Genomic DNA, 52,441 nt, shown 5'->3' with positions numbered 1-52,441 from the left:
CATCCTCACCCTTGACCTGAGGAGCGGCAATCGCTGACCATAAAGTGTCAACGATGTCTCCGCACGTCTGTCAACCATGTCCCCGGTCTATACACGGCGGCAAAGAAAAGTAGGTGCCCCCCCGCACAGGGGGAACGCTAATAGACCCCTAACAATTCAAGGAAAGGCCAAAGCCCTAAGAACACTGACAATGCCGCCGCAAAAGGCAAAAACCATTCACTTCCCTTCGGACAACCCACGCTCCAACGCCGCCACCCCAGCCGGCAACTCAACCTTAACCCCAAGATCAACCATAGTCCTCCCAAGCGCATGCAAAGTCCTGAACAGATTATGTTCCCGACACTGCTCACCCATCTGCCCAATCCGCACAATCGGCAAACCAAACGACCCCGAGATTTCCACCTGATGCTGCCGCGAGATATGACCGCAAATATCAGCAGGACTCAATCGCTCCGGCACAACAATGCCAACAACCGAATTCAAACGACAAGGCGCCGGCGCATACAACTGCAAACCCAACGCAGTAATCCCCGCCTGCAGCGCGACCGAACACTTTAAATGCCGCGCAAACCGCTTCTCAAGCGTCTCCGCACACACAAGCCGCAACGCCTCGTGCAAAGCCAGCACGCCCGAAACGGGCGCCGTATAGTGATACCCCGCGTTGTGCCAGAAATTCTCCGCAAGCGAAGCGTCAAGACACCAATGCGCATTCGGCGCCGTGCGCCCCTTCACCCGTGCCCATGCCTCATCCGAAAACGCGATCAGCGAAACACCCGGGATCGACGACAAGCCCTTCTGCCCGCCCGTAATGACCGCATCGATGCCCCACGCATCCATCTCCAGCGGCATGGTGCTCAGCGTACACACCGCATCGACGATGACCAGCGCACCGGCTGCTTTCGCAAGCGCCGCAATCTCCTTCAATTGATGGTTCCACACAGTGTTGGACGTTTCGCCCTGCACGATCGTCACGATCTCGGGACGCTCGCGGCGGATCGCCTCAGCCACCGTTTCGAGGCTCGCTACCGTGCCGTCCTCGACGTCGAGTATCGCGACCTCCGCGCCGACGCGTCGACCCATCTCCGCCATCCGTTCGCTGAAAAAGCCGTTCTTGATGCTCAGCACTTTCGTGCCTTCCCATGCGAGGTTGGAGATCGCCATTTCCATCGCGGCGGAACCCGGACCGGCTACTCCGAGCACCCACTTCGAATTCGTCTGGAACACGTAGCGCGCCATGGTCTTCACCTGGCCGATCACCTTCACCATTGTGCTGCCCAGGTGATTGATCACCACCGTATTGGCCTTGGCCACCGCCGCGGGAATCGGCACGGGGCCGGCGCCCATCATCAGCAACGGCTCTTCGGGAAGAATGGCGTCGAGCGATTCGACAACCGGACAAGGCACAGCGTAGGAAACCGGTGCGGCAGAGGTGGATGAAGTCGGCATGATCGGTACGTGAATGTCAAAGTGCAAGGGACAAGCGGCCCCGCCAGCAATGACACTGGCGGGGCCGCTTGTCCGATCATTCACTGATCCGCGCAATTGCGCAAGTTTTTTGTCCATGCCACACCGCGCTCGAAGCCGAGTTCGAGCGCGGCCAGGCACGAATCAACCGTGAATTAAAGCCTCAATTCACGTTCACTTCACCTTGGACTTATCGAGCTTCTTGCCAGTGGCCGCGTTATACCGCTCGACATACTCCTCGATCAGCTTGCGCATCGCGCGGCCAATCTGCCGATAGTCCGACTCGTTCAGATTAGCCAGCGACACCCGTCCCGACGGATGCTGCGTACCGAAACCGCGTCCCGGCAGCAACACGACGCGCGCTTCGCGCGCGAGGCGGAACAGCAATTCCGAAGGCTCGGTGTTCTTCAGAAGCCACTCGACGAACTCGCGCCCGAACATACGCTCGCCGAGGAACTCGATGTCGAGAATCGTGTAGTAGTCGACCTGGTTCGGATCGTCGTCTTCGAACGAGATGCCGACCTCTTCGTACAGCGCCTGCTTGCGCTTGCGGATCAGGCGCTTCAACGCGTTCTTGTACGCGTCGGGCGTGTCCATCAGCGAAAACAGCGAGAACAGCACCATCTGCACCTGCTGCGGCGTCGACAAACCCGCCGTGTGATTCAGCGCAACAGTGCGGCTGTCAGCGACCAGCCGATCGATGAACTTGAGCTTGTCCGGTTCGGTCGTGATCGATTCATAACGCTCGTGCAACTGCTTCTTCGCGTCCTTCGGCAACTCGGCGATCAGCTTGTCGAGCACGTTGTCGCGATGCGTCGCGATCACGCCGAGACGCCAGCCCGTCGCGCCGAAGTATTTCGAGTACGAGTACACGAGGATGGTGTTCTTCGGCGCGAGCGCGAACAGCGAGACGAAGTCGTCAGCAAAGGTGCCGTACACGTCGTCGGTCAACAGAATCAGATCGGGGCGTTCCTTGACGATGTCCGCGATGTATTGAAGGCTCTCGTCGTCGATCTTCACCGAAGGCGGGTTGCTCGGATTCACGAGGAAGAACGCCTTCACCTTCGGATCGCGCAGCTTGTCGAGTTCCTTTTTCGAATACTGCCAGCCGCTTTCAACCGTGGCTTCGAGATTGACGACGTTCAGCTGATAGTCGTTCAGGCGCGGAATCTCGATGTACGGCGTGAAAATCGGCAAGCCCAGCGCAATCGTGTCACCCGGCTTGATCAGGTGATTCTCGCGCATGGTGTTGAAGATGTACGTCATCGCCGCCGTGCCGCCTTCCACCGCGAACACGTCGAACTCGCCGACGAACGGATGGTTGCCGATCATCTCCTTGCGCAAATACTGCCCGACAATCTGTTCGGATAGCTTGAGCATCCGGTCCGGCACCGGATAGTTCGACGCGAGAATACCCTCGCACATTTCATAGAGGAAGTCGCCCGCGGAGAGCCCGAGCTGATCGCGCACGTACGACACCGCGCCGCGCAGAAAGTCGATGCCAGGCACGCCTTTGTTTTCACGCAGGAACAGATCGAAGCGCTCCGTCAACCCTTCGCGTCGTGGAAAACCGCCAACGCCTTCCGGCATGAACGCAAACGAACGCTCCGACTCGCGCATCGCAAACAGGCCGAGTTGCCAGAAACCATGGCGCGGAATCGTCGCGAGGAAGTTCGGATTGCCGCGGCCGGCGTTGAGCATCGATGCGTTGGCAGCACGCTCCACTGCGCCGCCGCCCGCGGCCTTGATCAGTTCGTCCTTGAGTTCGAACGGGCTGAGCGCCGCAAAACCGGCTTGAGCCATGTCGCCCTGTTTCTTGCCGCTTTTCTCTTTTGCCATGATGCGTTCTCCAATGTGCAAGTGAATGACGCCGGCGTCGCGAGTGACCGTTCAGTTGCCGCCGGCGTAAGAGAGATCGATAAATGGGTACGCTAAACCGGGCTAAACCAGCCCAACCACGAGCGGTCCGAGCAACGTCAATGCGACGTTCGCAATTGCATAGGTGATCGCAAACGGCACGGTCGGCACGGCGCTTTCCGCCTTGTCGAGCACACCACCGAATGCCGGGTTGGCACTGCGTGAACCTGTCAGCGCGCCGGCGAGGATGGCCGCGTTGTTGTAGCGCAGCACGTAACGCCCGAACAGCATCGTCAGTATTAGCGGTAGCACGGTGACAACCACGCCGAGCAGGAAGATCGTCATACCGCTCTGCTTGACGGTCACCACGGCCTGCAAGCCCGAATTCAAACCGACCACCGCGACGAACGCCGCGAGGCCGAAGTCCTTCAGCAACTGCGAAGCCGCAGACGGCATTGCGCCGTACATCGGATGCTTGCCGCGCATCCAGCCGAACAGCAGGCCGGCCAGCAGACAGCCGCCGCCGGAACCGAGCGTGAGCGGAACGCCGCCCACGTCGATGACGATCAGACCGATCAGCAGACCCAGCACGATGCCAACACCCATATAGATGAAGTCGGTCTTGTTGCTGTACGGCAGCTCGTAGCCGGCTGCATCGACGGCGCGCTTGGTGTCTTTGGGCGAACCGTAGAAGGTGATCACGTCGCCGTGCTCGAGCTTGGTTTCGGGCAGGATCGGCAGCGGCTGACCGGCACGCGAGGCGCTCTGGATATAGACGCCGTGGCGCAAGTCGCGATCCACGACTTCGCGTGCAGCGGCGATCGTCGTGTGGTTCATGCCCTTGCGTGTGAACACGCCATCGCGTGTCTGCATCACGACGCCAATGTCGTCGACGCTGGCGATCTCGTTGCCGTTCGCGCCGAATGCGACCACCGCCTCCCGGCGGCCCACCACCAGCACTTCGTCGTTGAGTTGCAAGGTCAGATCGGGCGTCGGCTCGAGGTTCTTACCTTCACGCTTGATCCGCTCGATCGTCAACATGTCCTGATGCAGGGTCTCGACGGCCTTGACCGTTTTCCCGGCGCTGACATCGATCTTGTACGCGCGCCCTACCAGTTCGGGCAACGCACGAATTTGCCCAGCGCCGAGTGAGGACGAGCCCGCAGACAGTTCGCGCTCGGCTTCGATCGAGGCGTCGCGCAGACTCTGCCCCATGAACTTAGGCAGGATGTTCACGCAGACAATGATGGCGCCGAGCGAGCCGAACACGTAGGTCACCGCATAGGCAATCGCCACGTCGGACTGCAGCGACTTGACCTGATCGGCGGGCAGACCGAGACGCGCGATGGCGTCGCCGGCCGTGCCGATGATCGCCGACTGCGTCAACGCGCCGCCCGCGAGTCCGGCTGCGAGACCCTTGTTCAGATGGAACAGCTTCGCGCAGATCACCACGGTGATCAGTGCGGTGACGGCGAGAAAGATCGCCATCGCGATCTCACGCAGTGTCTTGCGGTTCAGCGAGTTGAAGAAGCCCGGCCCGGAGTCGTAGCCGACCGCATAAATGAACACGGCGAACATCACCGATTTCACGCCGTTGTCGATCGTCACGCCCGCCTGACTGATCAGAACTGCAGCGAGCAATGAACCGCCTACGCCGCCTAACTGGAATTTGCCGAAGTTGATTTGCCCGATGAAATAGCCGGCTGCAAGTGACAGAAACAGCGCAATCTCGGGTGATTTCTGAAAAATGTGATGTAGCCAGTCCATCATGCCCTCGCTGGATAGTTTGCGGTACTGAGTACTGGGTGCTGCATGTGCATACGAACCTCACGGCATCCGCATGCGGTCGACTGCGCGCCACGCTGCGCGCAGCCCATCTGCCCCGCCTAGCCGAACTTCCCGGCAAGGCCGACCACGACCGGCCCCATCAACGGCAGCAGAATGTTCGAGAGTGCATAGGTGATCGTGTAGCCGATCACGGGCGTCGAATTGCCGGTTACGCCGACCAGCGCGCTGATCGCCGGCGTGCTGCATTGCTGACCGGCGATGGCGCCGAGCAGCATGGGCGCTTCGAGCTTGAGAAACGCGCGGCCGATCCAGAGCGACAGCAGACCGGGCACGAGCACCATCAGAATGCCGGCGACGGGTAGCGCCAAGCCGTATTCGCGCACCAGCTTGATGGCATCGGGCCCCGCCGAAAGACCGACGGCGGCAATGAAAGTGGCAAGACCGAAGTCCTTAAGAATTTGCGCGGCGGCCGAAGGCAGCGAGCCGACTAACGGATGGCGCGAACGGATCCAGCCGAATAGCAATCCTGAGAGCAGGCAGCCGCCGCCCGTACCAAGCGCGATCGACACACCGCCGATGCGGCCGCCGAGATGGCCAATCGCCATGCCAAGCAACACGCCCAGGCCGAGATAGACGAAGTCGGTTTTCTGGGTTGGGGTGAGCACGTAGCCCAGATTCCGCGCGCCACGCTCGACGTCGGCTTTCGCGCCCACCAGCGTCAGCACATCGCCGCGATTGAGCTCGGTGCCGGGTAGCGCGGGCACCGTGGTTTCAAGCCGCGTGACGGCCGCGATGTAGATGCCGCGCCCGTCCTCCGGTTTTGCCCGTTCACGCAACTGCGCGACCGTCAGACCGTGCGCGTCGCTGCGCGTCAGCACGATGTCGAGCTTCTCCGCAATGATCTGGCCGAAGCCGGCATCCGCCACTTCTTCGCCGAGGCTGGCAGCCGCGGCCACCATCGCTTCGCGCCGCCCGCCCACGAGAATCAGGTCGCCGGTGGCCAAGGTCAGTTGCGGCTCGACCGGCACGTCCGCACCGTTGCGCCGAACCTGCTCGATGGTCAGGTTGAAGCCGTGCTTCTGTTCGAGCGCCTGGATCGTCGCGCCAGCCGCCGTGCCGACCCGGAACGCGCGGCCCACGAGCGCCGGGGCCGCGGCCCGCTGCCCCTCGCCGAAGGCGCCGTCGCCGCCGAGCTTGTGCCACACGCGCTCGGCTTCTTCGCGCAGATTGATGCGCAGCAGCAGGGGCGCAAACTGACTCGTGAACAGGACGATGGTGATCAGGCCGAACAGGTAGCTCACGCTGTACGCGGTCACGATGTTGGCCTGCAGGCGCAGCGTCTCAGCATCGCTGAAGCCGAGCTTGGCAATCGCCTCCGAAGCCGTGCCGATCACGGCCGACTCCGTCGCGGCACCTGCCAGCAATCCGGCTGCCGTACCGGCGTCGAGCCGCATCACGAGGACCGCGATCATGATCAGCACCAGCACCGAGACGATCTCGACCACTGACAGCAAGCCATAGCGCCAGCCCCGGCCAATGTTGGCAAAGAACTGCGGTCCGCCGGTGAAACCCAGCGCAAAGATGAACAGCGCAAAGGCGATGTTCTTCAGATCGGGGGCCAGCCGCGCGCCCGTCTGCCCCAGCAGCAACGCCACGATCAAGGTGCCGCAGACGCCACCCAGCTGAATTGGCCCCACGCGAAACGAACCAATGAAATATCCGATTGCAAGGCTTGCGAACAGCGCGATCTCCGGTTGAGATCTCAGCAATTCACCGATCATGTTGGCTCGCCGATTTACGGTTTATTAGCAGAAAGATGAAAAATTCTTTCTGGAATTTGAAATGAATTCGATCCGAGTCACCCCGACTCAGAAATTACTCATCCAGCATGACCGCATTCCATCGAATGGAAAGTTTATGGCAATGACATGACGCTCTCGGCGCCAAAGAAGGTATGCCGCAATGCAGCGACGATAGCGATAGTGAAATACTTTTCAGCAAGTTCGACAGTCACACTTTCCTCGCGAAGTTTGCCCGACGCCTTGAAAAGGGCATGCTCTGCTGGCGGCCGGTTCTCTCTTGGCATGATTGAACATGCTTTTTTGGGACTGCTTTTTTAATAAATATTGTAGTTCGGCATCGCTGTCAATATGATTTTCAATTGCGACCGTTTTCGCTTCGCAAAAGATGATCTTTAGTAAAGATCGGAATGGATTTCGAACCGTTCATCGTAAGCGGAGGTCATTGCCATTAAGTGCCGATATACTGACTTGCCTGCATGCCGCGTCGTAAATTGGCATTCGCCGCGCCGGCACTCATCCTTCGGAGCCACTCATGCGCATGATCCTGTTCAGCAGCCGCCAATACGACAGCGACACGTTCGGCGAGGCCAACGGTACGCATCGCTATGAACTGCACTTCCAGGAATCGCACCTCGATGTCGAGACCGCGATCCTCGCGCAGGGCTATGAAGTAGTCTGCCCGTTCGTCAACGACAACGTCGACGCTGCCGTACTGGAACGTCTCCACGCCGGCGGCACGCGCATGATCGCGCTGCGCTCAGCGGGCTTCAATCACGTCGACCTGGCCGCGGCCGAACGTCTCGGCATAACGGTTGCGCGGGTGCCGGCCTACTCGCCGCATGCGGTCGCCGAACATGCGGTCGGTCTGATTCTGGCGCTGAACCGGCGCTTGCCGCGCGCGGTCGCGCGCACCCGTGAAGGCGATTTCTCGCTGCATGGGCTGCTCGGCTTCGACCTGCATGGCAAGACCGTGGGGGTGATCGGCACCGGCATGATTGGCCGCGTGTTCGGCCGCATCATGGCGGGCTTCGGCATGCAGGTGCTCGCTCATGACCCCGGCACGCCGGCCGACGATCTACTCGCGCTCGGCGCGCGCTACGTGCCGCTCGACACCCTGCTCGCTGAAAGCGACGTTGTCAGCCTGCATTGTCCGCTGGTGCCGGGCACATACCATCTGATCGACGGACCCGCGCTCGCGAAGATGAAGCGTGGCGCGATGCTGATCAACACGGGGCGCGGCGGACTTGTCGAAAGCAATGCGCTGATCGGCGCGTTGAAAGATGGCCAGCTCGGCCATCTCGGGCTCGACGTGTACGAGGAAGAAGGCGGCCTCTTTTTCGAGGACCACTCGAACCTGCCGTTGCAGGACGACGTGCTGGCGCGTCTCTTGATGTTCCCGAACGTGATCGTCACCGCGCACCAGGCATTCTTCACGCGCGAGGCGATGAACGAGATCGCGCAGACCACGCTCGAGAACGTCGCGGCATGGCAGGCCGGCACGCCGCGCAACGTCGTGCAAGCGCGCGGCTAGCCAGACCTCCGCCCGCTACCCGCTACCCACACCACCGTTGATTGTGCAAGGGAGGGGACTCGAACCCCTACACCGGCCTCGCATCTGCTTTATCGGAGCGGGCTGTCGCCGGCCACCGCGTCCGAGGCGCCATCCACCGTGGTCGGGCGGATTACCGTGCGGGCGTCGTCCGCTGCGCCGCATATCTCGCGCAGCAAGGCCGCCTCGCGTTCGTGCACTTCTACCGGAAACCAGCGCGCGCCCGCATCGGCCAGATAGCGCGCGCGATGCTGTCCGTTGCGAAACGCCACCACGCCCTCGCGCTCAAGACCGAACCAGCCCAGCAGACCCGGCGCGCGACGCGTCGAGATCGTCACATACGGCATCTGCGGAATGCGCGGATTCTCCGGATCGAGAAACTCGCGAATGCCACGCACCTTGCCCGAATGCCATTCGGCGACCGGCTTCAACACGTAATCGGTGTTGTCGCGATCCGCGCATTCCAGCAACTTACGCGCGTCGACCATGACCACCTGATGGCGCGTGCCGTCCGTCACAAAGACGCGTTTCAGGCGCACATGGTCGTACCATGGATGTTCATGTTCATGCAGAGGGACGTTCCAGACCATCTCGGCACTGGCCGGCGCGGTTTCGGGCGATGAATTGGACAAGGGCAAAAGCAGGCTCGATAAGCTGGCAAAAAAACGCCAGCGCGTTAAAAGAGCGCTAACGCTACGAGCCGATTGTGAAAGATGCATGACAACCAACGGTATTAGTCGCACTGCATGAGCGCAGCACATGAACCTCCGGCATGAGCAGCCGGATGCGAACCTTTACGGACACTACGATGATAACCACGCAAAATCTAAATGAACATGTGTGCATCGAAGCCAATGAGGACACCGGCGTCGCCACTATCGTGCTCTCACGGCCGGCGCGGCGCAATGCCGTCGACCGTCCTACTGCCGAAGCGCTCAGTGCCGCCTTCCTCCGCTTCGAAGCGGAGCCGGCATGGCGCGCGGCCGTGCTGTTCGGCGCGGGCGGCACCTTCTGCGCCGGCGCGGATCTCACCGCGCTCGCGGACGAGGCCCGCCGCAATGAACTGCACGCCGACGGAAGCGGTCCCGGTCCAATGGGACCGACGCGGATGAGCTTCAGCAAGCCGGTGATTGCCGCGATTGCCGGCTATGCAGTCGCGGGTGGTCTTGAACTGGCAGCGATGTGCGATCTGCGCGTGGTCGAAGAAGACGCTGTGCTCGGCGTGTTCTGTCGACGTGTCGGAATTCCGCTAATCGATGGCGGCACGATCCGCTTGCCGCGTCTCATCGGACTGTCGCGAGCACTCGACCTGATCCTGACCGGCCGCGCGGTGAATGCGCAGGAAGCGCTCAGCATCGGTCTCGCCAACCGCGTCGTGCAGAAGGGCGAGGCACGCGCCGCGGCAGAACAGTTGGCCGCTGAACTCGCGGCCTTTCCGCAAGCGGCGCTGCTGGCGGACCGCCGCTCCGCATTGGAAAACAGCACGCTCGAGGATCTCGCTCTCGCCCTGCAACGCGAAGGCGCCGGCGGCTATCAGGCAGTATTCGACGAAGGCGTTACAGGGGCCGCGCGTTTTGCCAAAGGCGCAGGCCGTCACGGCAACACTTTCAAGTCAGACGAAAGCACGCCATAAAACAGCACCATTCCACGGCGATGTGCAGTCGCGTGCATGGCCAATGCACGCTCCAAGGCGCGCTTTCAGCAAAAAACAACAGCCTGCTTGACGCTCAGCAAGCGTGTTTTGACTTAGGTAGAATCCCCTACTGTTTTCCCCTCGCATGGCGCATGCGTTCTCGCCCCGAAAAATGCGCGCCTGCCGCACGACGCTTCCCGTCGTGCTGATTCACGCTCCGTCACCATGCCTTTGCCCCTGCTCGCCCTTGCCGTTGCCGCTTTTGGAATCGGTACCACCGAATTCGTGATCATGGGGCTGCTGCCCGATGTCGCACGCGATCTGTCTGTGTCGATCCCGGCAGCCGGCATGCTGGTGTCGGCTTATGCGCTCGGCGTCACCATCGGCGCGCCGATCGTTGCGATCGCCGTGGCCAACATGCCGCGCAAGAAGGCGTTGATGAGCCTGATCGGCGTCTTCATCGTCGGTAATCTGCTGTGCGCGGTCGCGCCGGGCTACGCGGTGCTGATGGCCGCGCGCATCGTCACGGCGTTTTGCCATGGCGCGTTCTTCGGCATCGGTTCAGTGGTCGCGGCCGGTCTGGTTGCGCCAAATCGTCGCGCGCAGGCCATCGCACTGATGTTCACCGGCTTGACGCTCGCCAACGTGCTTGGCGTGCCGCTCGGCACCGCGCTCGGCCAGGCGGTGGGCTGGCGCGCGACCTTCTGGGCCGTGACCGGCATCGGCATTCTCGCTGCGGGCGCGCTCGCCGTGTGCCTGCCGGCGAAGATCGAGATGCAGAAGGCGAGCCTGATCCATGAATTCAACGTGCTGAAGAACCCGCAAGTGCTGATGGTGCTCGGCATCAGCGTGCTCGCGTCGGCCAGCCTGTTTTCCACCTTCACCTACATCACGCCGATTCTCGAAGACGTGACCGGCTTCACGCCGCACGCGGTCACCTTCGTGTTGCTGCTATTCGGCCTCGGCTTGACGGTGGGCAGCACGCTCGGCGGCAAGCTCGCGGACTGGCGGCTGATGCCCTCGCTGGTCGCATTTCTGCTGGCGATCGTCGTCATCCTGACTATCTTCGCCGGCACGATGCACGCCGAGATTCCGGCCATGATCACGATCTTCGTGTGGGGCATTCTGGCCTTCGCGATCGTGCCGCCGCTGCAAATGCTGATCGTCGACCGCGCGAGCCATGCGCCGAATCTGGCGTCGACGCTGAATCAAGGCGCGTTCAACCTCGGCAATGCAACGGGAGCGTGGCTCGGTGGCATGACGATCGGCGCAGGCGCGCCGCTTACCACGTTGCCGTGGGTCGGCGTGGCGACCTCGATCGGTGCGCTGGCGCTGACGCTGTGGTCGGTATCGATCGACCGGCGCGCGCAACGGATGGCCGTGGCCGGATAACCGAGGCACGCGCGCGCAGACTGCGCGGACGGCTTCAGCCAGGACAGGTTTCGTATCGCCGCCGCCGGCGAGCGGCGGGCATCACCTCGATAGCAAGCGAACGCGGCCCTCGACCGCGTTCATGCAATCCGCACCCAGGTGCGAATGACTCGTGGCCGTAGTAGCATCTGGCCCGATGAAAGTCATCTTCACTCGCGATTTCCTCGCATTGATCCTTAGTGTTGCCGTCGTCGGACTCGGCAGCGGCGCCACACTTCCCCTCACAGCCCTCGCGCTGACGCAAGCCGGCTATGGCACCGACGTGGTCGGTCTACTCACCGCCGCGCAAGCGGGCGGCGGCCTGCTCGTCGTGCCGGTGGCCGCCTGGATCGCGGCGCGCTGCGGCGGCCGCCAGGTGATCGTCGGCGCGGTGCTGACGGTTGGGGCCGCCACCGCGCTGATGCAATTCACCTCGAACCTGTGGCTATGGGCCGCGTTGCGCGTACTCTGCGGCGCGGCGCTGATGCTGCTCTTCACGATCAGCGAAGCATGGGTCAACCAGCTCGCCGACGACGCCACCCGCGGCCGGGTCATCGCGATCTATGCGACCAACTTCACGCTATTCCAGATGTCGGGTCCGGTGCTGGTGAGCCAGATCGCCGACTTCACGCACGGGCGCTTCCTGATTTGCGGCGCGATCTTCCTGCTGGCTTTGCCCGCGCTAGCCAGCATCCGCAAGACGCCGCAGGCGTCGAAGGATGAACACGCCGCGCACGGCAGTTGGCGCCATGTGTTGCCGCAGATGCCGGCGCTCGTGATCGGCACGGGGTTTTTCGCGTTGTTCGATACGATCGCGCTGTCGCTGCTGCCGCTCTTCGCGATGTCGCACGGCATCACGAGCGAAGTGGCCGTGCTGTTCGCGTCGGCGCTGCTGCTCGGCGACACGACAATGCAATTTCCGATCGGCTGGCTCGCCGACCGGCTCGGCCGCGAACGCGTGCATATCGGCTGCGGCGTGATCGTCGTTGTGTTGCTGCCGTTGCTGCCCTGGGCGATCCATTCGCCGTGGCTGTGCTGGCCCTTGCTCTATGTGCTCGGCGCGACGGCTGGGGCGATCTATACGCTGTCGCTGGTCGCGTGCGGCGAGCGGTTCCGTGGTGTCGCGCTGGTGTCGGCAAGTTCGGTGGTGGGGGCGTCGTGGAGCGCAGCCAGTTTCGGTGGGCCGCTGGTGGCCGGCGCGTTGATGAAGGGGGTTGGTAACGACGCGATGGTCGGTGTGCTGCTGGTTGCTGCGCTTGCGTTTCTTGCTGCGGTTTGGTGGGAAAAGCGGCGTGCGCCAGCGCGGGCGATTGGCTGAGGGTGTTGTTGCGGTGTTGTTGAGTTGAACCGTCGAACCATGCTCGCCTGCGGATACAAAACGGGGAAGTCACAATGGCTTCCCCGTTTTGCATAGCGCTTCCTTCTGCGTGATTTCCGCGCTACCTCTGCTCTACTTCCGCGCCGGCAGAATCTCGCCAGCACACGTGCCGAAGCCCACACGATACCCATCGCCCTGGCACCATCCGGCGAGCGTCAGTTCGTCGCCGTCTTCGATAAACCCTCGTGTGCCGCCTTCCTTCAACTCCAACGGATTCTTGCCGTTCCAGGTGGACTCGAGGAGGCTGCCGCATGAGTCGGCGGTCGGGCCGCTGATCGTGCCCGAACCCATCAGATCGCCGATCCGCGTGTTGCAGCCCGATACCGTGTGATGCGCGAGCTGTTGCGCCATCGTCCAGTACATGTGCTTGAAGTTGGTCCGCGAGATCGTGGTGGGCTGCTTTGCCGTCTGCGGCCGCAGTGTCACTTCCAGCGAGATGTCGAACGCGTGCTTGCCCTCGTGGCGCAAGTACGCCAGCGGCTGCGGTTCCTGCACCGGCTGCTCGACACGGAAGGGTTCGAGTGCGTCGAGCGTCACGATCCACGGCGAGATCGTGGTTGCGAATGTCTTCGCGTTGAACGGGCCAAGCGGCACGTATTCCCATTGCTGAATGTCGCGCGCGCTCCAGTCGTTCAGCAACACCATGCCGAAGATGTGCGCTTCGGCATCGGCACAGGCGATCGGCTCGCCCAGCACGTTACCGCTGCCGATCACGAAACCCGTCTCCAATTCGATATCCAGCTTGCGGCATGCGCTGAATACCGGACGTTCCTGGTCCGGCAGTTTTAACTGGCCGTTGGGACGCCGCACGGGCGTGCCGCTCACGACCACCGATGACGCGCGTCCGTTGTAGCCGATCGGCATTTCGGACCAGTTCGGCAACAGCGCATTCTTCGGGTCGCGGAACATCGAGCCGACATTCGTCGCGTGCTCTTTCGACGAATAGAAATCCGTGTAACCCGGAATCTGCACTGGCAGATGCAGTTGCGCATCGGACTGACGCACCAGTGCTTTCGCACGCAAGGCGGAGTCGTCGCGCAAAGTCGCGTTGTCACGCGCCAGCAGATCGCTCAACTGGATGCGCACACTGCGCCATGCATCGCGGCCAAGCGAGATGAAATCGTTGAGTGTGTCCTGCTCGAACGCCCGGTCTTTCGTTGCAATGAATTGATCGGCAGAGGCGAGCGGAAGCTTGAGCAAGCCGGCGGACTTGAGAACGCTCAGATCGACGATCTCATCGCCAATCGCGACTCCCACGCGGCGCGCGTCGTTGTTCTTATCGCTGAAAATACCGAACGGCAGATTCTGGATCGAAAAATCGTTAGTCGAATCGTTTGCCGACTCGACCCAGCTCTTACGCGACGGATCGAGCGTCGCCTGAAGATCGCTCAATGCGTTCATCGTTGCTCCGGGTTGAAGTGTTTCTTGAGACCTTGCCAGCACTCGTAGTAATGCGCCTGCAGTTGCGCGGTTTCGAGCGCGAAACGGGTCGGCTTGATCAGCGTGCGCGTTTCGAACATGAAGGCCATCGTGTCGCCGACTTTCTTCGGCGTGGACGTGTCACCATGCGACGCTTTCTCGAAGGTGTCCGCGTCCGGACCATGACCCGACATGCAGTTATGCAGACTCGCGCCGCCCGGCACGAAGCCCTCCGCCTTCGCGTCGTACACGCCATGCACGAGGCCCATGAATTCGCTCGCGACGTTGCGATGGAACCAGGGCGGCCGGAACGTATCTTCGGCCGCGAGCCAGCGCGGCGGGAAGATCACGAAGTCGATCGTGTCGACGCCCGGCGTATCGCTCTGCGATTGCAGCACGAGGAAGATCGACGGGTCCGGATGGTCGAAGCTGATCGAGCCGATCGTGTTGAAGCGGCGCAGATCGTATTTGTACGGCGCGTAGTTGCCGTGCCACGCCACCACGTCGAGCGGCGAATGACCGATATCCGCGCGCCACAGGTTGCCGTTCATCTTGGCGACGAGTTCGAAGTCGCCTTCGCGGTCTTCGTAAGCAGCATGCGGCGTGAGGAAATCGCGCGGATTGGCTAGGCCGTTCGAGCCGATCGGGCCGAGGTCCGGCAAACGCAGCAACGCGCCGAAGTTCTCGCAGATATAACCACGCGCGGTACCGTCCGGCAGGCTCACCGCAAAGCGCACGCCGCGCGGAATCACCACGATTTCGAATGGCTCGACATCGAGTCGGCCCATTTCGGTAGCGATGTGCAGGCGGCCTTCCTGCGGCACGATCAGCAATTCGCCGTCGGCGTTGTAGAAGAAACGATCCTTCATCGAGCGGTTCGCTGCATACAGGTGGATCGCGCAGCCGTTCATCGCTTCGGCTGCGCCGTTGCCCGCCATCGTTATCCAGCCATCGACGAAATCGGTCGGCTCGGTGGGCATCGGCAATGCGTCCCAGCGCAACTGGTTAGGCGGCGTTGGCGGCACCTCGGCGAAGTTGGCGACGAGCCGGTCCGAGGACAGCAGCGTGAACAACTGGTGAACCGCTGCCGGACGAATCCGGTACAGCCATGAACGGCGGTTATGTCCGCGCGGCGCGGTGAACGCGGTGCCCGACAGTTGCTCGGCGTACAGGCCATAGGCCGCGCGTTGCGGCGAGTTGCGGCCTTCGGGCAGCGCGCCCGGCAAAGCCTCCGTAGCGAATTCGTTCGCGAATCCCGACTGATAGCCCGGCTCGATTTCGAGTCGCGAGCTGGCGGTATTCGGCGTGCGGGTTGAGGTATCCATACAAGGTTCTCCGTTGATACTTGATCTGTCGACGTGCGCTGTCTGTCTCAGGCCGTCTGGGGCTCTGACGGGCTGCCGCGTTGCCGCGTGGCAGCGGCCAGCGCGATCACCAGCAACGCGGAGCACAGCACCGGTACCGCAGCCGCATGAAACAACGATTCATTCGACCAGTTCAGCGCGATCAGTTGTCCACCGACCAGCGGCCCGATCACCGAGCCAATGCGGCCGATGCCGAGGCTCCAGCCGATCCCTGTGGAACGCAACGTGGTCGGATAAAAATGACCGGCCAGCGCGTTGACCGCCGGCTGTCCGCCGACCACGCAGAAGCCGCCCGCGAATACGACAAGCAACAGCCACGGCAGCGCATGCGCGACCGTTCCGATGGTGCCGACCGCCAGCGCCGCGCCCGCGAAACACACGAACAGCACACGCACAAAACCAAAGCGCTCAATGAACCAGCCGAGCAACAAGGTGCCCACCACGCCGCCCGTCTGCAATACCGTGCCGACGATCACCGCCGTGCTCGGCGAGTAACCGGCATCGCGCATCACGGTGGGCAGCCAGTTCGACAGGAAGTAAAGATCGATCAGGTTCATGAAGCTGATCGCCCACAAAATCAGCGTGACCGGGCCACGACCCGCGCGGAACAGTTCGGCGACGGGCGCGCCGCCGTTGCCCTTTTCACGCACAACGATACGTGTATTCGCGTCAATCGGTAGCGCCGGATTGAACTTCGCGAGCCAGCGCAACGCGCGATCGCTGCGCCCTTTGAGGACCAGAAACTGCAGCGACTCCGGCAATGCGGCCAGCATCGCGAACGCGAGCAGCAAAGGCACGGCGCCGCCCACCCAGAACACCGCGCGCCAGCCGTACGCTGGGATCAGCCCGGCGCTGATGAAACCACCCAAAGCCGCGCCCAGCGTGAAGCCGCACGACACCAGCATCATGCGCTTGACGCGATGCGCGGGGGTCGAGAATTCGCCGACCAGCGCCATCGCATTCGGCATGATGCAGCCGAGTCCGAGGCCCGTGATGAAGCGCAGCGTGATCAATGCGGGGATCGTCTCAACGAAGGGCGTGGCCAGCATCGATAGCGCGAAGAAAAACGTCGCGCCAATCAATACCGGGCGCCGGCCAATGCGGTCAGCCAGCACCGACAAGCCCAACGCACCCAGCAACATGCCGAACAGACTGGCGCTGAACACGGGCCCGAGCGCCGCCTTCGAGACATGCCATTCACCGATCACGCTCGGCGCGACGTAGCCCATCGCTTGCGCGTCGAAGCCGTCGATCACGAGGCATAGCCCGCATAGCGCGAGCAGCATCAACTGGAATGCCGGGTGATGCGTTTCGCCGAGCACGCGCTCGACTTCGATCACATTGGCGGCGGCCACGGCCGGTTTGGCGCTCATTGGGTCGTCTCCTCGTCCTGACTGGATTGTTTGGGTTTGGTCGCGGCGCGCGCCCGGTCGGTCCGCGGTCAGGGACCACGCCCTTTCCCGCAAAGGAGACACAAACACGCCCGCCATCGCAGCCGCGCTGCAATTTACGTATAGTAAAACGAATTACGTATAGTGAAATTAACGTATACCCTGGAAACTCGCCGCGAAATCCGCGGCGGCCTGTGCCGACAAGCGTTCGGCCGATAACGTTATGAGCATTTTGTTCAAGTGCGCGCGGCGCGGACTGCTACCATCAATGGATGCGGCAACCGAGTCGCGTTGCCGAGCGCCGAGTGCGCACCTATCGCCATCCATTCGCCTACATGATTCCGCCGACCATCCCCAACCTGATTGCACGCGCCGCCGATCACCCATTTCTCGGTGAACATCTGGTGATGGGGACCGGCGTGCATAGCGATGTCGCGCTGGCGCAGTTCGACGGCTTCGAGCTCGCCAGTGCCTATGAGCCGATCTTCGATATCAGCGTGCATGCGTTGGCGCAGTCGTTGTCGTCGGGCGCCGAGGGCGTGGATCGTTTCGGCGATGAGCTCGGGTTCCAGGCCGTCACGCAGCGCCTCGACGGCGCGCCCTTCGATGCCTTCGATCCCTTCGACCGTATTGCAGACGATCAGGAACTAGTCGCCCTCGACCGCATGTCACGCGCGCTGCACGCCATCAATTTCTTCGGCGCGCAACGGCACGGCTTGCTATTTCTGCGCGTGCACGAGCGCCTGCTCAAGAGCGTCAAGTACGACCATGGACGGCATTTTTCGAGCGTGCTGCTGTCGTTCGGACTGAACCCGTCGCGTGTGGTAATCGAGTTGCCGGCGTCCGCGGTCGCACATAAGACATTCCTCGGCTATCTGACCACGAGCTATCAGCGCTATGGCTTCAAGGTGGCGGGAAATCTTTCGAACGCGGGGCAGATTCTGTCGGTATCGGAAACGGCGCGGCTCGACTTCATCAAGATGGATGCGGCGGTCGCATTGCGCGACGCGATGGTGAAGCCGCTGGTCGGCTATGCGAGCCGGCTGCGGGTTCCGCTGATCTTCAATCGGGTGATGGATGAGCCGCAGTTCCTCGCGCTGCAGCAGTACGACGTGCGCTTCGTGCAAGGGCCGTTATTCACGGCCCATTATCACGATCGGGCGGTGTGAGTATTTCTTGTGCTGACGCTGCGCGGCGCAGCGCGGCCCGGTGCTTCAGCCGGTATCGCCTAATCGCCGCGCCAATGCCTTCAGCCGCGGCGCGACGCTTTCCCGGAACACCTCCTCTCCCATCGACGACGCCGGCCCGCTGCAACTGAGCACCAGCCAGCGGCCTTCGCGCGGCTCGCGAAACGGCACCGCGACCGCGTTCACGTCGTCATGCCACGCGCGGAACGAATAGCAGCAGCGCTCCTGGGCGAAGGCTTCGATTTCCTTTTCGGCATCGGCCAGCAACGCAGCGCCCTCTTTGCCCGCTAATTTCTTGAGCTCGACCAGCAAGGCGGCGCGCACGTCCAATGGCTGCACCGCCAGATACGCGCGCCCCATCGAACTGGTCAGCATCGACAGTTTCGAGCCCGAGGCGAGTCCAAGCGTCAGCGCGGTTTCACTGCGGATCGTCTCGAGATAAATCATGTCGAGGCCGTCACGGCATCCAAGCGACACCGCCGCGCCCACTTCGCGCGCGAAAGTGCGCATGTGCGGACGCGCGAGTTCGAGCGTATCGGTGCCCGAGAGCAGCGCGAAACCGAGCGAGAGCACGCCGGCGTCCAGCGCATATTTGCCAAGTGTTTCGTCGAGCCGCAGATAGCCGAGCACGGTCAGCGTGTAGGCCAGACGGTTGACGGTCGCCTTCGGCAAGCCCGTGCGTTCGACGAAATCGCGATTGCCGAGCATGGTTTCGCCCGGCTTGAACGCGCGCAGCAAATCCAGCCCGCGAGCAAGGGCGACGACAAATTTGCGCTCGTCGAGCGGTTCGGAGAGAGTGGATATGGGCGTCATGTGGTGATACACTCGGGCGTGGTTTGCAAAACATTGTTTCGCATAGCGGAACTTAAGTCAAGCTCGAACACGTTCAAGTCAAGCAGGAAATCAGGAGATACGTCATGGCAGAGGCCGCGCAGTTTCACTGGGAAGACCCGCTGCTGCTGGATCAGCAGCTCACCGAAGACGAACGCATGGTGCGCGACGCCGCCGCCGCGTACTCGCAGGACAAGCTGCAGCCGCGCGTGCTCGAAGCGTTCCGTCACGAGAAGACCGACATCGAGATCTTCCGCGAAATGGGCGAGCTCGGCCTGCTCGGCCCGACGATTCCCGAGCAATACGGCGGCCCCGGTCTGAACTACGTGGCGTATGGTCTGATCGCGCGTGAAGTGGAGCGCGTCGATTCCGGCTACCGGTCGATGATGTCGGTGCAGTCGTCGCTCGTTATGGTCCCGATCTACGAATTCGGCTCGGAAGCGCAAAAGCAGAAGTACCTGCCGAAGCTCGCCACCGGCGAATGGATAGGCTGCTTCGGCCTGACCGAACCGAACCACGGCTCCGATCCGGGCAGCATGATTACGCGGGCGAAGAAGGTGGACGGCGGCTATTTGCTGTCGGGCGCGAAGATGTGGATCACCAATTCGCCGATCGCCGACGTGTTCGTTGTGTGGGCCAAGCTCGAAGAGGACGGCAAGGATTCGATCCGCGGCTTCATTCTCGAGAAGGGGTGGAAGGGGCTGTCGGCGCCGACCATCCATAGCAAGGTGGGTCTGCGTGCGTCGATCACCGGGGAGATCGTGCTCGACGACGTGTTCGTGCCGGAAGAAAACCGCTTCCCCGAAGTCAGTGGCTTGCGCGGTCCGTTCACCTGCCTGAACTCGGCGCGCTACGGTATTGCCTGGGGCGCGCTCGGCGCGGCGGAAGCGTGCTGGCACACGGCGCGTCAGTACGTGCTGGATCGCAAACAGTTCGGCCGGCCGCTCGCCGCGAACCAGTTGATCCAGAAAAAGCTCGCCGACATGCAAACCGAAATCACGCTCGGCCTGCAAGGCGTGCTGCGTCTCGGCCGCATGAAAGATGAAGGCACGGCTGCCGTCGAAATTACGTCGATCATGAAACGCAATTCGTGCGGCAAGGCGCTGGACATCGCACGGCTCGCGCGCGACATGCTCGGCGGCAACGGGATCTCGGACGAGTTCGGCATCGCGCGTCATCTGGTCAATCTGGAAGTCGTGAACACCTATGAAGGTACGCACGACATTCACGCGCTGATTCTCGGGCGCGCGCAGACGGGGATTCAGGCGTTTTTCTGAGGCACTGAGCTGAGTGCTTCGATGGCGGCGTTTCGTGCTGGCCGCTGAGTTGAAGATCGAACAGTAGAAAAGGAAAGGCCGGTTCTTTTGAACCGGCCTTTTTTTGTTGCGCCGCCTTGGTGCTAGCGGTGCGCTTCGTGACGCGTCAGCCGCTTACTTGTTCGGCTGCGGTGTCAGACGCAGATACGGGCGCAGGGCCTTGTAGCCCTTCGGGAATTTCTGCTTGATGACTTCTTCGTCTTTCAACGACGGCACGATCACCACGTCGTCGCCCTGCTTCCAGTTGCCAGGCGTTGCGACTGAGTGGCTGTCGGTGAGTTGCAGCGAGTCGATCACGCGCAGCACTTCGTCGAAGTTGCGCCCGGTGCTGGCCGGGTAGGTAATGGTCAAACGCACTTTCTTTTTCGGATCGATCACGAACAGCGATCGGACCGTGAAGGTCTCACTGGCGTTCGGGTGGATCATGTCGTAAAGCTCAGCGACCTTGCGATCGCCGTCGGCGAGAATCGGGAAGCCGACACTGGCGGCTTGCGTCTCGTTGATATCCTTGATCCATTCCTTGTGCGACTCGGCGCTGTCGACCGACAATGCAATCGTCTTCACATTGCGCTTCTCGAATTCACCGGCCAGGTTAGCCGTCAGACCCAGTTCGGTCGTGCAGACCGGCGTGAAGTCAGCGGGGTGCGAAAACAGCACACCCCAACTGTCGCCCAGCCAGTCGTGGAACTTGATGCGGCCGACACTCGACTCCTGCTCGAAATCCGGTGCGATATCGCCAAGACGTAGACTCATATTGCAGCTCCTTGATTGTATTCGGACATTCCGCGCGAGCATTCGCTCGCGACGCGCAGCAAAAATACAGCATACGGGAGTGACAGTGAACAACTAACCAACATCGCGTCACTACTTTATGCGTTTTTGTAATTTTCACCGATTTAGTGGAAACTTTGCGGGACAGATCAACTCCATCTTATGCAAACTTCGCAACCCTGTGCCGCAAGGGTGGAGTTTTTAGGTCTTGCTTCAACCAGGAACGGTTCGTGCGATTGTTCATGAACCGAGCGCTGCGCTCGCCAGCAGCCGTTTCTTTGGTTACGATTCACGCGTGGCGTGAGACGAAGGGGAGCTGTCAATGTCGGAAGTCAACAAGGAGAGATTGATGTCGGATATCAAAACCGTCCTCGCGGACGCTGAGGATTTGCTGAAACAGGCCGCGAGCGCAACTGGCGAGCGCGCTTCGGAACTGCGTGAAACGGCGCTTACGCGCCTGAAGCAGGCTAAGGAAAAGGCGGCTGACGTGCAGGTCGTGGTGGTCGAAAAAGGCAAGAAGGCCGCACGCGCCACCGACGACTACGTGCATGAGCATCCGTGGGCATCCATCGGCATCGCCGCGGGCGCCGGCGTATTGCTCGGGCTGTTGATCAACCGCAAGTAACACTGGTGAGGCTGCCGGGGCGAATCCGCCTCCGGCACATCAGCGAATCGAGTTGACCGGCGCACGTCTGGCCGGTCCGCTTCTTTTGGCGCGCTCGTTTTTACGCGCCCGTTAAGCATTCACGCGCAACGCCCAGAGCCATGACGATCGAAACACAATCGCAGCACGGCGAACATAGTCCGTTGCGCCGTATCATCGGATCCGTGTTTGCCATTTTGCAAACCCGGCTTGAGTTGGTCGGCATCGAACTCGCCGAAGAAAAGGACCGTCTGCTCGGCGTGCTGTTCCTCGGCCTCGCGGCCATGATGCTCGCGACGATGGCGTTGATCGCATTGACGGCGCTGGTCGCCATCGCATTCTGGGACACCTACCGGTGGCAAGCGCTCGCCGGCATCACGGTGGTTTATGCCGTCGCAGGAATAGCCTGTGCACTGAAAGCACGCAGTGGTTTGCGCAATGCTCCCATGGTGTTCGAAGCCACGCTTGCCGAGTTCGAAAAAGACCGCGACGTGTTCCGCAAACCGTGACGCAGCAGGCATAACAATGGGCTCATGGGCGGATGTCAACTGCCCTGCGCCGTCGAAGAGACTTCGCCAATACCTCGAGCGATTTGCAGCACAGTTTTACTGCCCCACCTCCACTGCCGCCGACACGCCATGAGCCAAACCCATTCCGATACCGCATTCCGCAACAAACGCCACCAGGTCAGAGATCTGAGTGCGCCGCACCTGCGAGCGCTACGCAAGGAACTGCTGCTGGTCCGCGCGGATGTCGAGCGCATGGAACTCGCTCAGGCAACCATCGAATTGCGGCAGGCCGTCACGCATTTCAGCTGGCTCAAATTCATTCTGCCGGGCTTCGGCGGCATGCGCGTGGGCCGCGGATCGAAGGCGGGCTTCCTCAACGCGGGGAGCATAGGCGCGCTTCTCAAACAGTATCCGCTAGTCAGTTCGATCGCTTCGCTGGTGTTGGCGAAGCCGCTGCGCGCGACCATTGCAGCAGGTGCAAAACCCGCACTCAAATGGGGCAGCCTTGCACTTGCCGGCTGGGAAGCGTATCGAATCTGGAAGCAGATAAAGAGTGATTCCGCCGCGTCTGCCGATGACAAGAAAGAGACGGTTGATAGCGGGTACTGAAGCGCGGGGATAGTCGACCGGTTCCTGCGTGGGGCTTGCAGCAGTAGCGTGTCGCTTGGCCCTACGGTTCGCAGGCACTAGAACGCCTCGACTCGCCAACCCTCGTTCTGCAGTAAGGGTCCCTAGCTTGTATTCCAGCACTCGCCGCTTGCCGGTGCTGTGCCGTTTGTTCCGCTTCTATTGCCTCGCAGCCCTGTCGCATCCAGCGTGAAGGTGCCGCAGGCGTCGTCTCGCATAGGGCCGGCTTCGGCCGGCACGGCCTCTACCGAATAACCGCCGTTTACATCGTTTGCCGGCAGCACTTGCAACCGGTAGATCGGTGTGCCGAACTGCGGAGCCTGATCCAGACCCGCAGGCAACGTCGCGGGGCCATCGCTTGCCGATCCCTCGACGAATTGCGCCGCGCGATAAAGGGCTGACGCAGCGTCGACCCGATGTGCTCTCGCGACATGGCTCCGATACGAGGGCACGGCAAACGTGAGCAGCGTGGCGGCTATTGCCAGCGCAATCATCAGTTCCAGTAGCGTGAATGCGGATGTACGCGGTCTCGCCATAAACCTCCCGTCAAAATGGGTGTGCGGCAACGCGACGCCAATGGCGCTCGATCTGCTCGCCTGTGATCACGAGCTCCATCTGCAACCACACCTGCGACTCTCCGGTCCGGCCGAAGCCACGCGAAGTCAGCAAATAAGCTCGGGCATCGGCGCGAGTGCCCAGACGCCACGCTTCGATCAAACATTGCGGCGCTCGCAGCGATCCGGGCCATTGCGCGACGGGCGTGACGGCGCCGGCTTCAAAGGCGGCTTTGTGTGTCCATTGCGTCGGCTCGCCGGGTGAGAGCGATGCCACCGGTTGCGGCTCGAAAGCAGCCGCGGCGGCGACGCTCCTGGCGCATAAGGTCAGCGCCGAATCCGCGGCATGAAATGCCTGCAAATAGTCACGCACGTTGCTGGCGCCGCGCGCCGCTGCAAGCGATGTCTCAAACCAGGCCGCGGAGGTGGTCAACATCATCGCGGAAATCAGCAAAACGATCGGCAGGACAGTGCCGCTATTGAGAGCGCGTGAGCGACAACCCGTGCAGGTAAGACGCGTCAAATGTTTCGACGACGCGCGGCGGTGCGTTGGATTGCAAAGTCTTTCCGTCACAGGAGATCCTCCGCGTGATTGCGTATCGCTACCCGCCGCCAGAAAGCCTGCCGCGCCCGCATGTCGGCGCCAAGCACGCTCGCACCTTCGCAATCTACATAGCGCATACGCCGTCCTTGCGGCGCTCCCCGGACGAGCACGCATAGATCGACCGCGACGATCTTTGCCCATTGGCTGTCCGTCACCGCCGACGCATCTATTGCGGCCAGGCCACCGGCCAACCAGTACCTGAATCGCACGCGCTCGACGCCTTCGACCAAGGGTTGCGCGGACCCTGCCTTTCCGTTGCCTTCGCAGTAAAGCTCCGGCTCACCTGTCGACGCGCTGACTCTCGCGAAGTATCGGTTGACCACCAATACGCCCCGCTCGCCGAGTGCCGCGTTGTTGTTCGTTACAGCCTGGCCGAGACAGTCGGTCGTTTGGCCGGTCGCTGACGGCCACGTCGAAACGGCGTCCCCGACATAACGAACCACAATGCCATCCGAGCGACCCGGTAACGCCTCGCAGGCGACGCTGTCGTCCGCGCCGGTCGGGCGACCGCCAGAACAACCGAACAACGGCGGTGGACTATTGAACTTCACGACGTCCGCGGGCACGAAGCCGGCCATTTGAATTTGCTGGCCCATCAGCGTAAGCGCGCTCAGGCCGGCTTCGCGGATCCGCATCACATCGCCCGCGCGCTCGAACACGTTACACTGCGTTGTATAAAGCGCGACCACGCCGGCGGTCACCACCAACCCCAACGCAATTGCGATCACGAACTCGACGAGCGTATGCCCACGCGCGGTAGCCATACGTCGTGTCATTTTGCGAACGCCAGCACAACGCATGAGGAGCCCGCTGGAACATCCACCCCACCGCACGACTCGGGCTTGTCGATGACATCGCCGGCGCGTGGCGTGTCACGCAGGGTCGCCCACGTAACGCGTGCGGCAGATACACCGCCACTCTCGCCTACCGAAGCCTCACCATGCGGCAACAAGACCGTTGCACGCGCGCTCCATTGCCTGATCGCAGAATCGCCTGCCGAAGGCTCGCGCATTGCTTCGACAACGGAATCGGCTATCCATGCTGCGTGCTCGCGCATTGCCATCGCACGGGCTTCGCGCGCAGTCCACAATTGACCGGCGATCAACCCGAGCGCTGTCACTGCCATCAAGGCAACGGCCAGCATCACTTCGATCAGCGAACTACCCCTATGCCTCGTTGAGCGCGTTGCTGCGCGGTTGCGCACCCGTGAGTTGGACGGATATCGGCTCACGACGCCGCTCCACACGCGCCCTCGACAATCCGCGCGCGCCCGCCCGCCGCGATGCGGATGCAGCGCCGCCACTTGTCGCCTTGCGTCGCTTTCGACGGCACGCGCGGCGCGATCTCAAAGCTGCGAAAGGTGCCGATCAGCTGCCCCGCCGGTGGCGTAAATGTGAGATTTATCTGCGTCCCGGTGATGCTGACTGCTGCGAGCAAAGGGTGCGCGCGCAGCAGTGAGAGCGTGCCACCGCGTTCGGCCAATACGGCCCAGCCACACGACCAGTCCGTGACGCCGTTGCCACAAGCTTGCCCTGCGGCAAGACAACGCCGTGCCGCGTCGATCCGGCATACGGTGACGCGAGCACCGCGGCGCAATGCCTCGCTGCGCGCATAGGCGAGCGTTGAGGCAAGCGCTTTCGCACGTGCGTCAACCTGGTCCCGCAGGTGCCATGCAACGAACGACGGTGTCGCCATCACCGCGACTATCGCCAGCAGCGCGACAACAGCCAGTGTTTCGACAAGCGTAAAGCCGCGGCGCGGCCGCAAACAGACTGCATCCCATTTCATCTGCATCCCTGATCGTTTCAAAGCACGCAGCCAATCTAGCGATTCGCAAGCGGGTCAACAATCGGCCGAATGGCCAGGTGGCACTCAGACGCTATCCCGCGCAAAAATGCACGCGTGACGAACCATAACGGGAGCGGAGATGCAGATGCGCGAACCTACGCAGCGGAAAACAGAACCTGGCGCGCAACTTCAGGCGCGACAGAAATCAGCGCTTGCGGGACGGCTTGGGAGGAGAGGAGGCGCGGCGAAATTCCTCGATCACGTCCTCGAATTCGGAGACGTCTTCGAAGCGCCGGTAGACAGAGGCGAAACGAACATAGGCAATCGTGTCGAGCGCACGCAACTCGTTCATCACGAGTTCGCCGAGGCGCTCGCTGCGCACCTCGCGCTCGCCGCTGCCGAGCAGTTGATACTCGATGCGGGCGACTGCCGCATCGATCGCGTCCGCTGCCACTGGCCGCTTACGCAGCGCCAGTTGCATGCTTGCGACGATCTTGCGGCGATCGAATTCCGTGCGGCTGCCGTCCTTCTTGACGACCGACGGCAACGCCAGCTCAACCCGCTCATACGTCGTGAAACGTTTGTCGCAGGCCGGGCAGCGGCGGCGCCGGCGAATCGTCGCGCCGTCTTCGGATACGCGGGAATCCACAACTTGCGTATCGGCGTGACGGCAGAAGGGGCAGTGCATGGCGGCTTAGCGGTAAACCGGGAAGCGCTGGGTCAGCTCGGCGACTTGCGCGCGCACACGTTCGATCGTGGCTGCGTCTTCCGGGTTGTCCAGCACGTCGGCGATCAGGTTACCTACCTGCTCCGCTTCCTTCACGCCAAAGCCACGCGTGGTCATGGCCGGCGAGCCGAGACGCACACCGCTCGTAACGAACGGCTTTTCCGGGTCGTTCGGAATCGCGTTCTTGTTGACCGTGATGTGTGCCGCGCCGAGCGCCGCTTCCGCTGCTTTGCCGGTGATTTTCTTCGCGCGCAGGTCGACCAGCATCACATGGCTTTCAGTGCGACCGGAGACGATGCGCAGCCCGCGCTTGACCAGCGTTTCCGCCAGCACGCGCGCGTTCTCGACGACCTGTTGCTGATACGCCTTGAACTCCGGCGACAGCGCTTCCTTGAACGCGACGGCCTTACCGGCGATCACGTGCATCAGCGGACCACCTTGAATGCCCGGGAAAATTGCCGAATTGATCTGCTTTTCGAACTCGGCCTTCATCAGGATCACGCCGCCGCGCGGGCCGCGCAGGCTCTTGTGCGTGGTGGTGGTGACGAAATCAGCGTGCGGCACCGGGTTCGGGTAGACGCCAGCGGCGACGAGGCCGGCATAGTGCGCCATGTCGACCATGAAATACGCGCCGACCGACTTGGCGATCTTCGACATCCGTTCAAAGTCGATGCGCAGCGAAAACGCCGACGCGCCGGCCACGATCAGCTTCGGCTTGTGTTCCTGAGCCAGTTTCTCAGCAGCGTCGTAGTCGATGTCTTCGGCTTCGTTGAGGCCATAGCTCACCACGTTGAACCACTTGCCCGACATGTTGACCGGCGAACCATGCGTGAGGTGACCGCCGTGCGCGAGGCTCATGCCCATGATCGTGTCACCCGGCTTGAGCATGGCGAAGAACACGCCCTGGTTCGCCTGCGAACCGGAGTTCGGCTGCACGTTGGCGGCGTCGGCGCCGAACAGTTGCTTAACGCGGTCGATCGCCAGCTGCTCGGCGACGTCCACGAACTCGCAACCGCCGTAGTAACGCTTGCCCGGATACCCTTCGGCGTACTTGTTGGTGAGTTGCGAGCCTTGCGCAGCCATCACGGCCGGACTCGTGTAGTTTTCCGACGCGATCAGTTCGATGTGCTCTTCCTGACGGCGGTTTTCCTGCTCGATGACCTTCCAGAGTTCAGGATCGACGTTGGCGATGGTGCTTTGGGCTCTATCAAACATACGGATTCCGTTGAGTGTGTGCAGGTTGACCGGATCGTGCGCCGAATCTTGCGTAGAGGGTACGCAGCGCTGCTGGCGGCTGGGCCAGCCCTGACGTGGCGGATGGAGAGTCGCCGCACACGCGAGGCAGGACAGCCACCGTCAGCGCAGATCAATGCGCGCGGATCACGGCTGCCCAGGCGAACGGCAAAACGGCTCCCTGCGCTTCACGGTGGGTTGCTCCACCTTGAACCCGATTGCTCGAATCGGTTCTATCGCCAGTCACGCAGGGATGAGCGCGTTAGTTTATTGGAAGAGGATCGAATAGGCAACCGGCTTCCTGCCGGGCCCGCGGATGCTCGCGAAGCCGGTCCTGGCGCCGCTGCGAGCGGCACACAAACGTCTGATGAAAGCGCGCCCGGAAGCCGCTCCGCGTCATTGCCGCAGCCACTCGTGCGACTGGTTCATCCTTGCCGCAGCGCCGCATTGGAAGTAGGCTTGGGGCCTTTCTCTCCTACCAACCAGGGAACTGCAATGATCGTGTTCGTCACCGGAGCGTCCGCAGGATTTGGCGCCGCTATCGCTCGTGCTTTTGTCAAGGGCGGCCATCGTGTCGTCGCCACCGCGCGCCGCAAGGACCGCCTGCAGGCACTCGCCGACGAACTCGGCGATGCCCTTCTGCCGTATGAACTCGACGTGCGCGACCGCGCCGCCGTCGAGGCCGTGCCGGCCTCGCTGCCCGCCGATTTCGCCGCACTCGACGTGCTCGTCAATAACGCCGGCCTCGCGCTCGGCATCGAACCGGCGCAAAGAGCGAGTCTGGACGAGTGGAACACCATGATCGAGACCAACTGCACAGGCCTCGTGCAGGTCACGCATGCGCTCCTGCCCGGCATGGTGGAGCGCAACCGCGGGCACATTTTCAATCTGGGCTCGGCGGCCGGCAGTTGGCCTTACGCGGGCGGCAACGTGTACGGCGCAACCAAGGCGTTCGTGCGCCAGTTCAGCCTGAATCTGCGGGCCGATCTGGCCGGCACGGCACTGCGCGTGACGGACATCGAGCCGGGCCTGTGCGGCGGCACCGAGTTCTCGAACGTGCGTTTCCGCGGCAACGACGAAAAAGCGGCCAAGATGTACGAGAACGTACAACCGCTGACACCCGAAGATATCGCCGACTCGATCTACTGGATCGCCACGCGTCCCGCTCACGTCAACATCAACACGATCGAGCTGATGCCGGTGGCCCAATCCTTCTCCGCTTTGTCCGTTCATCGCGGCTGAAATCCCGGCTGAGGCCCGCCAGACGGGGCGCACATCTTGAAACAGACCTCGGGGTGTGCGTTCCGGTAAAATGCGCCGCATGAATATGTCGACCAGCCAGCCCGGCACGGAAATCGGCTTCACGTGGCCAATCCGCGTGTACTACGAAGATACCGACGCCGGCGGCATCGTGTTTTACGCGAATTATCTGAAGTTTTTCGAACGTGCGCGCACCGAATGGCTACGCGCGTGCGGCGTCGACCAGAACCGTCTCGCCGGCGAATCGGGCGCAATTTTCATCGTGCGCAGCACCGCAGTCGACTATCGGGCACCGGCCCGGCTCGACGATGTCGTCAAAGTGGTGAGCCGAATCGAACGTCTTGGCCGCGCGTCGGTCGATTTTGCGCAGGAAGCGTGGCGGGACGGCACGCTGCTTGCTACCGGTTCCATCCGGGTCGGCTGCGTCGAGCGCATTGCGCTGCGGCCGGTCGCGATTCCTCCGCCGGTTCTCGCGGCTTTGCGGCGTGGGCCGGGCGTGAACGACGGTGGCATGTCAACGGACAACGACTGAACCCCGTTGTTACGGGGCCAGTGAACTCGTATCGATCAAGCAACACAAAGCATGGTTCGGCTTGCAATATCGCCGATGCTTCCGTTTTGCTCACGGCAAGCTTCGAGTGACCTTGCAGCCGGACGCCCCCTTCCGGGACGTTAAAACGAACCTTTATGAACACTACACAAGATCTGTCGATCGTTTCTCTCGTACTCAATGCGAGCCTGCTGGCGCAGGCCGTCATGGCGCTGCTGCTTCTGCTGTCGCTGTTGTCGTGGACTTTCATCTTCCGCAAGTGGTTTGCGATCCGCCGGGCGCGCGCGCAAACTGAACGCTTCGAACGCGATTTCTGGTCGGGCGGCGACCTGCAGGCGCTCTATCAGAGCGCCGCGAACAACCGCCACACGATCGGCGCACTGGAGCGGATTTTCGAGTCCGGCATGCGCGAATTCCTGAAGGGCAAGGAAAAGCGCTTGAACGATTCGGGCGCGATTCTCGATGGCGCACGCCGCGCCATGCGCGCCGCGTTCCAGCGTGAAATGGACGTGCTCGAGGCAAATCTGGCATTTCTCGCGTCGGTCGGCTCGGTCAGCCCGTATATCGGTCTGTTCGGCACGGTGTGGGGGATCATGAATGCGTTCCGCGGCCTCGCCAACGTGCAGCAGGCTACGCTTGCGAACGTAGCTCCAGGCATTGCCGAAGCGCTGACCGCTACCGCAATCGGCCTGTTCGCGGCGATTCCGGCCGTGGTCGCCTACAACCGCTACGCACACGACATCGACCGTCTGGCGATCCGCTTCGAGACCTTCATCGAAGAGTTCTCGAACATTTTGCAGCGTCAGGCACAGTAAGGAGTCCACGATGGCAGGCTCTTCCTCCAGCATGCGCGGCTCCCGTCAGCGCCGCGCGATGGCCGACATCAATGTCGTGCCGTACATCGACGTGATGCTCGTGCTACTCGTGATCTTCATGGTGACCGCGCCGCTCGTCGCCCCGTCGATCGTCAATCTGCCGACCGTCGGCGGCTCCGCGCCTCAGCAGCAGACCCCGCCGGTGATCGTCAATATTCGCGCAGACGGCAATATGAGCGTCAAATACAAGGACGACGCGGGCGCGCAGCAGCAGGAAGACATGACCAAGGCCGATCTGCACGGCTTTATCGCCGACCGTGCGCAATCGCACCCTGACCAACCTGTCGTGATCGCCGCCGACAAGACCGTGAAGTACGAAGTCGTGATGAACGTGATGTCCGAGTTGAAGGCTCAGGGTGTCAAGCGCGTTGGATTGCTCGTCAAATCACAATGATCCGCAAGAATTCCGAATACCCGCTTCAGCCGCCGCGTGAACGCGGCACCTGGCGAGCCTTTGTGTTCGCCCTGGTGATGCACGCGCTGCTCGGGTTCTTCCTGTATCACGGCATTCAATGGCAGAACAGCACGCCTGAAGGCGCGGAAGCAGAACTGTGGACCGAGGTGCCGGATTCGGCTATTCCGCGCCCGCCCCCACCGCCGCCTGTGCCGGTTGCCCCTGCCCCGCCGCTGCCGGACGAACAGGCCGACATCGCGCTGCAGGAAAAGAAACGCCAGCAGCAGGAAGCGGCCCGTCAGGCGCAACTGGCCGAGCAACTGCGTCAGCAGAAACTGCAGGCCCAGCAGGAGGCCGAGGCGAAGCGCCAGCAGCAACTGGCGGCCGATCAGGCTGCGCAAAAAGCAGCGGCTGCCAAGCAGAAACAGTTGCAACAACAGCAACAGCAGCAGGCCGACAAGCTGAAACAACAGCAATTGGCCGATCAGCAAAAGCAGCAACAGGAACAGCAGAAACAGGCCGACGCTGAGGCGCAGAAGAAGGCTGATGCGCAGAAAGCGGCGAAGGCCAAGGCTCAGGCCGATGCAGCGGCACAAGCCAAGAAGCTGGACGCGGAACGTCGTGCGCGGCTGGCCCAGATGCAAGGTTCGGCGGGCGCTCCTGGCTCGACCGGCAATGGACTTGCGAAGAGCGGCACGGGTAGCGGCTCGGGTGGCACGGCGACATCGCCGGGTTACGCGGACAAGGTGCGCCGTGTGGTGCGTCCGAACATCTCGTGGGGTGGCGAAACGGAAGGTCTGGAGACAGTCATCTCCGTGCGCTGCTCGCCGACAGGCACGCTGCTGGACGCGCAGATCGCGCACAGCAGCGGTAACTCGGCGTGGGACGATGCGGCACTGCGGGCCGTCCAGCGTTCCAATCCGATGCCTCAGGACATCGACGGGAAGACGCCGACCAGCTTCAAGATTACGTTGCGCCCAGCAGGTTGATTGCAACAGTTTGACAGTCAGTTGACAGCAGACGCCGCGCCCCGCCCAGCGCGGCGTGGCCGGGAACGAATTAGTTGTTTTCGGGTCTCTCTGCTGTCATGAAGTGTTAGTAAAACCGTTTTTGGGGAAACCATTCAGCATGAGTTTGATGACCAAGCTAGGCCTGCGGACACTTGTAGCATCGTGTTTGATCGCCGTCGGCGGCGCCGCCCACGCACAACTCAACGTCCTCGTGACAGGCGTCGGGTCCACCCAGTTTCCAATCGCAACGGCGAATTTCGCCAATGAAGCGAACTCGCCGCAGCAGGTCAGTACGATCGTGCGTCAGGATCTGCAACGCAGCGGCAAATTCACGAATATCGACGCGGGCAGCACGCCCGTCGCAGAAACCGATTCCGTCGACCTCGGCAGCTGGAAGGCCAAGGGGGCCAACGCGTTCGTGTCGGGCAGCGTGAACCGTTTGCCGAACGGCCAGTACGAAGTGCGCTTCAAGCTGTACGACACCGTCAAGGGCGAAAGCCTGGGTGGCCTCGTGCTGGTGAGCCCGGAAAGCGGCTTGCGCATGAGTGCGCACAAAGTCGCGGACTATATCTACGCGAAACTGATGGGCGGCCGCGGCGTGTTCGCCACGCGCCTCTCGTACGTCATCAAGACCGGTGGCCGTTATCAGTTGCAGATCTCCGATTCGGACGGCCAGGACGCGCACATCGCGCTGTCGAGCCCCGAGCCGATCATCTCGCCGGCATGGTCGCCTGACGGCACCAAGGTCGCTTACGTTTCGTTCGAAAAGAAGAAGCCGATCGTCTACATCCACGACCTGCCTACGGGCCGTCGCGTGGTCGTATCGGACCAGAAGGGTAACAACAGTGCGCCGGCATGGTCGCCGGACGGCCGCACGCTAGCCGTCGCGCTCTCACGCACCGGCAACACACAGATTTTCGCCGTCAATGCAGACGGCAGCGGCCTGCGGCGCCTGACGCAAGGCAGCTCGATCGACACCGAACCGTGCTTCTCTCCTGACGGCCAGTCGATCTATTTCACCAGCGACCGCGGCGGTCAACCGCAGATCTACAAGATGTCGGCCCAAGGCGAAAACGCCGGCGCCGCGCAACGCGTGACCTTCACGGGCAGCTACAACACCAGCCCGCGCGTGAGCCCGGACGGCAAGCAACTCGCCTATATCTCGCGCGTCGGCGGCGGCTTCAAGCTGTATATCCAGGACCTGCAAGGCAACACGGCAACGGGCCTGACGGACACCACACACGACGAATCGCCGAGCTTCGCGGCGAACGGTCAGTACATTCTTTACGCCACAGAGGTGAACGGCCGTGGCGTGTTGGCCGCAGTATCGACCGATGGTCGCACTCGGCAGGTCCTGTCCGTTCAGGGTGGCAGCGTACGCGAGCCATCCTGGGGCCCGTTTATGCAGTAACGTTCATGCAACAACACAAGGAGAGTAACAAAATGATGTCAAAACTTCGTTTCGCATTTGCCGTATTGATGGTCGGTGCGCTGGCCGCATGTCACTCGGGCGTCAAGCTCGACGAAAACGCTAACAAGGGTGGCGCAGTTTCGACGCAACCGAATCCGACCGATGTCGCTCAGGTCAACGTCGATCCGCTGAACGATCCGAACAGCCCGCTCGCCAAGCGCAGCATCTACTTCGACTTCGACAGCTACTCGGTCAAGGACGACTATCAATCGCTGCTGCAACAACACGCGCAATACCTGAAGAGCCATCCGCAACGTCACGTCCTGATCCAGGGCAACACCGACGAACGCGGCACCAGCGAATACAACCTGGCACTCGGCCAGAAGCGTGCAGAAGCGGTTCGCCGTTCGCTGTCGCTGATGGGCGTGACGGACTCGCAAATGGAAGCCGTGAGCCTCGGCAAGGAAAAGCCGCAAGCTACCGGTCATGACGAATCGTCGTGGGCACAGAACCGCCGCGCCGACCTCGTGTACCAACAGTAAGTAACAGGTGATGAGCCGAATGACGCATCGTTTCTCCTGGCTGCGGTTTGCCGCAGCGGCCTGCGTCGCGGGCACGGCCTTCGCGGCTGTGCCCGCGCATGCAGGCATCTTCGACGACGATCAGGCCCGTCAGGCCATTCTCGATCTGCGCTCGAAGACCGATAGCCTGTCGAGCCAGCTGTCGGCCGCACAACGCACGATCCTCGATCAGTCCAACCGCCTCGATCAGCTGAATCAGCAGGTCGCGACATTGCGTGGGCAGAACGAAGATATGGGCAACCAACTCACCACGCTGCAAAAGCAGCAGAAGGACTACTACACCGACCTGGACACGCGCCTGAAGAAATTCGAGCCGCAGCAACAGACGGTGGACGGCGTCCAGGGTGAGGTGCAGCCGGGTGAAACCGATTCGTTCAACGCGGCTTCACAGCAGTTCCGCAACGGCGACTTCAAGAATGCGGCGGCGTCGTTCCGCAGCTTCATCGCCAAGTTTCCGAACAGCCCCTACCAGCCGACCGCGCAGTACTGGCTCGGCAACGCGCTGTACGCGCTGCGTGACTACAAGGGCTCGACGGCGACCTGGCAAGGTGTGGTGGCCAAGTATCCGCAGCATCCGCGTGCGCCGGAAGCGTTGCTCGCGATTGCGAACAATCAGCTCGAGCAAGGTCAGAAGGCTGCGGCCAAGAAGACGCTGGAGCAGATCGTTGCGCAATACAGCGGCACGGACGTCGCGCAGTCGGCTCAGAGCAAGCTGTCGCAGATCAAGTAGTCAGCCGTACAAGGTTTGGCAGTTGATGTAACGCGCAGTGGCCACGCAGTCTTCAAATCAATAGTCACGCGCGCCTCTCGCTGGAAAGCCCAGGGTAGCGATACCTTGGGCTTTTCACTATCTGAAGTGCGGAAAACTCGACCCACCACCATGGGTTGACAACCTGCGGGTGTCATCGCTATAATCTCGCTTCTCTTTTGGGTCGTTAGCTCAGCTGGTAGAGCAGCGGACTTTTAATCCGTTGGTCACAGGTTCGAATCCCGTACGGCCTACCAAAAGATTCAAGGGCTTGCACGCGTCAGCGTCGCAAGCCCTTTTCTTTTTGCGGCTCGAATCCGCGCGAGGTCCGGGCGAATCACGCCCTCACCGTTCACCCCGTATCGCTCGCATCACCCCGACCGAATGACGTCGCGAAAACGCCGTTTGAGTGATGAGCGAAATCGGTGAAATCGAAACGATATCGCCGCACCCTTTACACACGCGCGAAGCATTCTCACAGCGTCAATCACAAAACCTCACGCAACCACAAGACCTCTCTTACATCACGCCTCTTCGATCCTGAACAGATACAACGGACTCCGAACATTGATATTTATTGAGACATAAAGACGTGCAATGATCGCCGCCGATTCTGCGAATCACGCTGCAACGCTGCGTGAGCAAACGCTTTGGCAAAGCCACAGACCTCTGCGCTTTCATTCCGTCAACATGACCAATTTTCTGTTCGACCTCGTCTCAAACCTCGTTTTGCTCGCTATCGTGCTGAGCGCATGTCATCTGTGTAACCGGCTCGTACCCAGTGCTGCGCTCAATGGCGCGCACGTTTTCGTCGTGCTGGTTTCCGCCGCCCTGCTTCTCGACGCCGCACTAACCTTCCTCGTGTTCGCCGATGCGCAGAGCCGCTACGGCAGATTCAGCACGCCTAGCGCGTTCTTCGAACGCGCCGGCGCGTATGTGCTTGCAGCCATTACCGCATTGGTGTCGCGCTACGTGGCACGTCGCGCGCGCGCCGCCAAAACCAACCACAACACGCTGGTCATTCGCACGTCCCCGTATTCCGAATCTCATCTACCGATGTAATCTCACGCGGGTCGTTTTCTTCTATTACGCAATCCGCATCATCAACAGGAACGGACCTTGCGGTTGCGCGCGCCGTCGCGTATAACTTTCGAAGATCGAGATTTACCGTGTGCGCCCGTCGCCGGGCATTTGCCGCTGTATTGCACTACCGCCGTTCAATCAGTCGAAGGCAACTCAACCAGCGAGGAACATCTTGGATCTCGAAACCGTACGCGTATTCATCATGACCCGAGGCATCGATCTCGGCACCAAGGTACTCGGCGCAATTGTCTTGTGGATCGTCGGCCGGTGGGTCATTGGCCTCATCACCGGCTTGCTTCGCAAACTGTTGTCGAAAAACGGCCGCGTCGATCCAACACTCGCTCATTACCTCGGTTCGATTCTCGGCGCACTGCTGAACCTGCTGCTGATCCTTGCAATCCTGCAGGTGTTCGGCGTCCAGACTACTTCGTTCGCCGCGTTGCTCGCCGGCCTCGGCCTTGCAATCGGCACGGCGTGGGGCGGCTTGCTCGCCCACTTCGCGGCAGGCATCTTCATGCAGGTGCTGCGGCCGTTCAAGGTGGGGGATTTCGTGATGGCGGGTGGCGTCACGGGCACGGTCTCGGAACTGGGGCTATTCGGCACGACCATCGTAACGCCCGACAACGTGGTAACCATTGTGGGCAACAACAAGATCTTTTCGGACACAATCTCGAACTACAGCGCATTGCCGGTGCGGCGCGTCGAGCTAACCGCGAAGATTGCGAACGGCGTCGATCCTACGGATGCGATGGTCCGGTTGAAGGCAGCCGTTACGCAGATCCCCAACGTGGCCGAGAGTCCTGCACCGGATATCGAAGTGTTGAGCTTCACGCCGGAGGGACCGTTGCTGTGCGTGCGGCCCTACACGCACACCGACCATTATTGGCAGGTCTACTTCGACACCAACCGCGCGATCATCCAGACCTTCAAGGATGCGGGCTATCCGACACCGGAAACACCGATCGCACCGCGCATCATCAGTTGAGCATGATCGGGGTTTAGTAGGTCTCTAGATCCAGCCCGACGTCCGCGAAGGTGAAGCGTTCTTCGCTGTCTCAGCGCTTCAACCGATCAGACGCTAGAGCGCAAAACGAAAACGGCGTCGCGAGATTCGCGACGCCGTTTGTTCGTTCAGCTTCTTACTAGGTGAAGCGTTAGTGGCTACCCGGCTTGGCCGCGGCGTTTTTACGTGTCATCTTCCATACCGCGCCGAGCACAACCGGCACCACGGCCGCGCCGATACCCACCAGCACGATCAGGTTCAAATACTGACGGATGAACGGAATGTTGCCAAAGAAGTAACCGAGAAACACTAGCAACAACACCCAAAGCAGCGCACCCAGAATATTGAAAAGCTGGAACCGGCTAACCGTCATCTCCGACGCGCCCGCCACGAATGGGGCGAAAGTCCGCACCACCGGAATGAAACGCGCCAGCACGATGGTCTTGCCGCCGTGTTTTTCGTAGAAGTTATGAGTTTTCTGCAGCGCACTGCGGTCGAGGAAGCGTTCAAGGAAAGGGATATGCGAATTGAACACCCGAGGCCCGATAGACCGCCCGACCATGTAATTAACCGTGTTGCCGACGACCGCAGCGATGAGCAGCAGCACGATCAGCAAACCGAGATTCATCTCGCCGGTCGCGCAAAAAGCGCCACCGATGAACAGCAGCGAATCGCCCGGCAAAAACGGCAGAACGACCAGCCCGGTTTCGCAGAACACGATCAGAAACAGCACCGCGTAAACCCAGGCGCCGTACTCGTGAATAAAGACTCCCAGAAACTTGTCAATGTGCAAGACAAGGTTGGCGAACTGTAGCAGCGTGTCCAAAAAGCGTCCTTTATTAAGCGAATGTGAGCGTGGCGGGAGCGGCCGCGTCAGCAGCCTTGCGGGCGATGCGCAGCGAGCGCGTGCTCGCCGCCGGAAATTGACCGCGTCATGATACCGAAAGTGCCCGGCTGCGATTAAAAAACTGCCGCATGCGGGCAATTTCGGCGCCGCGCAGCGATTCGGCAGTTCTGTGGTCCCCGGCCGCAAGACCGCGGCGATTCCTACCTTCGGCCCGCATCCAGCCTGTTCGCGCCGAATCGCTATAATTTCGCCATGTCAGAATTCTCCGAAACGCCTGCCGGCACCGCCGACGCGGCCGCAGTTTCCGCCGCAGCGCCCGTCCCACGCCCGTTGCGGGCGATCCAGCCCCTGCCCGATCAGTTGATCAGCCAGATTGCCGCCGGCGAAGTGGTCGAGCGGCCGGCCTCGGTGGTCAAGGAATTGCTGGAAAATGCGCTCGACGCCGGCGCGCAGACGCTGCGCATCCTGCTCGACGAAGGCGGCGTCAAACGCATCTCTATCACCGACGACGGCTGCGGCATCCCCGAAAACGAACTCGCGCTCGCGCTGATGCGTCACGCGACCAGCAAGATCCGCTCGCTCGCCGAACTGGAAGCGGTTGCCACGCTGGGGTTTCGCGGTGAGGCGCTGGCGTCGATTGCATCCGTCGCGCAGATGGCCATCACGAGCCGCACGGCCGACGCACCGCACGCCGTGCGCGTCGACGCGCAGACCGGAGTGCTCAGCCCCGCCGCGGGCACCCAGGGCACCACGATCGAAGTCCGCGAGCTGTACTTCAACACGCCCGCGCGCCGCAAATTCCTGAAAAGCGAGCAGACCGAACTCGGCCATTGCCTCGAACAGATTCGTCGCGCTGCGCTGGCGCGGCCGGATGTGGCGATTTCGGTCCTGCACAACGGTAAGGCGGTCGAACACTGGAACGCCAGCGAGCCGCCCGTGCGGGTCGCGAAAATTCTCGGCGAAACCTTTGCGACGGCTCATTTGCCGCTCGACGAATCCGCTGGACCGCTCGCCGTCTATGGTTGCGCCGGCTTGCCGACCGCGAGCCGCGGACGCGCCGATCAGCAGTATTTCTTCGTCAATGGCCGGTTCGTGCGCGACAAGCTGCTCACGCACGCCGTGCGCGCCGCCTACGAAGACGTGCTGCACGGCGACCGCTATCCGTCCTACGTGCTGTTTCTCGATCTGCCGCCAGAAGCGGTCGATGTGAACGTGCATCCGTCGAAAATCGAAGTGCGGTTTCGCGATTCACGCTCGATTCACCAGTTCGTATTCCACGCCGTGCAGCGTGCGTTGGCGCGGCACGCGGGCGCGTCGCCGGAAACGACCGCCGGTGGGCACGCGGCGCATCTGGAAGCGTCTCCGGGTGGTCCGGCTTCGTTCGGCGCTACACCGCTCGGCGGCGCGGGCGTTGGAAGCGGCGGTGGCTTTGGCACCGGTGCTGGCGCAGGCGGCTTCGGCGGCGGCTTTGGTGGCGGATCCTCGCAGCCGGGCAATACCTGGATGCGTCAGGCGCGCATGACACAAGGCACGCTACCGGTTGCCCAACCGTTGGCCTTCTACGACGCCCTTTTCGGCCGTAGAGACACGAACACCGGCACAGCGGAAGGCGCTACGCTCTTCGAAGCGCGCGACTCGGCTACGGACGCGCCGTCCCTGTACAACACCGCAGCGCCATACGCATCGCCTGCGTTCAATGCCCCAGACGAGCAGCCGCTGGGCTTCGCCCTCGGCCAGATTCACGGCATCTACGTGCTCGCGCAGAACGCGCATGGACTCGTGATTGTCGATATGCACGCCGCGCACGAGCGCATCCTGTACGAGCAGTTCAAGAACGCGCTAGCCGATCGCACGATTGCCGTGCAGCCGCTGCTGATCCCGCAAACCATGCAGGCCGATCCGATCGAAATCGGCACGGTCGAAGAAGAGCGTGACACGCTGGACGCACTCGGCTTCGACCTCGCCGTACTGTCGCCAACTACGCTCGCGATCCGTGCCGTCCCCGCGTTGCTGAAAGACGCCGATCTGCAGGCGCTGGCCCGTGCGGTCCTCACGGACCTGCATGCGTTCGGTGGTTCACGCGTATTGACCGAGCGTCAGCACGAACTGCTCGGCACGCTCGCCTGCCATCACGCGGTGCGCGCGAACCGGCGTCTGACTCTCGACGAAATGAACGCCCTGCTGCGCCAGATGGAGGCGACCGAGCGCGCCGACCAATGCAACCACGGGCGTCCGACGTGGTATCAGTTGACGCTGTCCGATCTCGATCGGCTGTTCATGCGTGGGCAATGACGGTGCGCCTGATTACGTTGATTTGGTGCGCGCCGTCTTGCCCATGACCTCAAGCATTTCACGCACACCCACGCCGATCCCTTGCCTGCTCGGCCCGACCGCGTCCGGCAAAACCGCTGCCGCGCTGGCGCTGGCCGCACGGCGGCCGGTGGAAATCATCAGTGTCGATTCGGCGCTGGTGTACCGCGAGATGGATATCGGCACCGCCAAGCCGACAGCGGAAGAACGCGCGGTGGCGCCGCATCATCTGATCGACATCGTCGATCCGACGGACGCATATTCGGCGGCGGAATTTCGCAGTGACGCGTTGCGCCTGATCGGCGAGATCAGCGCGCGCGGACGGCTGCCGTTGTTGGTCGGCGGAACAATGCTGTACTACAAGGCGCTCACTCAAGGGCTAAACGACCTGCCCACCGCCGATGCCGATGTTCGCGCGACACTCGACGCCGATGCCGCACGCGACGGCTGGCCGGCAATGCATGCGCGGCTTGCCACTGTCGACCCCGTTACGGCCGCACGCCTCGCGCCGAACGATTCGCAGCGAATTCAACGCGCGCTCGAAGTTTTCATGCTGACGGGGCAGGCAATGTCCGCTCTACTAGCCGCGCCCGCTCGAACCGATGACGCCGCTTTGGCTTGGCGCTTTGTGCCCATTGCGCTCGAGCCATCCGATCGGAGCTGGCTGCATGCGCGCATCGAAAAGCGCTTCGACGCCATGCTGGCCGACGGCTTTATCGACGAAGTGGTGAAATTGCGCGAGCGCGGAGATCTATTGCCCGAGATGCCGTCCATGCGCTGCGTGGGATATCGGCAGGCCTGGGAATATCTCGACGGAGCGGTCGATTACTCGACCATGCGAGACAAGGGGGTGTTTGCTACCCGGCAATTGTGCAAACGACAGCTCACATGGCTGCGCAGCATGACAGAGCGGGTTGTTGTTGATTGCTGCGACCCCAATGCTACTGGGCAGGTCGTGAGTTTGATTGAAGAGCTAATTTGAGGTTTTGCCCGCGCGGCGCGTTCTTTCTGTACGCCGCGCAGGCAAACCAGCCTTGGGTCAAGCTGAGGCTGGTTACACGACTACCGTTTGCGCTTCACCGGCCGCGCTTTCGCGAATCACGCCGATTTTCCAGACCTGCTCGCCAGCCGCCGACAAAGATGCGATCGCAGCGTCAGCATCCGCAGCTGCAACCACCACCGCCATGCCGATCCCGCAGTTGAACACGCGGTGCATTTCCGCATCCGCCACGCCGCCGTGCTTCTGCAGCCACGAGAACAGCGGCGGCATCGGCCAGCTATGCTGATCCAGCTCAGCCGTCAGACCTTCACGCAAAACGCGCGGAATGTTCTCGACCAAACCACCGCCGGTGATATGCGCCATACCCTTCACAGCGATCTGCTGCATCAAGGCCAACAAAGGCTTCACATAAATATGCGTGGGCGCCATCAGCGCATCGGCCAGCGAGCGGCCGTCGAAATCCGCATTCAGATCCGGCTGTGCGCGCTCGATGATCTTGCGCACCAGCGAAAAACCATTCGAATGGATGCCGCTGGAGGCCAGGCCCAGCACCACATCGCCGGGGGCGATCGTGCTGCCGTCGATAATCTTGCTCTTTTCCACCGCACCGACCGCAAAACCGGCCAGATCGTATTCACCGTCCGGATACATACCCGGCATTTCAGCCGTCTCGCCGCCAATCAGCGCGCAACCCGACAGTTCGCAACCATGCGCGATACCCTTCACGACCGTTGCCGCGGTACCGACGTCCAGCTTGCCGCAGGCGAAATAATCGAGGAAGAACAGCGGCTCAGCGCCCTGAACCAGAATGTCGTTCACGCTCATCGCCACCAGATCCTGGCCGACGGTGTCATGTTTGTTCAGTTGGAATGCGAGGCGCAGCTTGGTGCCGACACCGTCCGTGCCGGAAACCAGCACCGGTTCCTTATATTTCTTCGGCACTTCAAACAGCGCGCCAAACCCGCCGATGCCACCCAGTACGCCGTCGCGCATCGTCTTTTTGGCAAAGGGCTTGATCGCGTCGACAAGGGCGTCGCCTGCGTCGATGTCCACGCCAGCGTCGCGATACGACAAACCTTGGGCCGAATCAGTTGAATTCGGGGCGGATTTCGGTTGATTCATGGGGAAGAGCTCGAAGGTCGGTAAAATGCGATTTTACCCGATGCCGACCAGAGTTGGCGCTTCAGCGCTTACTCTGATCCCATACAGTTGCCGGCCGGCTGGCTGGAATTTGAATCATCCTGAATCCTCCGGTCACGACGACACCAGGGAAATAACTTTGCAACAGAACTCCTCGATCCTGACACCTGTGCAGCGCCGCGCCTTTATCTGGCTGGCGATCGCGCTAGTCGTCGGCATTCTGCTCTGGCTCCTGAGCCCGGTCCTCACGCCGTTCCTGCTGGGCGCCATTCTCGCGTACATTCTGCAACCGGGCGTCGCGTGGATGGTGCGCCGGCGCGTGCCGCGCGGACTCGCCGCCTTGCTCATGATGCTGCTGTTCTCGTTGCTGATGACGCTGCTCGTACTGCTGGTGCTGGCCGTCATCCAGAAAGAAGGGCCGCAACTGAAACAGCAGGTGCCCGTGCTGTTCGCCCACGTGAGCGCCTGGCTGCAACCCAAGCTGGCGCTGCTGGGCCTCGCCGACTCGCTCGATTTCGCCAGCATCCGCGATCTCGTGATGGGCCAGCTCGAAGGCAGCGCGCAGCAGGTCGCGCTCTACGTATGGACCTCCGTTCGCACCAGCGGCAACGTGATGATGACGGTGGTCGGCAATCTCGTGATGGTGCCGCTCGTGCTGTTTTATCTGCTGTACGACTGGAACCGCATGCTCGCTCGCATGCAGAGCACGGTGCCGCGCCGCTGGCTCGACAAGACGCTGCAACTCGCGCGCGACATGGACCAGATGCTGTCGCAATACCTGCGCGGCCAGCTGCTCGTGATGGGCGTACTCGCGGTCTATTATGCGATCGCGCTGACCATCGCCGGCTTCGAGATTGCGCTGCCGGTGGGTATTTTCACGGGCCTCGCCGTGTTCATCCCCTACATCGGTTTTGCAACCGGTCTCGCGCTGGCGCTCCTCGCGGCACTGCTACAGTTCGGCGACTGGTACGGCTTCGGCGCGGTCGCGCTGATTTACGGCGTCGGCCAGATCGTGGAGAGCTTTTATCTCACGCCGCGCCTCGTCGGCGAACGGATCGGCCTGCACCCGCTCGCGGTAATCTTCGCGTTGCTCGCGTTCGGCCAACTGTTCGGCTTTTTCGGCGTGTTGCTGGCGTTGCCGGTCAGCGCCATTCTGTCGGTAGCCATGCGCGAGTTGCGTCAAAGCTATCTGACGAGCACGCTTTACAACAACTGAGTCACTGATTGCTCATTGACTGCTCATTGACTGTTTAGGGACGTTTTAGGGCCCGCGATCCGGGCCATTTGCGGCCTAAGCCTCATTTTCGGCATTAACCTACTGTGCTTCGTCAACTGACGCTCGATCTCGGCACCCCGCCGCCATCGACATTCGACAATTTCTTCGCAGGCGCCAACGCCGAGCTGGTCACGCGGCTGCGCGAGCTCGACAACGCGCTCGCGGCCGGGCCAGTGGCCGATCGCACCTTCTATGTCTGGGGCGAAGCCGGCAGCGGCCGCACGCATTTGCTTCAGGCGCTGGTCCACGAAGCGCCGCCGGGTCATGCACGTTTTGCCGGTCCGCAGAGCAGCCTCGCCGCTTTCACGTTCGACCCGCGCGTCGCGCTGTATGCAATCGACGATTGCGACGGCCTGTCTGCGGCACAGCAGATTGCCGTGTTCAATCTGTTCAACGAAGTGCGCGCACATCCCACCAGCGCGCTCGTCGCCGCAGGCAATGCGGCACCGATCGGCATGACGGTACGCGAGGATCTGCGCACCCGCCTCGGCTGGGGCCTCGTGTTTCACCTCGCGCCGCTGCCGGACGAAGGCAAGGCCGCGGTGCTGAAACACGCGGCGCGCGAGCGCGGCATCATGCTCGCCGACGACGTCCCCGCCTACCTGCTCACGCATTTTCGCCGCGATATGCCGAGTCTGATGGCCTTGCTCGACGCGCTCGACCGCTTCTCGCTCGAACAGAAACGCGCGGTTACGCTGCCGCTCCTGCGCACCATGCTGGCCTCGCCCGACGCCGACGATCGGCGAGCCGCGCCGCCTTCATCCGCCTCATCCGCGTCCCCCGCCGCCGCTTCAAGTAAAATAGGCCCCCATGGCTAACCTCGCACTCTTCGACCTCGACCACACCCTCATTCCCACCGACAGCGACCACGAATGGGGCCGCTTCATGGTGAAACAAGGCATGGTCGACGCCGAAAACTTCGCTCGTGAAAACGACCGTTTTTTCGCCGACTACAAGGCCGGTAAGCTGGACATTCACGCTTATCTGATCGCCATGCTCACGCCGCTCGCCAAGTACACGCGCGCCGAGCTCGCCGACCTTCACGCGCAGTACATGCATGAAGTGATCAAGCCGGCGATCTTTCCGGTCGCGCTGGAGCTGGTCAGAGAACACCGCGAAGCCGGCGATCTCTGCTGCGTGGTCACGGCGACCAACGAATTCATCACCCGTCCAATCGCGCAAGCGTTCGGCGTCGACGCGCTGATTGCCTGCGAAGCGGAAACCGTCGACGGCCAGCCGCATTCGCCGTACACCGGCCGCCCCACCGGCACGCCGAGCTACAAGGAAGGCAAGATCGTCCGTACCGAGGCGTGGCTGGCATCGCTCGGCAAGACCTGGAGCGACTTCGAGCACAGCTATTTCTATAGCGACTCGCACAACGACATCCCCCTGCTCGAAAAGGTCACCGATCCGATCGCGACCAATCCCGACGACACATTGCGCGCCCATGCGCAGGCCAAAGGCTGGCGCATCCTCGAACTCTTTCAACCCTCGTGATCAAAAAACTTATCCGCAAGCTATTCGGCCAGGACCCGGCGCCCGCTGACGACACCCCGCCCGCCGAAGCAGACGAAGCCGGCGAGGCGCCGGCACGCAACGCGTCCAGCGCCACCAAAGCGCGCCGCAAACCGGCGCGCCCGGCCGCCAAAACCGTGCGGGACCCCGACGTGCCGGTCATCATTCCGCACGACGTGCATGGCATCGATCAGTCGCTGATCTCGAGGAACGCGATTCGCGTCACCGAGGGTCTGCAGGAAGCGGGGCATCGCGCGTTTATCGTCGGCGGTGCGGTGCGCGATCTGCTGCTCGGCATCAAGCCGAAAGACTTCGACGTCGCAACCGACGCCACGCCAGAACAGGTGCAGAAGCTGTTCCGCCGCGCGCGCATCATCGGCCGCCGGTTCCAGATCGTGCACGTGCAGTTCGGCCAGGAAATCATCGAAACCTCCACGTTCCGCGCGCTGGTCGATCCGCCCGCAGCCGACGCGGCGCCGCCGCGCCGCCTGAAGCGCGACGAGCTCGACCGCCGCACGCACGCGGTGGACGCCAGCGGCCGCGTGCTGCGCGACAACGTCTGGGGCGAGCAGCACGAAGACGCCACGCGCCGCGACTTCACGATCAACGCGATGTACTACGATCCGGCCACGCAAACCGTGCTGGACTATCACAACGGCATGGCCGACATGCGCGCGCGTCTGTTGCGCATGATCGGCGACCCGGCCACGCGCTATCGCGAAGATCCAGTGCGCATGCTGCGTGTGGTGCGTTTCGCCGCCAAGCTCGAGTTCGAGATCGAAGACACGACCCGCGCACCGATCGCCAAAATGGCCGATCTGATCAACAACGTGCCGGCCGCGCGTCTGTTCGACGAGATGCTCAAGCTGATGCTGTCGGGCCACGCGCTTGCCTGTTTGAAACGTCTGCGCCAGGAAGGCCTGCATCACGGTCTGCTGCCGCTGCTCGACGTGGTCCTGGAGCAGCCGATCGGCGAGAAATTTATCACGCTCGCGCTGACCAATACGGACGCCCGCGTGCGCGCCGGCAAACCGGTTTCGCCGGGCTTCCTGTTCGCCACGCTGCTGTGGCACGACGTGCAGACGCGCTGGCAGCAATTTGAAGCGAACGGTGAATATCCGGTGCCGGCCCTGCATCGCGCGATGGACGAAGTCCTCGACATGCAAACCGAGAAACTCGCGATCCACAAGCGCTTTTCGTCGGATATGCGCGAGATCTGGGGTCTGCAGCTGCGCCTGGAGAAACGCTCGGGAAGAAGCGCGCTGAAGCTGCTGGAACACCAAAGATTTAGAGCGGGGTATGATTTCCTCCTGTTGCGCTGCGAATCGGGCGAACTCGAAGAGTCGGTCGGAGCGTGGTGGACGGAGTTCATCGAAGGAGACGTCGCTGCGCGTGAGACATTGCTCACGCAAGGCGGGAAGGACCGAAGCCCCAGAAAACGACGGCGGCGCAGCAGTGGCGCGAGGAGCCGCAAACCGGGCGACGGAATGGAGGGCGGCACGCAAGCCGAACGCACAGCCAGCGATGCGGGTCATGACGGCCCGCACGAAGACTGACACAGCGTTGGCTATTGCCGTCGAACGATAGTTGCAGGAAGTTATGCCATGACGGTTGCCTATCTCGGCCTCGGCGCGAATCTCGGGGACGCGCGCCAGACCCTGAAAGACGCGGTGGTGTGCCTGGCACAACAGCACACCATCTCCGTGCTCGCCAAGTCGAGCCTGTATCGCACTGCCCCGATCGACGCGGGCGGTGACGACTATTTCAACTGTGTCGTGAAGGTCGACACGACGCTCCCCGTGCGGCAGCTGCTAGCGCTATGCCACAAAATCGAGCATCAGTTCGGCCGTGAACGGCCGTTTCGCAACGCCCCACGCACGCTCGATCTGGACATCCTGCTATACGGCGATCAATCGATCGACGAAGCCGATCTGATCGTGCCGCATCCACGTTTGATCGAACGCGCCTTTGCACTCGTGCCGCTCATCGAGATCGACCCAACGCTGATCATCCCGCAACACGGCCGTGCCGAGGCGCTGCTGAATGGCGTGAGCGATCAACGCATCGAAAAGGTGAAGGGCCCCTGCCAGTGTCCGATGCTCAATGCATTGAGCGCCGGCGCCCCAACTGTGGACAAGGGCCGTTGCGAATGAATTCGCCGCCACTCACTGTCACTGCGCCTCAATTACGACCGCCCTTCGGCTATCTGGCGATCGAAGGGCCGATCGGCGTCGGCAAAACCTCACTCGCGCGGCGGCTCGCCCAGCGCTGGTCGATGCAGGAACTGTTCGAGCGGCCGCAGGACAATCCCTTTCTCGAACGCTTTTATCGCGACACCACGCGCTATGCGCTGCCCACGCAATTGCACTTCGCCTTGCAGCGCGCGCAGCAGGCCCAGGAGGTGGCAGCCGCGCATGTGGCGGGCACACCGCTGATCGCCGATTTCATGACGCAGAAGAACGACATTTTCGCGCGTCTGACACTGCAGGAAGACGAGTGGCAGCTTTATCGCGCCCTCGCCGCGCGAATCGACGTGAGCGCGCCAGCGCCGGATTTCGTGGTCTACCTGCAAGCCAGTCCCGAAGTGCTGTTCGCGCGCATCCAGAAACGCGCGGTGCCAATGGAACTGCAGATTTCCGATGCATATCTGCACGCGCTCTGCGACGCCTACAACGAGTTTTTCTATCACTACGACCGCACACCCGTGCTGACGGTCAACGCTGAACACCTGAATCCGCTCGACTCGGACGCGGACCTTGCGCTACTCGCCGAACGCATCGAAACCATGCGCGGCCGCAAGGAATTCTTTGTCAAAGGCACGTCGCTTTAAGCGACGCGCCGCTCTTCTTTCCAACGGATTTCCCCATGACCTATTTGCAGGAAGCGAGCCGGAACGCCATCACCGTGCCGAAACTGCAGGCAATGCGCGACGCCGGCGAAAAGATCGCCATGCTGACCTGTTACGACGCGAGCTTCGCCGCGCTGCTGGATCGCTCGGGCGTCGACGTGCTGTTGATCGGCGACTCGCTCGGCAATGTGCTGCAAGGCCAGACGACCACGCTGCCGGTCACGCTCAGCGAAATCGCGTATCACACGGCGAGCGTCGCGCGGGCGCGGCCCTCGGCGCTGGTGGTCGCCGATCTGCCGTTCGGCACGTACGGCACGCCGGAAGACGCCTTCAGGAGCTCGGTGGAGCTCATGCGCGCCGGCGCGCAGATGGTGAAACTCGAGGGCGGTGAGTGGCTCGCGGAGACGGTGCGCTTTCTGGTCGAACGGTCGATTCCGGTGTGCGCGCACGTCGGCCTTACGCCGCAATCGGTGCATGCGTTTGGTGGCTTCAAGGTGCAGGGCAAGACCGACGCCGGCGCGAGCCAGGTTCTGCGCGATTCCCTTGCCGTGCAGAATGCAGGCGCCCAACTGATCGTGATCGAGGCGATTCCCACGCTGCTAGGCAGTGAGGTCACCAAGCAATTGCGGATTCCGACGATCGGCATCGGCGCGGGTCTGGATTGCTCGGGTCAGGTGCTGGTGCTGCACGACATGCTGGGAATTTTCCCAGGCAAGCGGCCACGCTTTGTGAAAGATTTCATGCAGGGCCAGCCGAATATTCAAGCTGCAGTGGAAGCGTATGTGCGTGCCGTGAAGGACGGTTCGTTTCCGGGGCCGGAGCATACGTTCTGAACATGCGGTCCGTTCGCGGACTACATTGATCGGGCGCGGTTGCGCCTGTTTGGGACCCGTCTGATATCGCCTGAAAACGTGGTCGTCTATCTTCGTCTACCCATTAACGCGGCGCTGCCGCGAGCCGAAGAGAGATGACCATGAGCCCCTTTTGCCTGATCGACGTAGCGGGAATCCGCGAGCACGCCACCGCACCGCATGATGTGCGGGAATCGACTTGGCGCGAACGCCTGTCTGGATGGGTGATCCGCGTGCTACATGTTCGCCAGAGTTGAGTTGGCGCGCGGGTTTCGTGGCGTTCAAAGGCGGCGGCACGACTGGCTTTAAGCCTCAGCCCTGCTCTTAGTAGCCCTCCCTGCCTTAGCCCAGCACGCGCGCCTTTACCGCGCCTCGCAGTGCGTTGCACACCAGAAGCGCTTCAGCATTCTGCACATCGACTCGAGTCAGCATGCGTTCAGCAGCACGAAGGCCGAGATCCTCCAGCAACACACCTCGCATGATCCCGGGCAGTACGCCCGACTCCAATGGCGGCGTCCACCACCGTCCCGCCAGCTTCACAAACACGTTCGACCGGCCGCCTTCGGTCAACTCACCGCGCTCGTTGAAGAACAGCGTGTCGAAAGCACCCTTCGCTTCGGCTTCACGCCAGCCGCGATCGTATGCGGCGCGGCGCGTGGTTTTGTGGCGCAGCAGCGGATCATTGGCGTCCATCGTGGGGAAATTGTGATCCGGCCCGAGCAGCACGCCGACCGTCGCGTCGACCAGCGGCGTCAGCACTACCGTCGTTATTTGTAGCGTGCCGTCTTTGCTCAACGCGAGTCGCATACGGTGCGGAGTTTGCATTGGCAACGCCGCACATTTCTCCGCGATTTGCGCGCGAATGTCGTTTTCGTCGTCGAGCTTGAAACCCAGCGTCGCGGCGCTCGCCGAGAGTCGCGCGAGATGACGCGACAGATGCCGCACGCCTTCTTCCCGCGTCGCATACATCGTTTCGAAGAGCTCGAAACCCGGCTCGGCGCCGGTTAGAAAGCTGGCCTTCAATTGGCACTCCGCATATTCGTCGGCAGCGACGCTGTCGAGCACGATGCCTGCGCCGACCCCCATCTTGCCTTGCAGTTCGCCCGGTTGTGCGCTCGGGGTCAAGGTCAACGTGCGGATCGCGACGGATAGGCAAAAGTTGCCGCAAGCGTTTTCGCTTGTAGTGGCATCGAGCCAGCCGATCGCGCCAGTGTAGAGGCCACGCGGCGTGCTTTCCAACTCCTCGATCAGTTGCATCGTGCGATGCTTCGGCGCACCGGTGATCGAGCCGCATGGGAACAGCGCACGCATGATCTCGGCGAAAGACGTGCCGGCGCGCAACGTCGCATGCACCGTCGACGTCATCTGCCAAACCGACGCATACGGCTCGACCGAAAACAGCGCCGGCACGCTAACCGAACCCGTCTGCGCCACGCGCGACAGATCGTTGCGCAACAGGTCGACGATCATCACGTTTTCAGCGCGATTCTTCGGGTCGTTCGCGAGGAAATCGGCGGCACCACGATCGACGACAGGATCTTCCGAGCGTGGCGCCGTGCCTTTCATCGGACGGGCGCGCAACAACGAGCCTTCCTTCTCGATGAACAACTCCGGCGAGCACGACAGCACCCACTCGTCGCCCGGCAACCCGATCAACGCGCCGTACGGAACCGGTTGACGCACTCGCAGCCGCCGATAAAGCGCGGTCGGCGAGCCGAATACGTCGAAACCAAGCCGATACGTGTAGTTGACCTGATAGGAATCGCCCGCGCGCAGGGCGGCATGGATCGCGTCGATCGCTTCGTTAAATTGCTTTGGATCGACGCTCGCACGCACGTTTGCGGTGCCCGCCACCGACGCCTCAGCGGCTCCACCGTCGCGCGCCATGAGCCACGCGTCGACGTCGTCGCGTGACAGCTTCTCGCAACGTTCGAACAATAAAAAACGCAGCGTGGCATGGCCACGCTGCGTTTCTTTCAATGCCTGGTGAGAAAGGCCGCCGTCCAGAAGATGCCGGCCAAACTCATAGTCGGCGAGCACGACAGCATGCAAACCACACCGTGTGTCCGCGGCCACAGTCTCGCACACATTTTCGAGTTGCGCGGCGTCCGCACAAACCCGTTCATGCACAAAACCCGTGTACAGACGACTCGAACGGCGCGCCGCCGTCGCGTCGCAGTCGTCGAGCAACGCGAACACTGCGTCGCGCTCATCTGCCGTCATGCTTACCGCCACATCAAACCGCTATTAATCGAAGAAGCTCTTCACCCGATCGAACCAGCTCTTGCTCTGCGGGCTATGCCGCGCGCCGCCTTCCACGAGTGCCTTCTCGAATTGCTGAAGCAACTCGCGCTGCGGCTCGGTGAGCTTGACCGGCGTTTCGACTTGCACGTGCACGTAAAGATCGCCGGCAATACTCGAACGCAGCCCCTTGATCCCCTTACCGCGCAGACGGAACGTCTTGCCCGACTGCGTGCCTTCCGGCACCGTGAAGCTCGCGCGGCCCGCGAGGGTCGGCACTTCGATTTCGCCGCCAAGCGCCGCCGTGGTAAACGGAATCGGCATCTGGCAATGCAGGTCGTCGCCGTCGCGTTCGAACACCGAGTGCTGCTTGATGTGAATCTCGACGTACAGATCGCCCGACGGACCGCCGTTGATGCCCGGCTCACCGTTGCCGGCCGAGCGGATTCGCATGCCGTCGTCGATACCTGCCGGGATCTTCACTTCCAGCGTCTTGGTTTCCTTCACCTTGCCCGCGCCGTGGCAATGGCCGCACGGCTCAGGGATATAGGTGCCGGTGCCGTGGCACTTCGGGCAGGTCTGCTGGATGCTGAAGAAGCCCTGTGACATCCGAACCGAACCCGAACCGCTACAGGTCGGGCAGGTCTCCGGCTTGGTGCCGGGCTTCGCGCCCGAGCCGTGACAGATCTCACACGACACCCAGCTCGGCACGCGAATTTGCGTGTCGTAGCCGTGCGCGGCCTGTTCCAGCGTGATTTCCATGCTGTAGCGCAGATCGGCGCCGCGATACACCTGCGGGCCTGCGCGGCCGCCACCGCCGCGTGCGGCACCGCCGGCCGCCTGGCCGAAGATGTCGCCGAAAATATCGCCAAATGCATCGGCAAAACCGCCGAAGCCTTGCGCACCCGCGCCGCCCATATTCGGGTCGACGCCCGCGTGGCCGTACTGATCGTACGCGGCACGCTTTTGCGAGTCCGACAGCATTTCATAGGCTTCCTTCACCTCTTTGAAATGCTCTTCCGCATCCTTGTTGCCGGGATTGCGGTCGGGGTGGTGCTTCATCGCAAGCTTGCGATAAGCCTTCTTGATTTCGTCGTCGCTCGCGTTCTTTGCGACGCCCAGAACCTCGTAGTAATCCCGTTTCGCCATATCGGTTCAACGCCACTCGCGCAATGCGACGCGGTGGCTCCTCTTGAATGCTGGAGTCTTGCGACTCGTCCGGCCGCTGCTCACGCCGTTTTTACGCGGCTTAAACAACGCCCTCCATAAAACAAATGTGCCCGGAGAGCCCAAAAAGGCTCACCAGGCGCGATAACCGCTTTGCAGGTTCATGCACCCGGACGGGAGCAAACCGTTTTGCAGCCAGGCCGCACACATCGCTGTGTGCGGCTTTACGGTCAGATTGCGACCCGGCTTTAGTCTTTCTTCACTTCCTTGAACTCGGCGTCGACCACGTCGTCCTGCTGCTGGTGGCTCGCGCCACCTGCCGATGCGCCCGCACCTGCCGCGCCCGCTGCCGCAGCTTCGGCACCTTGCGCAGCCTGCATGTCGGCGTACATCTTTTCGCCCATCTTCTGCGAGGCGGTGGCCACCACTTCGATCTTGGCTTCGATCGCGGCCTTGTCGCTCGAACCGCTCTTCAGCGTTTCTTCG

The 52,441-nt window shown here is 62.0% G+C and carries 51 protein-coding genes, 1 tRNA gene and 1 riboswitch (1 of these 53 running past the window's edge); of the genes, 29 read left to right on the top strand and 23 right to left on the bottom strand.

Annotated features, from left to right (window positions below; genetic code table 11):
• Positions 1-216 precede the first annotated feature (216 nt).
• The 5 genes from BM438_RS36360 to BM438_RS45740 all read right to left on the bottom strand — a co-directional run bounded on the left by BM438_RS36360 (position 217) and on the right by BM438_RS45740 (position 7,195).
• Positions 217-1,446 carry a pyridoxal-phosphate-dependent aminotransferase family protein gene (locus BM438_RS36360; RefSeq protein WP_093644741.1) on the bottom strand — a complete coding sequence of 410 codons (1,230 nt, stop codon included), beginning with the start codon at positions 1,444-1,446 and terminating at the stop codon, positions 217-219.
• Between the two features lie 192 nt (positions 1,447-1,638).
• Positions 1,639-3,303 carry a bifunctional aspartate transaminase/aspartate 4-decarboxylase gene (locus BM438_RS36355; protein WP_093644719.1) on the bottom strand — a complete coding sequence of 555 codons (1,665 nt, stop codon included), beginning with the start codon at positions 3,301-3,303 and terminating at the stop codon, positions 1,639-1,641.
• Between the two features lie 102 nt (positions 3,304-3,405).
• The gene (gene aspT / locus BM438_RS36350) at positions 3,406-5,088 is read right to left on the bottom strand and encodes an aspartate-alanine antiporter (protein ID WP_093644717.1); all 1,683 of its coding nucleotides are present in this window, start codon (positions 5,086-5,088) and stop codon (positions 3,406-3,408) included.
• A gap of 119 nt (positions 5,089-5,207) precedes the next feature.
• A complete protein-coding gene (gene aspT / locus BM438_RS36345; RefSeq protein ID WP_093644715.1) occupies positions 5,208-6,890 on the bottom strand; it encodes an aspartate-alanine antiporter in 1,683 nt (560 codons plus the stop codon).
• Between the two features lie 134 nt (positions 6,891-7,024).
• The gene (locus BM438_RS45740) at positions 7,025-7,195 is read right to left on the bottom strand and encodes a hypothetical protein (RefSeq protein WP_167378514.1); all 171 of its coding nucleotides are present in this window, start codon (positions 7,193-7,195) and stop codon (positions 7,025-7,027) included.
• Positions 7,196-7,443: 248 nt separating this feature from the next.
• On the opposite strand from BM438_RS45740, the gene BM438_RS36340 reads away from it, so the two are divergent.
• On the top strand, positions 7,444-8,442 hold the full coding sequence (locus tag BM438_RS36340; RefSeq protein WP_093644713.1) for a 2-hydroxyacid dehydrogenase: 999 nt from the start codon (positions 7,444-7,446) through the stop codon (positions 8,440-8,442).
• An 89-nt stretch (positions 8,443-8,531) separates the two neighbouring features.
• On the opposite strand, the gene BM438_RS36335 is transcribed toward BM438_RS36340, so the two are convergent.
• Positions 8,532-9,179 (bottom strand): plasmid fertility inhibition factor family protein, encoded by a 648-nt coding sequence (locus BM438_RS36335; protein ID WP_093644711.1) that lies wholly within the window; start codon positions 9,177-9,179, stop codon positions 8,532-8,534.
• 89 nt (positions 9,180-9,268) lie between these two features.
• On the opposite strand from BM438_RS36335, the gene BM438_RS36330 reads away from it, so the two are divergent.
• The 3 genes from BM438_RS36330 to BM438_RS36320 all read left to right on the top strand — a co-directional run bounded on the left by BM438_RS36330 (position 9,269) and on the right by BM438_RS36320 (position 12,821).
• Positions 9,269-10,093 (top strand): crotonase/enoyl-CoA hydratase family protein, encoded by an 825-nt coding sequence (locus BM438_RS36330; protein ID WP_093644709.1) that lies wholly within the window; start codon positions 9,269-9,271, stop codon positions 10,091-10,093.
• A 225-nt stretch (positions 10,094-10,318) separates the two neighbouring features.
• Entirely contained in the window at positions 10,319-11,485 is a 1,167-nt protein-coding gene (locus BM438_RS36325) for an MFS transporter (protein WP_093644707.1), read from the top strand.
• 175 nt (positions 11,486-11,660) lie between these two features.
• Positions 11,661-12,821: an MFS transporter gene (locus tag BM438_RS36320; protein ID WP_093644705.1), complete on the top strand. Its 1,161-nt coding sequence runs from the start codon at positions 11,661-11,663 to the stop codon at positions 12,819-12,821.
• Positions 12,822-12,953: 132 nt separating this feature from the next.
• Here the strand turns inward: BM438_RS36320 and fahA are convergent, their stop codons facing one another.
• The 3 genes from fahA to BM438_RS36305 are packed head-to-tail and all read right to left on the bottom strand — an operon-like array spanning position 12,954 to position 17,037.
• Positions 12,954-14,282, bottom strand: a complete 1,329-nt coding sequence (gene fahA, locus BM438_RS36315; protein ID WP_093644703.1) for a fumarylacetoacetase — start codon at positions 14,280-14,282, stop codon at positions 12,954-12,956.
• Entirely contained in the window at positions 14,279-15,625 is a 1,347-nt protein-coding gene (gene hmgA, locus BM438_RS36310) for a homogentisate 1,2-dioxygenase (protein WP_093644701.1), read from the bottom strand. Before hmgA ends, fahA begins: the two co-directional genes overlap by 4 nt.
• A 47-nt stretch (positions 15,626-15,672) precedes the next feature.
• Positions 15,673-17,037 (bottom strand): MFS transporter, encoded by a 1,365-nt coding sequence (locus BM438_RS36305; RefSeq protein WP_093644699.1) that lies wholly within the window; start codon positions 17,035-17,037, stop codon positions 15,673-15,675.
• 353 nt (positions 17,038-17,390) lie between these two features.
• Here BM438_RS36305 and BM438_RS36300 point away from each other — a divergent pair, with 353 nt between their 5' ends.
• Complete coding sequence (locus BM438_RS36300) at positions 17,391-18,224, top strand: EAL domain-containing protein (RefSeq protein WP_093644739.1); 834 nt, start codon at positions 17,391-17,393, stop codon at positions 18,222-18,224.
• Positions 18,225-18,269: 45 nt separating this feature from the next.
• On the opposite strand, the gene BM438_RS36295 is transcribed toward BM438_RS36300, so the two are convergent.
• Positions 18,270-19,055 (bottom strand): IclR family transcriptional regulator, encoded by a 786-nt coding sequence (locus BM438_RS36295; RefSeq protein WP_093644697.1) that lies wholly within the window; start codon positions 19,053-19,055, stop codon positions 18,270-18,272.
• Between the two features lie 104 nt (positions 19,056-19,159).
• Between BM438_RS36295 and BM438_RS36290 the strand changes: the two genes are divergently transcribed.
• Positions 19,160-20,350, top strand: coding sequence for an acyl-CoA dehydrogenase (locus BM438_RS36290; protein ID WP_093644695.1), 1,191 nt, complete (start codon positions 19,160-19,162; stop codon positions 20,348-20,350).
• A gap of 153 nt (positions 20,351-20,503) precedes the next feature.
• Here the strand turns inward: BM438_RS36290 and BM438_RS36285 are convergent, their stop codons facing one another.
• A complete protein-coding gene (locus BM438_RS36285; RefSeq protein ID WP_093644693.1) occupies positions 20,504-21,142 on the bottom strand; it encodes a peroxiredoxin in 639 nt (212 codons plus the stop codon).
• 340 nt (positions 21,143-21,482) lie between these two features.
• On the opposite strand from BM438_RS36285, the gene BM438_RS36280 reads away from it, so the two are divergent.
• The 3 genes from BM438_RS36280 (at position 21,483) to BM438_RS36270 (ending at position 22,921) form a co-directional block, all read left to right on the top strand.
• The gene (locus BM438_RS36280; protein WP_028198798.1) at positions 21,483-21,785 is read left to right on the top strand and encodes an ElaB/YgaM/YqjD family protein; all 303 of its coding nucleotides are present in this window, start codon (positions 21,483-21,485) and stop codon (positions 21,783-21,785) included.
• A gap of 140 nt (positions 21,786-21,925) precedes the next feature.
• Positions 21,926-22,312, top strand: a complete 387-nt coding sequence (locus BM438_RS36275) for a phage holin family protein (RefSeq protein ID WP_093644691.1) — start codon at positions 21,926-21,928, stop codon at positions 22,310-22,312.
• Between the two features lie 129 nt (positions 22,313-22,441).
• Positions 22,442-22,921: a DUF3318 domain-containing protein gene (locus BM438_RS36270; protein WP_093644689.1), complete on the top strand. Its 480-nt coding sequence runs from the start codon at positions 22,442-22,444 to the stop codon at positions 22,919-22,921.
• A 122-nt stretch (positions 22,922-23,043) separates the two neighbouring features.
• Here the strand turns inward: BM438_RS36270 and BM438_RS36265 are convergent, their stop codons facing one another.
• The 7 genes from BM438_RS36265 to glyA form a co-directional block, all read right to left on the bottom strand.
• Positions 23,044-23,475: a type IV pilin protein gene (locus tag BM438_RS36265; protein WP_093644687.1), complete on the bottom strand. Its 432-nt coding sequence runs from the start codon at positions 23,473-23,475 to the stop codon at positions 23,044-23,046.
• A gap of 10 nt (positions 23,476-23,485) precedes the next feature.
• Positions 23,486-23,932: a pilus assembly PilX family protein gene (locus BM438_RS36260; RefSeq protein WP_093644737.1), complete on the bottom strand. Its 447-nt coding sequence runs from the start codon at positions 23,930-23,932 to the stop codon at positions 23,486-23,488.
• 131 nt (positions 23,933-24,063) lie between these two features.
• Positions 24,064-24,873: a PilW family protein gene (locus tag BM438_RS36255; RefSeq protein WP_093644685.1), complete on the bottom strand. Its 810-nt coding sequence runs from the start codon at positions 24,871-24,873 to the stop codon at positions 24,064-24,066.
• The gene (locus BM438_RS36250; RefSeq protein ID WP_093644735.1) at positions 24,870-25,301 is read right to left on the bottom strand and encodes a type IV pilus modification PilV family protein; all 432 of its coding nucleotides are present in this window, start codon (positions 25,299-25,301) and stop codon (positions 24,870-24,872) included. Before BM438_RS36250 ends, BM438_RS36255 begins: the two co-directional genes overlap by 4 nt.
• Before the next feature lie 23 nt (positions 25,302-25,324).
• Positions 25,325-25,891, bottom strand: a complete 567-nt coding sequence (locus BM438_RS36245) for a GspH/FimT family pseudopilin (RefSeq protein ID WP_408374389.1) — start codon at positions 25,889-25,891, stop codon at positions 25,325-25,327.
• 199 nt (positions 25,892-26,090) lie between these two features.
• Positions 26,091-26,573 carry a transcriptional regulator NrdR gene (gene nrdR / locus BM438_RS36240; protein WP_027799387.1) on the bottom strand — a complete coding sequence of 161 codons (483 nt, stop codon included), beginning with the start codon at positions 26,571-26,573 and terminating at the stop codon, positions 26,091-26,093.
• 6 nt (positions 26,574-26,579) lie between these two features.
• Entirely contained in the window at positions 26,580-27,827 is a 1,248-nt protein-coding gene (gene glyA / locus BM438_RS36235) for a serine hydroxymethyltransferase (protein ID WP_093644683.1), read from the bottom strand.
• Positions 27,828-27,993: 166 nt separating this feature from the next.
• Positions 27,994-28,102, bottom strand: a riboswitch (ZMP/ZTP riboswitch).
• A gap of 238 nt (positions 28,103-28,340) precedes the next feature.
• On the opposite strand from glyA, the gene ydfG reads away from it, so the two are divergent.
• The 11 genes from ydfG to BM438_RS36175 all read left to right on the top strand — a co-directional run bounded on the left by ydfG (position 28,341) and on the right by BM438_RS36175 (position 36,742).
• Positions 28,341-29,087, top strand: coding sequence for a bifunctional NADP-dependent 3-hydroxy acid dehydrogenase/3-hydroxypropionate dehydrogenase YdfG (ydfG, locus tag BM438_RS36225; protein ID WP_093644681.1), 747 nt, complete (start codon positions 28,341-28,343; stop codon positions 29,085-29,087).
• 70 nt (positions 29,088-29,157) lie between these two features.
• Positions 29,158-29,637, top strand: coding sequence for a tol-pal system-associated acyl-CoA thioesterase (ybgC, locus tag BM438_RS36220; RefSeq protein WP_093644679.1), 480 nt, complete (start codon positions 29,158-29,160; stop codon positions 29,635-29,637).
• Between the two features lie 155 nt (positions 29,638-29,792).
• The gene (gene tolQ / locus BM438_RS36215) at positions 29,793-30,470 is read left to right on the top strand and encodes a protein TolQ (protein WP_012431821.1); all 678 of its coding nucleotides are present in this window, start codon (positions 29,793-29,795) and stop codon (positions 30,468-30,470) included.
• A 10-nt stretch (positions 30,471-30,480) separates the two neighbouring features.
• A complete protein-coding gene (gene tolR, locus BM438_RS36210) occupies positions 30,481-30,924 on the top strand; it encodes a protein TolR (RefSeq protein WP_093644677.1) in 444 nt (147 codons plus the stop codon).
• Complete coding sequence (gene tolA / locus BM438_RS36205; protein ID WP_093644675.1) at positions 30,921-31,913, top strand: cell envelope integrity protein TolA; 993 nt, start codon at positions 30,921-30,923, stop codon at positions 31,911-31,913. The genes tolR and tolA overlap by 4 nt, the downstream gene beginning before the upstream one ends.
• A gap of 139 nt (positions 31,914-32,052) precedes the next feature.
• A complete protein-coding gene (gene tolB, locus BM438_RS36200; RefSeq protein ID WP_093644673.1) occupies positions 32,053-33,345 on the top strand; it encodes a Tol-Pal system beta propeller repeat protein TolB in 1,293 nt (430 codons plus the stop codon).
• Between the two features lie 32 nt (positions 33,346-33,377).
• Entirely contained in the window at positions 33,378-33,887 is a 510-nt protein-coding gene (gene pal, locus BM438_RS36195; protein WP_035552920.1) for a peptidoglycan-associated lipoprotein Pal, read from the top strand.
• A 19-nt stretch (positions 33,888-33,906) separates the two neighbouring features.
• On the top strand, positions 33,907-34,656 hold the full coding sequence (gene ybgF / locus BM438_RS36190) for a tol-pal system protein YbgF (RefSeq protein ID WP_093644671.1): 750 nt from the start codon (positions 33,907-33,909) through the stop codon (positions 34,654-34,656).
• A gap of 199 nt (positions 34,657-34,855) precedes the next feature.
• A tRNA-Lys gene (locus BM438_RS36185) sits at positions 34,856-34,931 on the top strand.
• Between the two features lie 433 nt (positions 34,932-35,364).
• Positions 35,365-35,736: a hypothetical protein gene (locus tag BM438_RS36180; protein ID WP_093644731.1), complete on the top strand. Its 372-nt coding sequence runs from the start codon at positions 35,365-35,367 to the stop codon at positions 35,734-35,736.
• Between the two features lie 193 nt (positions 35,737-35,929).
• Positions 35,930-36,742, top strand: a complete 813-nt coding sequence (locus tag BM438_RS36175; RefSeq protein ID WP_093644669.1) for a mechanosensitive ion channel family protein — start codon at positions 35,930-35,932, stop codon at positions 36,740-36,742.
• Between the two features lie 169 nt (positions 36,743-36,911).
• On the opposite strand, the gene BM438_RS36170 is transcribed toward BM438_RS36175, so the two are convergent.
• A complete protein-coding gene (locus BM438_RS36170) occupies positions 36,912-37,586 on the bottom strand; it encodes a DedA family protein (protein WP_093644667.1) in 675 nt (224 codons plus the stop codon).
• A gap of 273 nt (positions 37,587-37,859) precedes the next feature.
• On the opposite strand from BM438_RS36170, the gene mutL reads away from it, so the two are divergent.
• Complete coding sequence (mutL, locus tag BM438_RS36165; protein ID WP_093644665.1) at positions 37,860-39,899, top strand: DNA mismatch repair endonuclease MutL; 2,040 nt, start codon at positions 37,860-37,862, stop codon at positions 39,897-39,899.
• A 43-nt stretch (positions 39,900-39,942) separates the two neighbouring features.
• Positions 39,943-40,899, top strand: coding sequence for a tRNA (adenosine(37)-N6)-dimethylallyltransferase MiaA (gene miaA, locus BM438_RS36160; protein WP_208620743.1), 957 nt, complete (start codon positions 39,943-39,945; stop codon positions 40,897-40,899).
• Between the two features lie 72 nt (positions 40,900-40,971).
• On the opposite strand, the gene purM is transcribed toward miaA, so the two are convergent.
• Positions 40,972-42,039, bottom strand: coding sequence for a phosphoribosylformylglycinamidine cyclo-ligase (purM, locus tag BM438_RS36155; protein ID WP_093644663.1), 1,068 nt, complete (start codon positions 42,037-42,039; stop codon positions 40,972-40,974).
• A gap of 157 nt (positions 42,040-42,196) precedes the next feature.
• On the opposite strand from purM, the gene BM438_RS36150 reads away from it, so the two are divergent.
• The 7 genes from BM438_RS36150 (at position 42,197) to panB (ending at position 48,529) form a co-directional block, all read left to right on the top strand.
• Complete coding sequence (locus BM438_RS36150; RefSeq protein ID WP_093644661.1) at positions 42,197-43,273, top strand: AI-2E family transporter; 1,077 nt, start codon at positions 42,197-42,199, stop codon at positions 43,271-43,273.
• A 104-nt stretch (positions 43,274-43,377) separates the two neighbouring features.
• Positions 43,378-44,151 (top strand): DnaA regulatory inactivator Hda, encoded by a 774-nt coding sequence (gene hda, locus BM438_RS36145; protein ID WP_054040965.1) that lies wholly within the window; start codon positions 43,378-43,380, stop codon positions 44,149-44,151.
• A complete protein-coding gene (locus BM438_RS36140; protein ID WP_093644659.1) occupies positions 44,144-44,830 on the top strand; it encodes a histidinol-phosphatase in 687 nt (228 codons plus the stop codon). The genes hda and BM438_RS36140 overlap by 8 nt, the downstream gene beginning before the upstream one ends.
• Positions 44,827-46,404 carry a polynucleotide adenylyltransferase PcnB gene (pcnB, locus tag BM438_RS36135; protein ID WP_093644657.1) on the top strand — a complete coding sequence of 526 codons (1,578 nt, stop codon included), beginning with the start codon at positions 44,827-44,829 and terminating at the stop codon, positions 46,402-46,404. Before BM438_RS36140 ends, pcnB begins: the two co-directional genes overlap by 4 nt.
• 48 nt (positions 46,405-46,452) lie before the next feature.
• A complete protein-coding gene (folK, locus tag BM438_RS36130) occupies positions 46,453-47,001 on the top strand; it encodes a 2-amino-4-hydroxy-6-hydroxymethyldihydropteridine diphosphokinase (RefSeq protein WP_093644655.1) in 549 nt (182 codons plus the stop codon).
• Positions 46,998-47,678: a deoxynucleoside kinase gene (locus BM438_RS36125; RefSeq protein ID WP_093644653.1), complete on the top strand. Its 681-nt coding sequence runs from the start codon at positions 46,998-47,000 to the stop codon at positions 47,676-47,678. The genes folK and BM438_RS36125 overlap by 4 nt, the downstream gene beginning before the upstream one ends.
• Before the next feature lie 35 nt (positions 47,679-47,713).
• Positions 47,714-48,529 (top strand): 3-methyl-2-oxobutanoate hydroxymethyltransferase, encoded by an 816-nt coding sequence (gene panB / locus BM438_RS36120; RefSeq protein WP_093644651.1) that lies wholly within the window; start codon positions 47,714-47,716, stop codon positions 48,527-48,529.
• Positions 48,530-48,889: 360 nt separating this feature from the next.
• Here the strand turns inward: panB and pabB are convergent, their stop codons facing one another.
• The 3 genes from pabB to dnaK all read right to left on the bottom strand — a co-directional run.
• Complete coding sequence (gene pabB, locus BM438_RS36115; protein ID WP_093644649.1) at positions 48,890-50,770, bottom strand: aminodeoxychorismate synthase component I; 1,881 nt, start codon at positions 50,768-50,770, stop codon at positions 48,890-48,892.
• A gap of 24 nt (positions 50,771-50,794) precedes the next feature.
• On the bottom strand, positions 50,795-51,937 hold the full coding sequence (gene dnaJ, locus BM438_RS36110; RefSeq protein ID WP_054040973.1) for a molecular chaperone DnaJ: 1,143 nt from the start codon (positions 51,935-51,937) through the stop codon (positions 50,795-50,797).
• A gap of 266 nt (positions 51,938-52,203) precedes the next feature.
• Positions 52,204-52,441: the 3' end of a molecular chaperone DnaK gene (gene dnaK, locus BM438_RS36105; protein ID WP_093644647.1), read on the bottom strand. The gene runs 1,718 nt beyond the window's last position; 238 of the gene's 1,956 nt are visible here — the last part of the coding sequence; the start codon falls outside the window, past its right edge; its stop codon occupies positions 52,204-52,206.

Source organism: Paraburkholderia aspalathi (assembly GCF_900116445.1).
In the GTDB taxonomy this organism is placed as follows: Bacteria; Pseudomonadota; Gammaproteobacteria; order Burkholderiales; family Burkholderiaceae; genus Paraburkholderia; species Paraburkholderia aspalathi.
The sequence above is the reverse complement of the archived record's forward strand: the minus strand, read 5'-3'. Positions and strand labels throughout refer to the sequence as shown.

Coding starts and splice junctions, on each gene's coding strand:
- BM438_RS36360 (WP_093644741.1), bottom strand. CDS start 1,446: ATGCCGACTTCATCCACCTCTGCCGCACCGGTTTCCTACGCTGTGCCT.
- BM438_RS36355 (WP_093644719.1), bottom strand. CDS start 3,303: ATGGCAAAAGAGAAAAGCGGCAAGAAACAGGGCGACATGGCTCAAGCC.
- aspT (WP_093644717.1), bottom strand. CDS start 5,088: ATGGACTGGCTACATCACATTTTTCAGAAATCACCCGAGATTGCGCTG.
- aspT (WP_093644715.1), bottom strand. CDS start 6,890: ATGATCGGTGAATTGCTGAGATCTCAACCGGAGATCGCGCTGTTCGCA.
- BM438_RS45740 (WP_167378514.1), bottom strand. CDS start 7,195: ATGCCAAGAGAGAACCGGCCGCCAGCAGAGCATGCCCTTTTCAAGGCG.
- BM438_RS36340 (WP_093644713.1), top strand. CDS start 7,444: ATGCGCATGATCCTGTTCAGCAGCCGCCAATACGACAGCGACACGTTC.
- BM438_RS36335 (WP_093644711.1), bottom strand. CDS start 9,179: ATGCATCTTTCACAATCGGCTCGTAGCGTTAGCGCTCTTTTAACGCGC.
- BM438_RS36330 (WP_093644709.1), top strand. CDS start 9,269: ATGATAACCACGCAAAATCTAAATGAACATGTGTGCATCGAAGCCAAT.
- BM438_RS36325 (WP_093644707.1), top strand. CDS start 10,319: ATGCCTTTGCCCCTGCTCGCCCTTGCCGTTGCCGCTTTTGGAATCGGT.
- BM438_RS36320 (WP_093644705.1), top strand. CDS start 11,661: ATGAAAGTCATCTTCACTCGCGATTTCCTCGCATTGATCCTTAGTGTT.
- fahA (WP_093644703.1), bottom strand. CDS start 14,282: ATGAACGCATTGAGCGATCTTCAGGCGACGCTCGATCCGTCGCGTAAG.
- hmgA (WP_093644701.1), bottom strand. CDS start 15,625: ATGGATACCTCAACCCGCACGCCGAATACCGCCAGCTCGCGACTCGAA.
- BM438_RS36305 (WP_093644699.1), bottom strand. CDS start 17,037: ATGAGCGCCAAACCGGCCGTGGCCGCCGCCAATGTGATCGAAGTCGAG.
- BM438_RS36300 (WP_093644739.1), top strand. CDS start 17,391: ATGATTCCGCCGACCATCCCCAACCTGATTGCACGCGCCGCCGATCAC.
- BM438_RS36295 (WP_093644697.1), bottom strand. CDS start 19,055: ATGACGCCCATATCCACTCTCTCCGAACCGCTCGACGAGCGCAAATTT.
- BM438_RS36290 (WP_093644695.1), top strand. CDS start 19,160: ATGGCAGAGGCCGCGCAGTTTCACTGGGAAGACCCGCTGCTGCTGGAT.
- BM438_RS36285 (WP_093644693.1), bottom strand. CDS start 21,142: ATGAGTCTACGTCTTGGCGATATCGCACCGGATTTCGAGCAGGAGTCG.
- BM438_RS36280 (WP_028198798.1), top strand. CDS start 21,483: ATGTCGGAAGTCAACAAGGAGAGATTGATGTCGGATATCAAAACCGTC.
- BM438_RS36275 (WP_093644691.1), top strand. CDS start 21,926: ATGACGATCGAAACACAATCGCAGCACGGCGAACATAGTCCGTTGCGC.
- BM438_RS36270 (WP_093644689.1), top strand. CDS start 22,442: ATGAGCCAAACCCATTCCGATACCGCATTCCGCAACAAACGCCACCAG.
- BM438_RS36265 (WP_093644687.1), bottom strand. CDS start 23,475: ATGGCGAGACCGCGTACATCCGCATTCACGCTACTGGAACTGATGATT.
- BM438_RS36260 (WP_093644737.1), bottom strand. CDS start 23,932: ATGATGTTGACCACCTCCGCGGCCTGGTTTGAGACATCGCTTGCAGCG.
- BM438_RS36255 (WP_093644685.1), bottom strand. CDS start 24,873: ATGACACGACGTATGGCTACCGCGCGTGGGCATACGCTCGTCGAGTTC.
- BM438_RS36245 (WP_408374389.1), bottom strand. CDS start 25,891: ATGCAGATGAAATGGGATGCAGTCTGTTTGCGGCCGCGCCGCGGCTTT.
- nrdR (WP_027799387.1), bottom strand. CDS start 26,573: ATGCACTGCCCCTTCTGCCGTCACGCCGATACGCAAGTTGTGGATTCC.
- glyA (WP_093644683.1), bottom strand. CDS start 27,827: ATGTTTGATAGAGCCCAAAGCACCATCGCCAACGTCGATCCTGAACTC.
- ydfG (WP_093644681.1), top strand. CDS start 28,341: ATGATCGTGTTCGTCACCGGAGCGTCCGCAGGATTTGGCGCCGCTATC.
- ybgC (WP_093644679.1), top strand. CDS start 29,158: ATGCGCCGCATGAATATGTCGACCAGCCAGCCCGGCACGGAAATCGGC.
- tolQ (WP_012431821.1), top strand. CDS start 29,793: ATGAACACTACACAAGATCTGTCGATCGTTTCTCTCGTACTCAATGCG.
- tolR (WP_093644677.1), top strand. CDS start 30,481: ATGGCAGGCTCTTCCTCCAGCATGCGCGGCTCCCGTCAGCGCCGCGCG.
- tolA (WP_093644675.1), top strand. CDS start 30,921: ATGATCCGCAAGAATTCCGAATACCCGCTTCAGCCGCCGCGTGAACGC.
- tolB (WP_093644673.1), top strand. CDS start 32,053: ATGAGTTTGATGACCAAGCTAGGCCTGCGGACACTTGTAGCATCGTGT.
- pal (WP_035552920.1), top strand. CDS start 33,378: ATGATGTCAAAACTTCGTTTCGCATTTGCCGTATTGATGGTCGGTGCG.
- ybgF (WP_093644671.1), top strand. CDS start 33,907: ATGACGCATCGTTTCTCCTGGCTGCGGTTTGCCGCAGCGGCCTGCGTC.
- BM438_RS36180 (WP_093644731.1), top strand. CDS start 35,365: ATGACCAATTTTCTGTTCGACCTCGTCTCAAACCTCGTTTTGCTCGCT.
- mutL (WP_093644665.1), top strand. CDS start 37,860: ATGTCAGAATTCTCCGAAACGCCTGCCGGCACCGCCGACGCGGCCGCA.
- miaA (WP_208620743.1), top strand. CDS start 39,943: ATGACCTCAAGCATTTCACGCACACCCACGCCGATCCCTTGCCTGCTC.
- purM (WP_093644663.1), bottom strand. CDS start 42,039: ATGAATCAACCGAAATCCGCCCCGAATTCAACTGATTCGGCCCAAGGT.
- BM438_RS36140 (WP_093644659.1), top strand. CDS start 44,144: ATGGCTAACCTCGCACTCTTCGACCTCGACCACACCCTCATTCCCACC.
- folK (WP_093644655.1), top strand. CDS start 46,453: ATGACGGTTGCCTATCTCGGCCTCGGCGCGAATCTCGGGGACGCGCGC.
- BM438_RS36125 (WP_093644653.1), top strand. CDS start 46,998: ATGAATTCGCCGCCACTCACTGTCACTGCGCCTCAATTACGACCGCCC.
- panB (WP_093644651.1), top strand. CDS start 47,714: ATGACCTATTTGCAGGAAGCGAGCCGGAACGCCATCACCGTGCCGAAA.
- pabB (WP_093644649.1), bottom strand. CDS start 50,770: ATGACGGCAGATGAGCGCGACGCAGTGTTCGCGTTGCTCGACGACTGC.
- dnaJ (WP_054040973.1), bottom strand. CDS start 51,937: ATGGCGAAACGGGATTACTACGAGGTTCTGGGCGTCGCAAAGAACGCG.